Genomic DNA, 57671 nt, shown 5'->3' with positions numbered 1-57671 from the left:
GGCCTCGCGGGAGTCTTCCGGATACTGCGCTAGAACAGTCGCACGCGTGTCTGATTGGCTCATGGTTTCACTGTGGTTGTTATTATTTGGCGATTGGCAAACTCGCTGAGCATAGCCATACGCCCGACAAACGACCATCCCGAATTACACAATCATTTCAACCCGGTACGCCCGTTCCACAGGCCCGATCAACTGTTGGTCGGCATCAGACCGGCCATGTTCTGGCGCCAGCGGTACGCGGTATCACGATTGGCCAGCCAGTAGTACAGCGGTGTGGTGACGATCAGGCCGATTAACTGACTACCATCACCACTGCGCGAAGGCAGCAAAGCTTGAACCCGAGGTTTTGCACGAGGCTTTTTTGTAGGAGCGAGCCTGCTCGCGATGGCGGTGCATCAGTCAACGAAGATGTTGGATCTGATGGCCTTATCGCGAGCAGGCTCGCTCCTACAGGGGTTCTTTGGTGCCTGTATCAGCGCGCAGCCCAGGCATTGAAGCGCTGTTCAAGCTCCTCGCCATGGTCGACCCAGAACTCCGCGTCCACGGCTCGCGCGCCGGCCAGGTTGGCCTCGGCGGTCGGCAGTTGCTCCTGCACGTCCTTGGGCAGCAATGGCAGGGTCTGGCGATGCACGGGCCCGTAAGGGATGGTTTCTGAGAAGACTTTTTGCGTCTGCGGCTGGCTGGCGAACGCGATGAAGTTTTCTGCCAAAGCCTTGTTCGGCGTGCCTTTGACCACCGCCCAGTATTCCGGGTCGTACAGGCTCTGCGGCCAGACGATGCTCAGCTTCATGCCTTCCTTTTGCGCCGAGGCAATCCGGCCGTTGTAGGCGGCGCTCATCACCACGTCCCCGGCCACCAGCCATTGCGCCGGCTGGGCGCCCGCCTCCCACCACTGGATGTTCGGCTTGATCTGGTCGAGCTTGGCAAAGGCCCGCGTTACGCCTTGCGGGGTGTTCAAGACCTTGTACACGTCGTCCGCCTTGACGCCGTCGGCCAGCAAAGCGATTTCCAGGGTGTACTTGGCGCTCTTGCGCAGACCGCGCTTGCCCGGGAAGTCGGCGACATTCCAGAAGTCGGCCCAGGACTGCGGCGCCTTGGCCTGCTTGCTCTGGTCGTAGGCCATGACCATCGACCAGACGTAAGTGGCCACCCCGCACTCGGTCAGTGCACCCGGCACGAAGTTCGCCGAATCACCGAAGCGTCCCGCATCGAGCTTCTCGAACAGGCCCTCCTCGCAGCCGCGCAACAGCTCGGGGCTTTCGACTTCCACCACGTCCCAGCTGGTGTGGCCGGCGGAGACCATGGCCTTGATCTTCGACAGCTCGCCGTTGTACTCACCGGCGATGATGTTGCCCGCGCCGCTGGCGTTGAAGGGCTGGAAATAGGCCTTATCCTGGGCCTGTTTGGTAGCACCACCGAAGGAAATCACGGTGAGGTCCTGGGGGCCCGCCCACACACTGGCACTCAGCAACGCCAGGGCAAACGGAACACTGCAACGCAAGGATCTGGACATGGATCGCTTCCTCGGGGCTTGTCGGCCCGTTGTTGTTATGGGTGTTCGGATTCACTCAAGTAAGCCGCCAGGCGATCCATCAAGCGGTCACAGGCCGCCATCTGAACAACGCTGACAAATTCATCGGGCTTGTGCCCCTGGTCCATGCTGCCGGGACCGCAGACCACCGAAGGAATGCCGGCCTGATCGAACAGCCCGCCTTCGGTGCCAAAGGCCACGGTGCTGAACTCGTCGCTGCCGCACAGCCGGGCAATCAGCCGGGCCGCCGCACTGTCGGCGGGTGTCGCCAGGCCGGGATAGGCCGAGATTTTTTCAAAGCGGATACCGGTATCGGTGTCCACGGCCTGCATGGCCGGCAGCAACGCCTGCTCGGCGTAGTCCTGCAGCTCATCGACGACCGCTTGCGGGGCGAAGTCCGGCAAGGCGCGGATCTCGAAATCGAAACGGCAGTCCGCTGGAACGATGTTCAGCGCCGTACCGCCCTGGATCACTCCGACCTGCACGGTCGAGAACGCCGGATCGAAGCGTTTGTCGTGCAATGACGGCCGGGCCAGGGTGGCGCCGATGTCGCCCAGCCGACCGATCAGGCGCGCGGCCTGCTCGATGGCATTGACCCCATAAGGCGCGTAGGCCGAATGACAGGCGGCGCCGCGTACGTGGCAACGCATCGCCAGTTTGCCCTTGTGGCCGAGCACCGGCTTGAGTTCGGTCGGCTCGCCGATCAGACACAACGCCGGTGCCGGGATGCGTTGGGGCAGCACTTCCAGCAAGCCGCGCACGCCGAGGCAACCGACCTCTTCGTCATAGGAAAACGCCAAATGCACCGGGCGCTTCAAAGGGCTGGAGAGAAACATCGGCACCGCCGCCAGCACAGAAGCCAGATAGCCCTTCATGTCCGCGGTGCCGCGGCCGTAGAGCCTGCCGTTCGCCTCGCTCAGGCTGAACGGCTCGACCGTCCAGGCCTGGCCGTCCACCGGCACCACGTCGGTGTGCCCGGACAGCACAATGCCGCCGGCCACACGCGGGCCGACCGTGGCCAACAGATTGGCCTTGGTCCGCTCGGCGTTGTAGATCAGTTCGCAATCCACGCCCAGTTCGTGCAGGTAGTCCCGCACGAACTCGATCAGCTCCAGGTTCGAATCGCGGCTGACCGTGGCGAACCCGATCAATCGCGCGAGCATGGCGCGGCTGCGCAACTCACTCATCGCCGGGCACTCCATACGCGGGGGCCAGGGTCGGATTGAGGGCGCGGGTCAGGTAGTCCTGCAATTGCGGCTCGTAGGCCGTCCACAGTTTGCCCAACTCGCCAATCGGGTTTTCATCGGCCCAATCCACCCGCAGGTCGACCATCGGCCAGGTCAGGTCACCGACCACCGACAGCGCCGCCGAGTGCACCGCGCCGGCTTCGCCACCGGCATCCTGCCCGGCCTGCAAGGCGTTCATCAGCCGGGTGGCGAGGCAGCCTTCGCTGTTTTCGAACGCCGCGACCATCGCCTCGATCACCCCTCTGTTGGCCAGCAGGTTGCCGGCCGCCACGCATTGGTCACCGGCCAGGGCATTGTTGATGCCCAGGGTATGGTTGCCGCTGAACACCGCCGTGCGCCCCTGGGCATCCACCACCGCCACCTGCCGATACTGGCTGTAGCCGTTGCGGGTCAACGAGTGGTCCAGCGCCTGGGGCGGCGCCGAGCCGTTGGCCAGTTCATCGAGGATCTGCGGGCCGAGGGCCGGCAGCGTGATGTTCTGGCTCGACACCGCGCCGACACCAGCACGCAGCCACGGGCAGCGCGCGCCGACGGCAATGCTCGAAGAGCTGATGGCAATACCCAGCTGGCCGGTCTCGGCGCAGCGACCCACGATGGAAAAAGTCATGGCGAATTCCTTATTCAGGGATTACAGCGATCACATCGATTTCCATCAGCCACTGCGGCTGGCCGAGGGCGCTGACCACCAGGCCGGTGGAAATCGGGAACACGCCCTTGAGCCACTTGCCGACCTCCTGGTACACCGGCTCGCGATAGCGCGGGTCGGTCAGGTAGGTGGTGGTCTTGACGATATGGCTCAGGTCGCTGCCCGCCTCTTCCAGCAATTGCTTGACGTTGCGCATGGCCTGCTCGGCCTGGGCACGCGGATCGCCGAGGCCCACCAGTTGGCCGTTGAAATCGGTGCCGACCTGACCACGCACATACACGGTGTTGCCGGCGCGCACGGCCTGGCACAAATCGTTGTCCAGCGTCTGGTTCGGGTAGGTGTCTTTGGTGTTGAACATGCGGATGCGGGTATGAGTAGGCATTAACGAACTCCCATGAGGCTGGCTTTCTGAATAGGTGCACGGGCGGCTTCGGCTTGACGCTGGGTCGCATCCCGATAGTTGAGATAGGTGTGCTGTTTAACGATGTGATTGGCGATGTGCTTGGCGTCGTGCCAAACGCCCCAGATAAATGCGGAGCCGCGACGGGACTGCCACGGCAAACCGACGAAATACACCCCTGGCTCGGCCGACACGCCGCGCTGGTGCTGCGGTTTGCCGTTTTCCTTGAAGGCATCGACCTTCAGCCAGCTGTAATCGGTGGAGTAACCGGTGGCCCAGATGATCGTGGTGACGCCGGCCTCGAGCAGGTCCAGTTCCAGGATTGGATTTGTCACGCAGTCCGGGTCCGCCAGCATGGCCCGGGCTTCGGGTTCCAGCGGCAGGTCCAGGCCGTTGCGTTCGATGTAGGCGTCGGCCTTGTCGAGCAGCGCCAGGTAGTTTTCATCGCCACGTTTAATGTTGTCGGCGAGGTTGTCTTCAAAACTCACCACAGCGCCGTTGAACGCCTGGGTCAGGCCGACCAGCGTCATGCCCTGATGGGCCAGGCGGCGGAAGTCCACGGTGTGGCCGCCACGGGCGCCGCTCACGGCGATCGTCACGTGTTCCTTGCCCGGCTGCATGGCCTCGGCATCCCACTCGCCGAGCACCCCCAGCCACCAGCAGAAATCACGGTTGCGATAGGCACGGGGCGGACGATCGTGGGCGCCCACCGACAGGTAGACCTGTTTGCCGGAACGTTGCAGTTCATCGGCGATCTGCACGCCCGAGGAACCGGCGCCCACCACCAGCACCGCGCCTTCGGCCAGTTGCTGCGGGTTGTAGTATTGGGCGGAGTGAATCTGGGTGATGCCGGCGATTTCGGGAGCAATCGGCGGAATGGCCGGACGCTGGAACGGGCCGGTGGCGACCACCACATGCCGGGCCTCGATCACGCCGTCGGAGGTTTCAATGGTGAAACCGGGACGGTCGGCATTGCGTTCGACTTTCTTCACGTCCACGCCGGTGCGGATCGGCGCGTTGAACTTCTTGGCATAGGCTTCGAAGTACTCAGCCACCTGCTCTTTCCCGGCGAAGGCATCCGGGTCCAGACCGTCGAATTCCAGCCCCGGGAAACGATCGTGCCAGGCCGGACCGTTGGCTACCAGCGAATCCCAGCGACCGGTGCGCCAGGCTTCGGCGATACGATTGCGCTCCACAACGAGGTGAGGCACACCGAGCTTGCTCAGGTGTTCACTCATGGCCACGCCGGCCTGGCCGGCGCCAACAACAAGCGTATCAATTGCGGTTTTATCAACTGTCATGGCTGTGCACTTCTGAAAGGTGGTTTGATTCAGGTCGGTCATGGCTGCCGCCTCGATTCTGATCACTGTTGTTCTTCTGCTGCGGCTATCGGTGTCAGGGTGTTGGCCGCATTCTGTTCGGAGTCGGGAAATAGCGAAATTATGTTTTTTGTGGTCGCTGGCGAGGAAAAAGCGTCGAGCCGACCGGTTGGCTGTGCAAGGTTGCGGTCGACCCGATCCCGGCCTATGGTCCAAGCGATGCAATGACCGCGACCGGCGCGAAGACCCGGCGCGGATTGCTGTCCATCCAGTGCGGATTCACGCAAGGAGTGATGACATGCCCGACAATTCCCGTCCTGCCGTGCTCGAACTGATTGGCAATACCCCGCTGGTACGCGTCAGCCGATTCGATACCGGCCCGTGTACGCTGTTTCTCAAACTCGAATCACAGAACCCCGGCGGTTCGATCAAGGACCGCATCGGTCTGGCGATGATCGATACCGCCGAACGCGATGGTCGCCTCAGGCCCGGCGGCACCATCGTCGAAGCCACCGCCGGCAATACTGGCCTCGGCCTGGCCCTGGTCGGCCGCGCCAAGGGCTACCGCGTGGTGCTGGTGGTGCCGGACAAGATGTCCACCGAGAAGGTCTTGCACCTCAAGGCCATGGGCGCCGAGGTGCACATCACCCGCTCCGACGTCGGCAAGGGCCATCCCGAGTACTACCAGGACGTCGCCGCACGGCTGGCGGCGGAAATTCCCGATGCGTTCTTCGCCGACCAGTTCAACAACCCGGCCAACCCGCTGGCCCACGAATGCAGCACCGCGCCGGAGATCTGGGCGCAAACCCAGCATGATGTGGACGCCATTGTCGTCGGCGTCGGATCGGCCGGTACCCTCACCGGCCTGACCCGCTTCTTCAAACGCGTGCAGCCGGACCTGGAAATGGTCCTGGCCGACCCGGTGGGGTCGGTGATGGCTGAATACAGCCGCGGTGGCACCCTCCCCACCCCCGGTTCCTGGGCGGTGGAAGGCATCGGCGAAGACTTCATTCCGTCGATTGCCGACCTGTCCAGCGTGCGTCACGCCTATTCGATCAGCGACGAAGAAAGCTTTGATCACGCCCGCCAACTGCTGCGCGCCGAAGGCATACTCGGCGGCTCGTCCACCGGCACCTTGCTGGCAGCGGCGTTGCGTTACTGCCGCGAACAGACCCAGCCGAAGCGGGTGGTGAGCTTCGTCTGCGACACCGGTACGCGTTACCTGTCGAAGGTCTACAACGACCAGTGGATGAACGATCAGGGCCTGCTGCAACGCAAGCACTACGGCGACCTGCGCGACCTGATCGCGCGGCGTTTCGAGGATGGCCGGGTGATCAGCGTCGGCCCGGATGACACGCTACTGACGGCTTTTCAACGCATGCGCCTGGCGGATGTCTCGCAGCTACCGGTGCTGGTGAACGGTAAACAACTGGTCGGCGTGATCGACGAGTCCGACATCCTGCTGGGCGTACATGAAGACGTTGCGCACTTTCGCAAGGCCGTATCCAGCGCCATGACCGACAAACTGCAAACCCTGTCCCCCGGCGCCTCACTGGCGGATCTGGAAGCCGAACTGGGCCGTGGCCTGGTGGCGATCATTCAGGATGCCTCGGGCTTCCACGGCCTGATTACCCGAACCGACATGCTCAACCATTTGCGGAGATCCCTGCCATGAGTCAGCACGATGAAAACGCCCCGCCACGGGGTTTCGCCACCCGGGTGATCCATGCCGGGCAAACGCCGGACCCATCCACCGGGGCCTTGATGCCGCCGATCTACGCCAACTCCACCTACCTGCAGCAGAGCCCCGGGGTGCACAAAGGCCTGGACTACGGGCGTTCGCACAACCCGACGCGCTGGGCGCTGGAGCGTTGCGTGGCCGACCTCGAGGGCGGCACCCGAGGCTTTGCGTTCGCCTCGGGGCTGGCGACCATCTCCACGGTGCTCGAACTGCTCGACGCCGGCTCGCACATCGTCTCCGGCAACGACCTGTACGGCGGCACCTTCCGCCTGTTCGACAAGGTGCGCCAGCGCAGCGCCGGACACCGCTTCAGCTTCGTCGACCTGACCGACCTGGCGGCGTTCGAGGCCTCCCTGCAAGACGACACCCGCATGGTCATGGTCGAGACACCGAGCAATCCGCTGTTGCGCCTTACGGACCTCGCCGCCATCGCCCGCACCTGCCGCGCCCGCGGCATCATCTGCGTGGCCGACAACACCTTCGCCAGCCCGTGGATCCAGCGCCCGCTGGAACTGGGCTTCGACATCGTGCTGCACTCGACCACCAAGTACCTCAACGGTCACTCTGACGTGATCGGCGGCATCGCCGTGGTCGGGCAGAACGCCGAACTGGCCGAGCGCCTGGGTTTCTTGCAAAACGCCGTCGGCGCCATCGCCGGCCCGTTCGATGCCTTCCTCACCCTGCGCGGGGTGAAGACCCTGGCGCTGCGCATGGAGCGGCATTGCAGCAACGCGCTGGAGCTGGCGCAATGGCTGGAGCGCCAACCGCAAGTCTCACGGGTCTACTACCCCGGCCTGCCGTCGCACCCGCAACACGAACTGGCCCAACGGCAAATGCACGGTTTCGGCGGGATGATTTCCCTTGACCTCAACAGCGACCTGGCTGGCACCAAACGCTTCCTTGAGAGCGTGCAGATCTTCGCCCTGGCCGAAAGCCTGGGCGGCGTGGAAAGCCTGATCGAACACCCGGCGATCATGACCCACGCCACCATCCCGGCCGATACCCGCGCGCAACTGGGTATCGGCGATGGATTGGTGCGGTTGTCGGTGGGGGTTGAGGATGTGGAGGATTTGCGTGCGGATCTGGCGCAGGCGTTGGCAAGGATGTAAGTCACCGGAGTTGTGGGACACCGCAAAACCCGCTCCCACAGGTCTTTTTTTGGCCTTAAGTCTTGTTGCAAGGCTGGTCAAGCAAACAGGAGTCCCTATAATCGCGACGTTTTCGTCTACCCTCACGAAGCGTCGTGCAGCAATCAGCTTGTGCGGGGCGCATCGACATTTTTCCGCTATTGAACCGGAGAACTTCCATGCTCAAACGTACCCTGGCAATGGCCATTGGCCTGACCCTGTCCCTTTCCACCCTGCTGGCACAGGCCGCCGAGACCCTCAAGGTCAGCGCCATTCCCGATGAAGCCCCCACCGAATTGCTGCGCAAGTTCACGCCCCTGGGCGAGTATCTGGAGAAGCAACTGGGCATGAAGGTCGAGTTCGTACCGGTGTCCGACTACCCGGCGGTGGTCGAGGCCCTGGCCACAGACCGTATCGACATGGCCTGGCTGGGCGGCTTCACGTTCGTGCAGGCGCGACTGAAAACCGGCAATGCCATTCCATTGGTACAGCGTGAGCAGGATGCGCAGTTCACCAGCAAATTCATCACTGCCGACCCGGCCGTCAAGTCGCTGGCCGACCTCAAGGGCAAGTCCTTTGCCTTCGGTTCGGTGTCATCCACGTCCGGCAGCTTGATGCCGCGTTACTTCATGCTCAAGGACGGCATCAAGCCGGAAACCTATTTCAGCCGCGTCGGTTACTCCGGCGCCCACGACGCCACCGTCGCCTGGGTTCAGGCTGGCAAGGTCGATGCCGGCGTGCTGAATGCCAGTGTTTGGGAAAAACTGGTCAAGGCAGGCAAGGTCGACACCGACAAGGTCAAGGTCTTCGCCACCACGCCGGCCTACTTCGACTACAACTGGACCGTGCGCGGCACCCTCGACCCGGCCCTCGCCAACAAAATCAAGGCGGCCTTCCTCGCGCTCGACCCGGCCAACCCGGAGCAAAAAGCGATTCTGGACCTGCAAGCCGCCAGCCGCTTCATCGAGACCAAGCCTGAGAACTACAAGGGCATCGAGGAAGCCGCGCGCGCTGCCGACCTGCTGAAATGACCTTGCATCTGAACCGGGTCAGCCTCACCCACGGCAATGGCGTGCGTGCGCTGCATGAGGTCGACCTGCACATCGCTGCCGGTGAGCAGGTCGCAATCATCGGTCCGTCCGGTGCCGGCAAGTCGAGCCTGCTCAACGTGCTGGCCACCGCCCTGCGCCCGGACAACGGCGCAATCGAGGTGCTCGGCGAGCACGCCTGGCAGCTTGGCGCACATCGGCGTCAGCAGCTGCGGGCGCGCATCGGCCTAGTGCACCAGGCGCCACCCCTGCCACCGCGGCAGCGGGTGGTCACGGCGGTGCTGGCCGGAAAGCTGGGGCAATGGAGTTTTGCCAAAAGCCTGCTGAGCCTGCTGCATCCGTTGGATGTTCCGGGCGCGCGGGCGGCACTGGTCAAGCTGGACCTGGGTGACAAGCTGTTCGCCCAGTGCCAGCAATTGTCCGGCGGCCAACTGCAGCGCGTGGGCATTGCCCGGGTGCTGTACCAGGCGCCCGAAGTGCTGCTGGCCGATGAGCCGGTGTCGGCGATGGACCCCGTACTGGCCGGGCACACCCTGTCGATCCTCTGCCGCCACGCCCGGGAGCACAACGTGACGCTGGTCGCCAGCCTGCATGCGGTGGAACTGGCCCTGACACACTTTTCACGCATCATCGGATTGCGTGAAGGGCAGGTCCTGTTCGACCTTCCCGCCAGCGACATCGACCACGAATTGCTCGACAAGCTCTATGCCAACGAGCAACTGCTATCGCCGCCCGTTCCGGTGGCGCCCTTGAGCCTGCAGATTCCACGATGCTGACGCGCGATACACGAGACCCGGCCACCCTGCCTCGCCTGTTGCTCAGTCTGTTGGCGCTTGCCCTGCTGTGGCCCGGTATTCATTTCAGCGAATTGGACCTGGGTGTCCTGCTCAAGGCTGACAGCCAGAGTGAGATGGGCCGGTTTGTCTCAGCCTTCTGGCCACCGGCCCATGGCGAAGAGTTCCTTCAGCTGCTGTGGCAAGCCACGTTGCAGACACTGGCCATCGCCACCGCCGGCATGGCTTTGGCTTTGCTGTTGGCCGTGCCTGCCAGCTTGTTGGCCAGCCGGGCGCTGTCGTTGTCCGCAGCCTCTCGCAGTGGTCGTCCGAGCGCACTCGGGCGGCTGTTGCGCTGGCCGGTGCGCGGGCTGCTGATCTTCCTGCGCAGCGTGCCGGAAATCGTCTGGGCCTTGCTGTTCGTGCGCGCCGTCGGCCTTGGCCCGACAGCCGGGGTGCTGGCGATTGCCATCACCTACAGCGGCATGCTGGGCAAGGTCTACGCGGAAATCTTCGAGTCGGTCGACCAGCGTCCCGCCCACTCATTGCTGCAAGCCGGCAGCAGCCGGTTGGCGGCGTTCTGCTACGGCATCCTGCCCAATGTCGCGGCGGAGTTGCTGTCGTACACGGTGTACCGCTGGGAGTGCGCGATCCGCGCGTCGGTGGTGATGGGCTTCGTCGGTGCCGGCGGGCTGGGCCAGCAGATTGACTTGTCGTTGCGCATGTTCGCCGGTGGTGAAGTGGCGAGCATGCTGCTGACCTTTTTCGTCCTGGTGCTGTTCGCCGATCAGATCAGCCGCCTGCTGCGCTGGAGGTTCGCATGAATCGCCTGATCAACCTGCTGCTGATCCTGTGCATCGGTGCGGCGGTCGTCGCTTCGTTCCGCTATCTGGGCATCGATCTCGGCGAACTGACCGGCAGCGCTAACCTGAAGCAGATGGGCGCCTACGTGCTGCGTTTTCTCAACCCGGACCTGAGCGCCGGCCATCTGCAAGCCATCGGCCGTGGCGCCGTGGAAACCATGGCCATGTCGGCCCTCGGCACCCTGCTCGCGGCGGTGTTCGGGCTGGTGCTGGCACTGCCGGCGGCCGGGCGTTTCGGCTGGCCGTTGCAGAGTGCATCGCGTCTCGTGCTTAACGCCCTGCGCGCGATTCCCGAACTGGTGTGGGCCGCGCTGATGGTGCTGGCAGCCGGGCTCGGCCCCAACGCCGGGACCCTGGCACTGGCCATGCACACCACCGGGGTGCTGGGCCGATTGTTCGCCGAAGCACTGGAAAACACCCCGCCGCAACCGGCCGAAGCCATCCGCTTGCAGGGCGGCAACGTCGTCTGGGCCTTCTGCTACGGCACCCTGCCCAACCTGTTCCCACAACTGTTGGCGTACATCCTGTACCGCTGGGAAAACAACATCCGCATGGCCAGCGTGCTGGGATTTGTCGGAGCCGGCGGTTTGGGCCAGATGCTCTATGTCAGCCTCAGCCTGTTCCAGGAAGCCCAGGCCAGCACGGTTATCCTCGCCATGTTGCTGCTGGTGTTTGCCGTCGATGGCCTGAGCAGCTGGAGTCGCCAGCGTTGGGTCAAGGCGTGATGGGGAATTGCATAGACTTGCTCACCTGATTGCATTCGACCTGAGCAACCATTTGTATGGAGTTGACTACCGCGCTTTATGGCTATGACCGGCGGTAAACGAACCATAGCAGCCCTCCGTGAAGGGCAGAAACCGGCCAATAGCAGCCCTTGATGATTGGCTGCTATTGGCAAAAAGGCAGCACAAGCCGACACCGACCTACGGCGAGTGTCAGCAATGGGCCGCAAGATTTACTTCGTGACCACCAGCGCCGGTGGCTGCCAGCTGCCGTCGCCAGCGGGAAGAATCGAAGGCGGTGCGGTCTTCGGCCAGTAGAGGCGCATTACCAGAAAGACCGTGTCGTCAGGCGCGGGCAACCAGTTTGCCTCCTTAGCCTTGCCGGGGGAGTCTTTCTGGATGTACAGCGTCAGTGAACCATCCGTGTTTTTCTTCATCGCCGACAGCATCGGCGAATTGATCAGGTAACGGTTGAGCGGATTCTTGACCAGCAGCTGGCTCTTGCCGTCGTACATGGTCACCGACCAGAAGGCATTGACTGGCGGCAGTTTGCCGGCCGGGAAAGTCAGCGTGTACTTGCGCTTGCTGGTATCCAGCGTCTGGCCGGTGCCGTCGGTGCGCGTGTTGGGATACATCGCCTCGACGGCGTCGTTGCCGTAGAGGCCGCCTTTCGCGGCACCAGCACGCTTCAGCCAGTCGGCCTTGTAGAACGTTTGGTCGCCGAAGTACGCGCCTACGCTCCAGCCGTTGATTATCTTCGTCCCGCTCGCGAGGAACTTGTCGACCTTCTCGTCACCGGCCTTCATCCCGAGCAGGACCACGGCCTTGTGCTCGAGCGAGAGGTCCTTAAATTCGAATGTGCGACCGGGTCCCACCCCAATGCTCGCCAGCTTGGCCCGGATCTCCTGGTCGTCAGCCGATGGCGGCACATACTCCATCGCGGCCGACAGGTACTCGAAGAAGTTGGCCTTGATGCCTTCCGTCGTAGCCGGCACGAAATCAATCTTCGGCGCAGTGGGCGGCGCGGGTTGATGGAGGAAGGCGGACAGCGGCTGGACCTTGTAGCCCGCTTGCACCTTCTCGACATTCGGCATGTCCTTGGCATTGTAGAGCTGAGTCCGAATGGCGCTCACGGCGAAGGGAGTGGTCGAGGTGAAGACTTTTTTGATACCGGGAGGGGGCGCGCCTTTCCAATCGGGACCGACCACCATGTATTGGCCTGGCTCGCTGCCGGTGGCACGGCTGCCGATGTAACCGTAGTTGTAAGTGTTGCCGTCGATCATCTGCACCGAGTAGTAACGCCGCTTGTCCACTGCCGGCACCGAGATCACCATCGGCTCCGCGCGCAGGTCCAGCCAGACAAACGAGTACGGGGTGTCGCTGTTCGGAGTGATGATGGCCGTGTCTTGGTAGGTGAAGACGCGAGGCTCGTTCTTGATCTGGTTGAACGGCGCCTTGTATTGCGGGCCGCCCTTGTCCACAGCATATTCGTTCATCACGGCGTAGTTCATGACTAGCGGTAAGCCGTAAATAAAGCCTTCCTCGGCGATCGCCTTGGTCTGCTCGAGACTCGGCGCGGGTACGCCCTTGGTCGCATCCGTCTTGTCTGCCTGCGTGATCGGATCGTTCTTGCTCGCACACCCCGCAAAAAGCGTTGAACCCACTACGACGAGTGCCGCAGCCATTGTCCAGCCCCGGTTAGACTTCCTGTTCATTTCCACCTCGTTAGTTTTGAGCAAGCTGGCACCGTGAGCGTTCATGGCCACGGTGAAATAATTTGAATGCTTGAAACCCTCCCGACTTTTTTCAGTAGTGCCAGGTCATGTGGGCGATCAGGGCTTCAATCCAGGTGTTGTCGAACTCGCCTGATACACGATTGCCAGACAAGGTTTTTTGCTGATCGACTGGCGTGCCCCCACCCAGACCGCGACCCACTGAAATTCAGGTCTGTCTCTTTACTTAGCGACTGAGTAAATCCTGTGGCGAAGCGCCAACTCACACGCCCAGGGAGTGTAGATCACGATAAGCCAGCATCCCCTTGCGCAGCTAAGATCGTGCGCGTTATTTGTACGTCTTATCGCCACGATGAATACGAGATGCAGCTCAGATTCAGTTCCGTAACATTTACTCGCCGCCGTTAAGGACCATTTGGCTTCGAGAACAGCCAATCGTGATCAGCAGCCAAATGCGGACAGCCAGAGATTAACTCTTGAGGTCCGCCAAAGACCGCTATGGGTCGAAACTTGCCCATCAGACGGGTCGTGGACCTGCTCTCGACTTGGCAGGCAGGCGGTGAAGCGGCTGCGCAGGAGAGAGTCGCGTGTCGTAGGACATGGACATCTTAATGGCCATTAGTATCGGGTTGATCATTGCTCACTTCGCGCTGCACGAAGCTCGGAATGCAGTTGTTCAAAATTTTTCTTGGGAAAAGGGGACAGCACTATGACGGCATTCCAATGGCTGGTGAAGGATTCCCCAATTGAGTCGCCCTGGCTGCGCGGCACGAAGACTTTTGGGGTCAATAAGCCCGTCATGTTGATCGATCAGTTCGGCGGTAAACAACCGTACCTGATTAACCAACAGTACTGGGAAGAGGGCGAGTTGAGTTATCCAGCCTGCGCCAAGGCCGTGGTCGACTCCAATTTGTTGGACGGCATCGCAGCATTGATGTCCGGTGCGGAGATAGATGATGGCATGCGAGGCTTTATTGAGTTCGTCTCACGCGAAGGCTGGGATATCAACGCCGGCTTCTTTTTGACCGAGCAGTATGCAAAATCAACGCGCGCGAATTTCTTACTTCATGCCACACGGCGCTTACGGTTGCTTTATCGGTTCCTAGCCATGGACACCGGTTATTTTCTGGCGACGGGCAACGTCCGCCTGCTCCCGGCCGCCGTCGCGCACTATCTTGCGAAGGAAGGCGTAGATTCCCTTGATGAGATTGCCGAGCAGCACGTGCATTCATTTATCGCAAACCATACCCAGCGTGAGGCTCTGGAGACAGTTGAAGTCACCGAGATCGCATTGCTGAAGATGGTTCTGTTACGCGAATTTGAAATGCGAGGCGCGCCGGCTGCGGACCAGTACATTGCTTATCAGCGCTTCATCAGCGCTACGGTGAATGTTTCGCTTGCCCGGGAAAGCCAGTTGGCATTGCACTATTTCAGCGGACAAGCAGGCTCTCTGCTCGGAATCAAGGAGAACACCTCACGTAAAAAGGCGCTCAGAAACATTTCCGCTACAGCGTGGGACTTGCTGCTGCTGAGAACGCCGGAACTGCTATTGAAGCCGCCAGTGAGTGGCGGTCATGTCGAAATAGCCTTTGTGGCGACGCATGAACAGAAGCTGGCCGAGCTGGCACAACTCATGGCAATACATACATTGTTCCCTGGCACGACCCCCATCGTTCAATACGATATGACGAAGGTACCGGATGACATCATCGACACCATTCGCAATGAGTTTGATGGGCAGATGGTGAGCCCGATTTTACGGCAGGGGCCACCGAACATCCCGACGGGATTGCGTGATGCGCTAAGTCATTCCCTTATGCAGCGGTTGCCGCCTACGGGGGAAGTTTGAATAAGAAATTTGTTAGATGGCCATTTTGCAGCTAAAGAAAATGTCCACCCCCCATATCGTGCCGCGGATGTTGCAATGCCTTGCCGATGGTCAGTGTGCTCATGCTATTGATTGCTTCTGACTAACAGGGAACATTCATGAACGGCTGCCATCGGCCGAGGCTGTGTAAAAACGGTTTTGAGCGCGGCAGGTACTCAAAATCGGACTGGAAATCGCGTTTCTACGCGAAATCCACATCTGCTGACGTGCCGATAAATTTCAGATTTAACGTAGATGCGCGTACTTCAATTTTGGTGAAGCGTTTTTACACACTCTGGGCCAGAAGGAGACATTCGTTTGCGTCGGGATGCCCCCTATCCAGTCGTCAGGCATTAAGCACTGTTGAGATGGTCGCGTATGAACTCGATGAACCGCTGGGTCTTCGCAGGAAGCAGCCGTGTTTCGGTCAGTGCGTAGACCGAGTTGCGAGTGCGACTACGACGAGATGTGCCACATCCTCGAAGGCACCGTGCGCCTGACCGATGCGGACGGCGTGGCGAAGACCTTCGGGCCGGGGGATTCGTTCGTGGTGGCGGCGGGGTTCAAGGGAACCTGGGAAAACATCACGCCGGTGCGCAAGGTGTATTTCATTCCCGGATGAGTTCGGCCCGGGCGGATAACGATGACAACTTTGCCGTCGCCTACCTGGGCCTGTCCCGCCCCGGCTCCGGGTCCGTCACCCGCGGATCGGACTTGCGCCCGGCCCTGGCAAGCCGGGACGACGCGTCGTGCGAGCAATCAGGCCTGCGCCTCGCCTGGGAACGCCGGCAGCCCGTACGTCAACGCAAGTTCCAAGGCCGGTTACAAGGGGTATAACTATCAGAACAAAAGGCGGGTCACCCAGAATAGGCCCTCCAAAGGCAGCGCCCGGGCCAGGCGCCCCAGGCCTGATCGGCGCCTGCGGCGCGGAGCGATGTGATGAGTTCCAGAGCATGGCGATGGGCTCGCAAGAGCCTTCTTGGCTGCATCGAGCTGGCCTTGCTGGTCGCTCCACTGTGCGCCAGCGCCATGTTCAAGTGCCAAGCCAGGGACGGCGCCATCAGCTACACCAGCCAAGCCATCGCCAGCGCCCGCTGCACTCGCCTGAATGGCATGGCGGGCGCCGGTGTCGGCGCCAAGGCAATGGCCCTGCCACGAGTTGTGCGGGACGACGACTCAGGCGCGGTGCGGATTCGGGTGTACACCTTCATCCACAAGGGTATTCGTCAATTTGTGAGCCGGCGCCCCACCGGGATCTCCGCACGGGTCGATGTCCTTGAGCTCTATTACATCAAGGGCTGCTATCTGTGCATGGCGCCGAAGGATTTCAAGGTCGCCTCACTGCGCCTGGACACCCATTCCTATCGGCGGGAGATCGAAGCCGCTTCGGGTCATTATGGTGTCGACAGGGCGCTGGTCCGCGCAGTGATACATGCCGAATCGGCGTTTCGCCCCAATGCCATTTCCGAAGCCGGCGCCCAGGGGCTGATGCAGTTGATGCCCGCCACCGCCGAGCGCTTCGCCGTGGACGATCCGTTCGACGCACGACAGAACATTCGTGGCGGCGTGCGCTACCTGGCCTGGCTGCTCAAGCGCTTCAACGGCAACCAGGTGCTGGCGTTGGCAGGTTACAACGCCGGCGAAGCGTCTGTGGTCGAGTACAACGGGGTGCCTCCCTACGCCGAGACGCAATCCTACGTCACCCTCGTGCAGTCCTTGACCGAACGATATCGCAACCATCGCTAGTACCGTAGGGCGCATAACCCGGAATAGGTAATACGCCGGCCCCTCCACGGCGGATAACGCTGGCGCGTTATCCGCCCTACGAAAGCAATCAGGTTCCGCGCTCGATCAATACGCCGGGCGGGGAATGGCTCAACCGAGCGTCCACGCTCACCGGTAGCTATCGACCGATTCTGTTGAAAAAGTCGACCATGGTTTGCGCAGCAGAAAAGTATGCGTCCGAGATTGAAATCTTTACTTTCGGCAGAGGCTTCCGGACTCAGATTTCACGTAGCAGTGTGCAAAAAAGGCGTTATAACCAGTCAATGACCAGGCTGTTTGGGCGAACCGACTTTTTCAACAGAATCGGCCGTTTTCTGTCGGTCGAGATCGGCAGCTATGGGTTGATCAGGGCTGATCGCAATAAGGACTGTTTGGAGTGCTCTGTAGGTGTTGCGCCTGGCACAGAGCGACCAAGGCGGACGTTCACGGGGACAGCGCTCTGACCGCAGGCAACGGCCGTACTATAATTAATTTCTGTCAATGTTTGCGTGGCGAGCGCTCCAAAACGAACCAGGTATCCATAGCGTTCACCTGACAGGCAGAGGGCGGCGCAGCAAATGGGATGGACAGTACGTCTGATTACGCGAGAGAGGGTTCAGCCATGAAAATTCACTCCTTCCAGCATTACTCTCATGGTCTGGAAATGGCCGTTCACGATGCATGGATTACCGCCAAGGTGAAGTCGGCCCTGGCATTTTCCGATCCGACCCTTAGCCTGCATATCAATGTCAAAACCCATGCGGGCATAGTGGGGTTAAGCGGCCGCGTCAACACTCATAGACAGTGTGAACAGGCCATTGGTCTGGCCCGTTCGGTTCATGGTGTCGCCGAAGTCGATGCCAGCGACTTGCAGACCCATGTGTTCACGCCAGGGAGTTTTCCAGAAGCGCCCAACGCCGAAGAGAGCACTGAGCGCCGGCCACAATCGTCAACAAAGATGGACGACAAATGATAATGGCAACTTTGTAGGCGCCGCGCTCCCAGTCGGGAACCGAGGGCGGAGGGAAGCTGAATGCCTGTGTGCCCCAGAGTGAATCGCACATGGTTTCGTGGACATTTCCGACTGGCTGCTTATGGCCGATTACTGCCTGTCGTGACGGGCACGAATCGGCCCGAAGCGGCCGGTCGGATGATCGAGGCCAGCCCAAAAGCGGACGTCTTAATTAGCGATCAGGTTGGTATCTACAAATCGGTAGGTGAACTCCATTGGGTCGGCAGTCAATCCCTTCTGCTGCATGTGTTTGGAATAGGAATCCCACGCGGCGTTGATATGGCTGGGAAGCTCATCTGGAAGATCCATCTGCTCGGCGACTATTTCAAACCACGTTCCTTGGGTGGCATAGGTCTCGCGTAGTTTGGGCTCCAGTTGAGCCAAGGCGTTCAATTGCTCTGGCTCAATCCTGCCGATGGATTTTAAAACGTAGAAATCCAATAGCTTTAGAAATGGTTTGCCTTCGTAGCGACTCACAGACGAATGGGGCAGAATTATTTTCCGTACCCCAAACGACTGCTTCTGGCCGCTTTCTGCCTGTCGCGAAGGACTGAAAACGACCGATTCTGGTGAAAAAGTGGCTCCCCTGTCGCGCCTGCGGTATTGGCGATCGGGTGAATTTCGAGTTCCAGTCTGAGGGTGCAAAAGCCACGGTTGTGTCCATTGAAAAGGTGAAATAATCACGAGACGCTTATCCCCTTCCCACAAGATGTAGGTTGGAAGGGGGGGTAGCTATCGAGCGATCCCGTTTGCAGGCTGTTGATGGTTATGTTGCAACTGGCGATGTTGTCTTGCCGGGCGAGCCCCGCGATGAACCCCGTCAGTCCGCTGTGCGCACCGTCCGTCAGACCAGACCCTAGATGGGTGATTTGACGGCGCTCAATGTGATGTTGATGATTCGAATTCAGCGAAGTTTTCGGCAATAGCAGTAAACAAATTTCTGGAGGGTTCCGAACGGAGTGTGATGTTTTTCCTTTTCATGCCCGAGCAATTCGAAAGGTGCACCAAACTCAGAGTGCAATTCGTCCGCGCTATAACGCCTCACAGGTAAACCGCTGCATTGGGTAGGCCCATCTTCTGCAAACGTGGCAACAATTACGTATCCACCAGGCTTTACAGATGTTAGTACTTTTTCGATATACGCCTGTCGCTCATCTGCAGTTGTAAGAAAGTGGAACACGGCTCGGTCGTGCCAGACATCATAGGTCTGAGGCGCAAGCGATACCCGAGTGACATCCCCCTCAATCCAGATGACTTTTTCTGCCTTACTGCCCAAGCGGTGTTTTGCTGTGGCAAGCGCTGAAGCAGAGAGGTCAAGAACACTCAGCTGGGTAAACCCGTTCTCTATCAGGTCATCAACCAGTGTCGACGCCCCGCCGCCCACGTCAATGATCGATGCGGAAAACGAGACGGCCGTCTGTTGAATCAATCGCAACGAGCTGGTGGCGTGTTCCTGAAACCAGCTGACAGCTTGCGCAGGCTTACTCGAATATACCTGTTCCCAATGCGCTTTCGATTGCATACAAGTCGTCCTCATTGATGTTTTAGTAAATTGTAGGCCCATTCCATCACTCGGTAGTTTCGCCCACCACTTGGCCTTTAAAGCCCCAATTCCAAGGCCAGCAAGTCCGACATCGGCTGCGGGCGTCTAATCAATCTGGCTTGCCTTTGCTCGATCAATACTTCCGGTAACAGGGGGCGGCTGTTGTAATTGGATGACATAGAGGCGCCGTACGCTCCCGCATCGTGGATGATCAGCAAGTCGCCAACCAGCGCCTCGGGCAGCAAACGCGGCGTCACCCCTGCTTCATCCTGCGTAAAGATATCGCCAGATTCACACAGGGGGCCGCCCACCACGTAGTCGTGCTCAGGGCGATTGATGGGAGCCCCCTCGGCATCCAGCAAGGTCATGTGGTGATAGGCGCCATAAAGGGCCGGGCGCATCAGGTCATTGAAGCCTGCGTTCACCAGGATGAAGTTTCGGCTGCCGACTTTTTTGACCGCGCGGACTTCGGTCACCAGACAACCGGATTCGGCAACCAGAAACCGGCCGGGTTCGATTTCCATCCGTACCGGATGACCAAGAAACGCTTCGATGTCCTGTCGGGCCTGACGCCATGCGTTGGCATAACGCTGGATGTCTACCGGCTCCTCGCCTTCGCGGTAGGGCGTGGAAAGCCCCCCGCCAATAGAAAACGCTTCGATATCGTGGTCGAGCATTTTCACGGCCGAGACCATTGCACAGCCCACCTGCTCCAGATGCGCGTAATCCACGCCCGAGCCGATGTGCATGTGCAATCCCACCAGCTTCAGCCCGAACTGCCGAATGACGTCGAGCGCTTCGTGAACCTGCTCATGCCAGATGCCATGCTTGCTGTTTTCACCACCGGTATTGGTCTTGCGGCTGTGACCATGGCCGAACCCTGGGTTGATCCGTAACCAGACGCGATGACCCCTAGAGCGTTCACCCAGTTGGCGGAGCATGTCGATCGACCCGGTATTTACCTCGATATTCAACTCGACCACGCGGCGCAGAGTCGCATCGTCGAACAGATCACAGGTAAAGACGATGCCTGCTGGTGTGCCGGCCGGGCTGAAACCTGCCAATAGTGCCCGCTCGATTTCACCCAGCGAGACGGCATCGACCCGAACGCCTTGCTCTCGTATCAAGCGCAGGATGTGCAGGTTGGAACAGGCTTTTTGTGCGAATCGAACAGTCTCGAAGCACGCCAGTTGATCGACGCGCGCCTTGATGGTCTGTGCGTCATAACACCAGAACGGGGTGCCATGTTCTGTGGCAATAGCGGCTAACTGCTGGAAGTCGGGCTGGTTGGGCATAGAGATAGTCGATCTGATCTAGGGAGTGGAGACCATCATGCCGATTGCAGAGCATTCAATAAAATATCTTCTTTTTAGTTATCAATTCAGTTCTGATATGGCCTTCAAGCGATCAATGAAGGTTGGGTATGAACGTCTCGTTGCGGCATATCGAAGTTTTCCGAGCAATCATGCAAGCAGGCAGCGTCACGGGAGCGGCGCGCTTATTGTTGACCTCCCAACCGACGCTCAGCCGGGAACTGGCCCGGTTTGAAAGCCTTTCGGGTTTGCGCCTGTTTGATCGGGAGGGCGGTAGGTTGGTACCGACGGCTCAGGCAGTAATGCTGCTCGAAGAGGTCGAACGCTCCTATATCGGGTTGGAACGAATCAATAGCGTTGCGCAATCGATCCGTCGTTTCGAACATGGGCAACTCAGCATCACCTGCCTGCCGCTGTTTTCTCAGACGCTATTGCCCAACGTTTGCAAGCAGTTTCATCAGCAGCATTCGGGCATAGGCTTGAGTATCACCGCGCAGGAATCGCCCTTGCTCGAGGAGTCTCTCAGCGCACAGCGTCACGACCTCGGCTTGACCGAAAGTGAACATGTGCCAAGAGGCACCCGAGGGGAATTGCTCTTTTGTGCCGACATGGTCTGCATACTGCCAGAGGGGCATCCTTTGCTGTCCAGGTCGCTGCTGACAATGGAGGACTTTCGCGGTGTCAATTTCATCAACCTGTCGGGCCTGGACATTTATCGTCAAAAGCTCGATGAGCACTTTCGTCTCGCTGGTGTCGATCGGCACACCGTGATCGAAACCACCAATGCCGCGTCAGTCTGTGCCATGGTCAGGCAACAATTGGGCGTGGCGATCATCAACCCATTGAGCGCCGTGCAAGAGTCAGGCAGGGGATTGGCTATTCGGCCAATCAACGTGTCCATTCCCTACCGAGTCATGCTGATAAGGCCTAATTTTCGACCTTCCTCAGTTTTCGTTGACGCCTTTTGCAAGGCACTGAGAGTTGAGGCGTTGAGTCTTGCCAGTGCCCTGGACAAGAGAATGGCGGGGGCCAGTCAGGTCGATACTCAGTAGGTTTTCTACATCCAGGTTTTGAACATAAGGTAGCCGGCAACCACAATGCATACAGCAGAAAAGCCCAGCTGTATCGATTTGGCGGGAATCCTGAGGGAGAGGACTCTTCCCAGCAGCATCCCGCTGACACTCGCAGCGATAAAAACGCCGCCCGTGACCGTTATGTGGGCTCCTGCATGAATGGCGCCTGTCACCGCAACAGCCGAGATCAGGGCGATAGTCATAAGTGAGGTCGCGACGATACCATGCATGCGGATGTCTGAAAGCTGTTGAAACGCAGGCACGATCAAGAACCCGCCTCCCACACCCAGCATCCCGGTGAGCAGCCCTGAAAGTGAGCCGACTACGGCAAGGCTTGCTGAGCATTTCGGTGTCCAGCGCAGTCGGCCGGTCTGAGGGTTGATCATGCAATTCTTTTCTTGCCAGCACTGCTGATTGTCGGCGGCCTTAGCCGAGTTGCCGTTCGCCTGTCGAATCATGCGTATCGCCACAATGACCATGACCATGCTGAACAGGGACGTCAGTACGGTGTTGGGCAGCAGATGGGCAAAGTACACGCCAAAACGCGAGAACACCGCCCCCAATAATGCCATCAGCAGGGCAGCCCGATAACGTACCAGACCTTTCCTCAGACCATCCACAGCCCCTACAGCTGCCGCTGCGCTGACGGCAAACAGCGCAACGGGCGCAGACTCAGTCATTGACCATCCCAAGCCGATCACTAGCGCCGGTACGGCCAGAATTCCACCCCCCGCACCCGTCAGGCCGAGAATGATGCCTATAGCGATCCCGAATATTCCACTCAGCAGCATGCTGGCTCCTCATTCGACCTTGGAGAGTTTGGTCAACCACTCACGGCCTTTGAGCATGCCGTTCCAGTAGAACCAGGGCAGGAACCGGGCCTTGAGGAACCATGCACTTTTTCGGGCAACCGTAGCGTCCAGGGGAAATGTGGGCAGCAGTTTCCCGCCGTAGCCGAACTCTGCCAGCACGACTTTGCCTTTTTCGACGGTCAGCGGGCATGACCCATAGCCGTCGTAGCGCAGCGGCATGGGCTGGTTGCCGCGTGCTGCCATGAGGTTCTCGGCGACGACGACGATTTGCTTGCGTGCAGCGGCAGCGGTCTTGGCGTTACTGGTGGAGCACACATCACCGAGCGCAAATACGTCCGGATAACGGCTGTGTTGCAGCGTCCCCGGATCCACTTCACACCACCCGGCGGCGTCCGCCAAAAGGCTTGTGCGGATGAAATCGGGGGCGACCTGTGCGGGGACGACATGGAGCATGTCGAAGGTCTTGGCCTGGCGAATGACTGCGCCGTGTTCGTCCTTGCTTTCAAACCAGGCTGTCCGGCTGGGGCCGTCAACTTTGACCAGGTTCGAGCCGAATACCAGCTGTGCTTGATACTTCTCGATGTATTTCATCAGGGGAGGGACGAAGGCCGGTACGCCGAACAGCGCTGCGCCAGCGAGATTGAACTCGACCTGCATATTCTGCAGAACACCTGATTTTTGCCAATGATCGCAGGAAAGGTACAGGGCCTTTTGCGGAGCGCCGGCACATTTGATCGGCATGCCGGGTTGGGAGAAGAGGGCCTTGCCTTTGCGTAATCCCTGCACCAGTTGCCAGGTGTAAGCGCAAAGGTCATAGCGGTAGTTGGATGTCACCCCGTTCTTGCCCAGGGTTTGCTCCAGCCCTTCGATTTTCTCCCAGGCAAGCCTAAGCCCGGGACAGACGATAAGGTTTCGATAAGCGACGCTTTTGCCGTTACTCAGCTTTAGACGTTTTCCGTTCGGCAGGACTTCAACCACCGCAGCCTTGATCCAGGTGGCCCCGCGCGGGATGACGTGCGACATGGGCCTGACGGTCTTGCGAACGTCATAAGCCCCTCCACCGACCAGCGTCCAGGCCGGCTGATAATAGTGCTGATCATTGGGTTCGATGAGCGTGATCTGCAGATCGGGAGCACGCTTGAGCAGGCTTGCCACGACACCAATGCCTGCAGACCCGCCACCAATGACGACGACGTCGGCAGTGATATCGGGGCGTCCACGGGCATCTTCTGTCCCAGAGGCTGTTGCGTTTTGATTGAGCGTAGTCATCTGCATTCCATTTGATTGATTAAATGGGATATTTCAGTCGTTCTGCCTAAGTTCCGATATTCATTCAGAACATGTTGAGCGGTATCTTCAAATAGCTGATGCCATTGGCGCTGGCCGCAGGTGTCTCACCGGCTCGCATGTTGATCTGCACCGACGGCAGCAGCAGCCTGGGTTGGTTCAGGGTCTTGTCGCGCGCCGTGCGCAGAGCGACGAAATCAGCCTCGGCGATGCCCTTGCCGATATGGATGTTGTGCGCGCGCTCTTCGTCCACTGTGGTCTGGTGGCAGTAGGCGTCGCGGCCAGGCGCTTTGTAGTCGTGGCACATGAACAGTCGCGTGCTGCCCGGTAGCTGGAACAGACGGCCAATCGAGCGGTACAACTGGTGTACGTCGCCGCCAGGAAAATCGCAGCGGGCGGTGCCACAATCGGGCATGAACAACGTGTCACCGACGAAAGCGGCATCTTCGATCAGGTACGTCACGCAGGCCGGGGTATGGCCAGGCGTGTGCAGCACACTGACAGCCACGGCGCCGACATGGAACGTTTCGTTGTCGGCGAACAAACGGTCGAACTGGCTGCCGTCCGGGCTCCAGTCATCGTCGGCGTCGAACAGCGTGGCAAAGGCCTTCTGCACCTGAGGAATACGGTCGCCAATGCCGATCTGTCCACCCAGTTGACGCTTGAGGTAGCGGGCAGCCGAGAGGTGGTCGGCATGCACATGGGTTTCCAGAATCCACTCCAGTGTTAGCGCGTTGGCGCGCACATGCTCGATAAGGAGTTCGGCACTTGAATACGAGATACGCGCGGCGGCGGCATCGTAGTCGAGCACCGGATCGATGATCGCGCAGTGCCGGGTCACCGGGTCGATGACCAGGTAACTGTAGGTACAGCTCTCGGCGTCGAAGAATGTCTCAACATGAAATTGCATGGTCATTGCCTCCATTCTCAAGGGGGCGGTCATCGAGCCTGCCCCCTGTACTCCATTCAGCAGGCTTGCGGCATACCACTCTCGACCCAGGGCGAGCGGATATCGGACAGGAATCGCTGCGCGCGAGGGTGTTCAGGGCGCAGGAAGAAAGACTCGGGCGTCGCTCGTTCGAGCACCTTGCCTTGATCCATGAAGATCACTCGATCGGCCACTTCACGCGCGAAACCCATCTCATGGGTGACGCACACCATGGTCATGCCTTCCTTGGCCAGGCTTTTCATTGCTTGAAGCACTTCGCCGACCATCTCAGGGTCCAACGCGGAAGTGGGTTCATCGAACAGCATCACCGGCGGGTTCATTGCCAATGCCCTGGCGATGGCCACGCGCTGTTGCTGGCCACCCGATAACTCGGATGGGTAAGCGCATGCCTTGTGGGCCAGCCCTACGCGGTCCAGCAAGCTCATGGCCAGATCGTCCGCTTCCTTGGCACCCAGCTTGTGCAGGCGACGCGGAGCCAGCGTGCAGTTCTCGAGAACGGTGAGGTGGGGAAACAGATTGAACTGCTGGAACACGAAGCCAATACCGCTGCGCAAGGCGTTCACGCTGACGGAGCGATCATAGATATCCACGCCATCGATAAAGATATTCCCGCTCTGGATGGCTTCCAGCCGATTGAGCGTGCGAATCATCGTCGACTTGCCGGAGCCGGACGGACCGCAGACCACGACCACCTCACCCTTGGCGACGGTTTCGTTGATATCAGCCAGAGCATGGTAGTTGCCGTACCACTTGTTAACGTTTTTCAGTTTGATCATGGGATTAAACCTTTGCAGTTCGGACAGCGAGACGTCTTTCCAGCCAGAAGGCGAAGCGCGACAAGCTGAAACACATAACGAAGTAAGTGAGGCCAAGTACGGCATAGACCTGGACCGGCTTGGTGAGCAACTGAGCACTGATCTGGGAGGCGACGAACGACACTTCCGAGAGGCTGATGATGTAACCCAGCGAGGTCTCCTTGATGGTGGAGACAAACTGATTCACCAGCGAGGGCAGCATGTTGCGAAAGGCCTGGGGCATGATGACCAGGCGCATTGTCGCCAGGTACGAAAAGCCGAGTGAACGGGAGCTTTCCATTTGCCCTCGAGGCAATCCAAGAATGCCTGCGCGAATGATTTCTGCGAGGTATACCCCATCAAAAATCACCAAGGCAGCCAGCATGGTGCCAAATTGCTCGGTGCGTTGACCGGTCAGGGTTGGCAGAAGGAAATAGGCCCAGAAAATCACCATCAGCAAGGGTGTGCCACGCAGTATGTACACCACGCTTGTGACCGGCACACGCAACAGCCGGTACGGGCTGATGCGGCAGAGCGCGAGCAGTACCCCGACAGGAAAGGCCAGCACCAGGGCCAGCGCTGCCAGGATCAGCGTCATTGCCAAGCCGCCCAAGGGGCCGTTTGGGTACTGGCCAATCAGGTAGAAAAGCCCGTAGTTGTGGATGATATCGAGCATCGTCAGGCACTCCGGACGGGATAGCGTTGCTGGTACCAGCTGGACAGCAGTGTGATGATGATCGAGACGCCGACATAACCTACCGTGGTAACGGCGTACGATTCGAAACCCCTGAATGTGGAGCTTTCCACCTGCTGGGCCTGATACATCATTTCAGCGACGCCGATCACCATGGCGATGCTGGTGTTCTTCCACAGGTTAAGTGTCTGGCTAATCAGCGGCGGCACTGTTACCCGCAGTGACTGCGGGAGGATGACCAGGCGCATGGTGCCGAGGAAGCCAAAGCCCAGGGTCCGGCCAGCCTCCATTTGTTCCTTGGGAATGGAACGCAAGCCGCTGCGGATGTCCTCGGACATGTAGGCTGCGGTGTAGAGCACCAGAGCGATAACCGCACTGACCGCTTCGATATTGTGTTCGTAGATCCATGTCTTGATCGGGGTTGGCAGCAGCTCCGGTGCCCCGAAATACCAGAACAGCATGTGTGCCAGCAGCGGGACGTTGCGTATCGCTTCCACATAAGTGATCGCGATTGCCCGGAGTGCAGCGTAAGGGGCCATTCGCAATACAGCGATGACGATTGCCAGCGGTAGGGCAATGGCCAGCGAGATCAATGCGAGTTGGATGGACAGCAGGAAGCCATTGATGAGCCACTCGTGATACTGCCCGGATAGCACAACCGATAAATCAAACGTATTCATAACTAGGCCCGTGGCCCGACCCCAAGGTCGGGCCCTCAATGAAGTTAGTTGATTTGGTCGGTTTCGATCTTGAATGAGCGGCTGGCGAATTTCATGTTGGTCTCAGGGCCAAACCACTTGGTGAAGAGCATCTCAGCCTTGCCAGACGACTCCAGATCGCGCAGCGTCTTGTTCACCTGCTCCTGGAAGGCGGGTTCTTCTTTTCTCAGGCCCAGCGCAATGTGCTCGGTGGACAGGGGCGTTGGGAGAATCCGAAAATCTTTTGCCGCATCACCCAGCTTGGCGAAGTTGCCGGCCAATGAGGTCTCATCGTTGGCGTAACCCAGTCCTTTGCCCTGTTGCAAGGCGAGCAGGGCTTGAGGGTTGCTGTCGAACGATACGATCTGGGCGTCAGCGATCTTCGCGCGGATGCTCTGCTCCATGGTGGAGCCTTTGATCGTCAAGATTTTCTTGCCGTCCAGTTGGTCGAGTTGATTGACGCCACTGTCAGTCTTGACCATGACTTTCTGACCCGTGATGAAGGTCGAAAGGGAGAAGTTGATCAATGCTTCCCGTTCTTTGTTATGGGTCAGGGAGGCAGCCAGAAGATCGACACGGCCTTGTTGTAATTCAGGAATCCGTGCGGCGACGGTCAACTGCTTGAGTACCGGTTTGACCCCGATGGTCGCGGCAATGGCGTTGCACATGTCGACGTCGTAACCGACGATCGCGCGAGACGCTGGGTCCTTGATGTAGCTGAATGGCTCGTCGGTGCCGAGCACACCACAGACTAACTCACCCTTGGCCTTGATATCGCTGAGTTGATCAGCTGCAGCAGAGAAGCTGGTTGCCAGCGTCAGTGCCAGTACTGCGGTTTTCCAGTGTTTTTTGAGCATGCGGTTCGTTTGCATTTTATAGACCTTATTGTTTGATAAACGGAACGCCAGTTTTCATGAAACGTCAGTGCAGTGGACCTCGATAGCCTCTTGCGGGTGGAGTGGGAATTTCTGTTATTCGACGTTGGTCGTGGGTAGCCGCACAAAGCCCGCATTCAAATCGGCGATCAGATCGTCGACATGTTCCAGGCCGATGGAGAGTCGGATCAGGTTCTCGCTGATGCCCAGGCTGATTTTCTGTTCATGGCTCAACGAGTTGTGCGACATGCTGTAGGAGTGGTTGATCATGCTCTCCACCCCGCCCAGGGAATCGGCCAATACAAAGATCGACAGCTGTTCGATGAAGGGTGCTATGGCCTTGCGATTGGCCTTCAACTTCAACGAGACCACTGCGCCGCCAGAACGCATCTGGCGTTTGCACAGCTCGTGCTGCGGATGGCTTTCCAGTCCGGGGTAGTACACCGCCTCTACCTGCGGGTGCTGGTTGAGGTAGAGAGCGATCTGTAGCGCATTGCTGCACTGGCGCTCCATGCGCACGTCGAGGGTCTTGAGCCCACGCAGGGCGAGGTAGCAGTCGAACGGTCCCTGGACTGCTCCAATGGCCATGCTGATGCCGCGCAGGCGGGTGAACAGTTGCTCATTGGCTGCCACCACGACTCCACCGATCAGGTCGGAGTGCCCACCAATGTATTTACTCGCTGAGTGCATCACCAGGTCGACGCCGTGCTCGATCGGACGCTGGTTCCAGGGTGAGCAGAAGGTGTTGTCGACGCAAGTCAGGATGCCGTGGGCACGGGCAAACTCTGTCACGCACTGGATGTCCACCAGCCGCAGCAGAGGGTTGGTCGGTGTCTCGATCCAGATCAGCCGGGTGTTGTCGCGGCGACTGGCGGCCAGTGCCTCAAGGTCATTGAGGTCGACGTAAGTGGTGGTGAGCCCGGACGTCTTGCTGCGGTAGTCTTCCATCAGGCGGAAGGTGCCCCCGTAGACGCCCGCCATCACGATTACATGGGAGTCCTTGGGCAATAGCTCAAGCACGGTGGCGGTCGCAGCCAGACCCGAAGCGCAGGCCACGGCTCCAAAGCCATGCTCCAACTGCGCAATGCAGCTCTCATAGGCATGTCGGGTTGGGTTACCCACTCGTCCATAGGCGTAGTCTGGGTTGTCGTCAAGGCTGCGCTTGATGAACGAACTGGAGGTGACGATTGCCGGGAAGATGGTGTTGTCGGCATAGGTCGACTGTTCGCCAGCGTGGATCACTTGGGTCGAAAAGTTGCTCTTGTTCTGGCTCATAGTCAGTCGTGACTCACGTGTATTAAAGGTAGCAATCGAGTTGTTTCGCATAGGGTGTGATGTCGCCGATGTGGCGAGCGACCCAGTCGCGGTCGTAATAGGTGTCCAGATAGCGTTCACCGCTATCGCACATCAGGGTCACGATAGAACCCTGCAGACCTTGCTCCTGCATCCTCGATGCGACTTTCAGCGCGCCCCACATGTTGGTACCGGTGGACCCCCCTGGCTTCCTCCCGAGTATTTTCTCCAGCCAATAAAGGGTGGCGATGCTGGCCGCGTCGGGGATCTTGAGCATGTCGTCGATCACATCTGGCAGGAACGACGGCTCGACCTGGGGACGACCGATGCCTTCTATGCGACTGCCTTTGCTGCCGGAAAGACTTGAGTCGCCTGTTCGATAGCTGTCATAGAAAACCGAGTACTCGGGGTCCACCACGATCAGTTGAGTGTCATGACCCTTGTAGCGGATGTAGCGGCCGATGGTGGCGGTAGTGCCGCCAGTCCCTGCACTCATGACCACCGCGTGGGGAATGGGGTGCGCCTCGCCGGTCATTTGCTGGAAGATACTGTCGGCAATATTGTTGTTGCCACGCCAATCCGTTGCCCGCTCGGCATAGGTAAACTGATCCATGTAGTGCCCTTCGCTTTCGCGTGCCAGGCGCTGCGCCTGGGCATAGACCTCTGACGAATGATCAACGAAGTAACAGTGCCCGCCGAGCAGCTCGAGCTGCTCTATCTTTTTGCTCGCGGTGTTGCGCGGCATGACGGCGGTGAAGCGCAGGCCAAGCATTTTGGCGAAGTAGGCTTCGGACACAGCAGTGCTGCCCGAGGATGCCTCGACCACATGGGTACCCTCTCGGATCTTGCCACTGCAAATGGCATGTAGAAAAAGCGAGCGCGCCAGCCGATGTTTGAGACTGCCAGTTGGATGTGTGCTCTCGTCCTTGAGGTAAATGTCGATGCCCTTCAACCCTGGAATTTCCAGCTTGTGGATGTGGGTGTCGGCGGAGCGCAGCAGATCGCAGGAGATACGGCTGACTGCTGTACGGATCCAATCGTTCACAGAGTTTCCCTCGCCCCGACAGGCGTCAACGGCATAAGGACCATCGCCTGAGGCGTGGCGAGTGTGGCGATGATCTTCTTCATTTTTGAGTGGCTCCAAGCACGGTTTTTATGGTGTAAATCCTACTGCCACCCACTCGAAATTTAATTTCCATTTCTTCAGTTCTTAGGCTATTTTTTAGAAAAAATTTCTACGAACTCACAAATAAGAAGAAAAAATGGATAGCTTTGATCGCCACATCCTCTCCCTCCTGCAACGCGATGCCGACATGCCTATCAAAGATCTGGCTGAAGCCGTCAACCTTTCAACGACCCCCTGCTGGAAGCGGATCAAGAAACTCGAGAAAGAGGGCTATATCAGGGCCAAAGTAGCCCTGCTGGACCCAGTGCTACTGGGTCTTGGGTTATCGGTGCTGGTGCAGGTCAAGACGCAGCGTCATGACAAGGTCTGGCTGGATACATTCGCCAAGACCGTGTCGCAGTTCGAGGAAGTGATGGCGTTCTATCGGATGTCGGGAGACTGGGACTATATGTTGCGCGTTGTGGTCAGCGACATTGCAGCCTATGACACTTTCTACAAGAAGCTGATCACGAGCGTCGACGGACTTTCCAACATCACATCAAGCTTTGCCATGGAGCAGATCAAGTACACGACGGCGCTGCCTTTGCCTCGATAATCTGCTGTTTGTGGCAGGTGCATCTGCCACAAAGCAATCTCTGACAGGACAGCGGTGTACCTGTTACAAGCCCGCGTCCTGCCCACCCATTCTGCTGCTACCGCTCTGGGAGTGGGACGATTACCGAAAGCGATACACGTTCCGACAACTTTCTATTGTTGGACGTCCATCGCCCCGAGGAATTTTGAGTACCTTCAGAGCGCAATTCCATCCAAATACGCTTTCTCATTATCGGGTTTTAACGAAATCGACCGTTTTGGAGAATGATATTTCTCATTCCACGAAAAACCTGACAAAAATTGAAAAAATCATACTCCCCCTTCTGATTACACTCTTTCCATCACAAACAGGCTCAAAAACGATGCCTACGAGGGCGGTGCGTTTATGAGCGATGAGTCTTGATCGCAAACTCAGAAAGGTGCGGCTTATGTCTTATTCCAGCTATCACAAAAAAACTATCGGAAGCCATGCGTTGCACCCTGAGACATTGATGATGTCTTATGGTTACGACCCGTTCCTCTCGGAAGGCGCAGTCAAACCACCGGTTTTCCTGACCTCCACCTTTGCGTTTCGCACGGCTGAGGAAGGTGCAGAATTCTTCGATGTCGTGTCGGGTCGTAAACCGATTCCGCAGGACTCATCAGCTGGCCTGGTCTACAGCCGCTTCAATCATCCCAACCTAGAAATCGTCGAGGACCGCCTCGCGCTGCTGGATGGCTCAGAAGCCGCCGCAATTACATCCAGTGGAATGTCCGCCATCAGTGCTGTTTTGTTTGCGTTTCTGCGCCCAGGCGATCAACTGGTGCAATCGGCACCGCTGTACGGTGGTACTGAGACCCTGATTAGCAAAATTCTCTCGGATTGGGGCATCGGCTCGCATGGTTTTGACGACGGCCTGTCCATGCAATCCATTGCAGATGCACTCGAAACTGCTGCCTGCAAGGGGCGAGTTAGAATTTGCTATATCGAGACTCCGGCTAACCCGACCAATGCACTGATCGATCTGGAAGGGTTGCGCAAGGAAATAGACGCTTTCGAAACGCGCCATAGCTACCGGCCATTCATTGTCTGCGATAACACCCTGCTCGGGCCTATCTTCCAGAAGCCGGTGAAACACGGTGTTGACCTGTGCGTGTATTCGCTAACCAAGTATGTGGGTGGACACAGTGACCTTGTTGCCGGAGGCATCACGGGCACCAAAGAGCTGATCAACAAAATACGCAGCGTTCGCAGCTCGTTCGGCTCGCAACTCGATCCACATTCCTCATGGATGATCTCCCGCTCGATGGAAACGCTCGTCCTGCGCATGAAAGAGGCCGCAAGAACCGGCACTGTGATCGCTCGCTGGCTGGCCAGCAACCCCCACCAGAAAGTCGTCGTTCTGCATCCAGAGCTTATTGAGGATGGCAGCTATCAGGAGGTCTACCGCCGGCAATGCACGGGCCCTGGCTCAACCTTCTCGTTCGTACTGGACGGCGGTCGCGAACGGGCCTTCCGCTTTATCAACGCCCTGCATCTTTTCAAGTCGGCTGTCAGTCTCGGAGGCACTGAGTCCCTGGTTTGTCATCCAGCTTCGACCACACAATCGGGTGTGCCGCAGGCTCTGCGCAGTAAAGCAGGGGTGTCCGAGGGGTTGATCCGGATCTCGATTGGCCTCGAGCACGAGGAAGATCTGATCGCTGATCTGGATAATGCTCTGCGTCATTGCTGAGCACCTGAGGAAAACAATGAGAAGCTGAAAAAATAGGCTGACGGGGGACTGAGTCTGAACAGCAAATGGTAGATATCAATCCCCCGAAATACTGGGTTCGCTGGAGGTGTTTGATACGTCGACCTGTCCACCAGCACGAGACATTGTACTGCTGACTGTGGTCGGCTTGCTGGTGACAGTGGTCATACCTTCGGAATATGCCGCTGATCATCCTTGCCCAAGAGGCCTTGGCGGATGCAGCTCCGCCGCAAGCAATAGCTCCAGCTCCAGCTCCAGCTCCAGCTCCAGCTCCAGCTCCAGCTCCGCAGATTGCGCAAATCCAACCCGCTGTACAACCTGCAACTCAGCCAGTCCGAAAGTCGACTCAGCACTAAAAACAGATCAAATACCCGCTCCAACAGAACCTCAACTATCTACGCAGCTGTGCCGGACTACTTCCATAGTCCTTTCCTGCGAACCTGAATGTAGAACACTAGTCAATTCATACCCCCCCCCCGCAGCACGCTGCATTTCCAGCACGCTTTGTAACCATGATCGGCAGAGAACGGCCAAAAGCAGCAGTTCAAGACTCCTAAAAATCCAGAGGTCATTCAGCTTTGTGCTGAGCCACGTGAACGTTAAACCGCCCCAACAACGCTTACGGGTAGGCCGGGACTATCTTTGCCTGCTCGATCAGCCAATCGATGAGCAAAGCTATCTCAGGGATATCGCGACTCTCCTCGTTGCAGATGCAGAAATAGTCCATCCCCGTCGGCACCTTCAGTGCAAAGGGCTGCACCAGGCGGCCCTCATCCAAATCGCGCAATGAATTGATCTCGTCGCTGAGTGCAACACCATAGCCATCTCGCGCCGCCTGCAGGGCAATACCGAAGTCCTCCAGATGAACATCGGCATCACCTGGGTAAGGCAAGCGCGCCTCAAGTAGCCAGCGCCGCCATTGAGCGCCGTCATCCTCATGCAATAGGCGGTGGTGAACAAGGTCGGACGGCTGCTTGAGCGCACGCGGGCCGCGCAGCAATTGCGGGCAGCAGACGGGAAACATATGCAGGCTTTGCAGTGGTCGCCACCAGAAACCCTCCCACGTCGGAGCGTCGTAGAGCACGGCGATATCGGCCCTGCGCCAGTCCACCTCGCTGATGTCGTCGGCAGTAATGACGCGCAGGTGAATGTGCGGATGTTCTGCACGAAAGGCGAACAACTTCGGCATCAGCCAGGCCGCGCCAAAAATCGGTTCCGTGGAAATGGTCAGGACTTTCGTCGCCGGCTCCTGGAAGTACGCCTCGGAAATCTGTCGCACCCCTTCGGTGATCTCGCCGATGCCGCGAGCTACCGAACGTTGTAGCGCCAAGCCTCGTTCGGTCAGCACCAGGAAGCGGCCCTGCTTGTAGAAAAGATCGATGCCGAGTGAGCTCTGTAACGCTCTTATCTGCTGGCTGACAGCCCCGGCGGTGACATGCAGCTCAGCGGCGGCCGCACCGACATGGCCCAGCCTTGCAACACATTCAAATACGCGAAACGCATGGAGCGGAGGTAAGGGCATGCGGGTTTACCATTTAGTTTTTCTGCCTGTTTTTTTGACAATTTATATAGATTGATTGTGCCTTGAGCAACCGCAAAGATTCAGCGGAGGGAGGCCAAAGACAACAATTCAATAGGTGGCCCTACGAAGCACAGGCAACAACAGGTGTGGCAAGGAAGCGATGAGGGGTGGGCTCGGTGCACCTCTACCTGTTTCGCTCGTGTGCCTTGGTAAATGAGATATCTGGCTGGATAACCTGGGGGACTCGTTACATGGATCAAGAACAAGATATTCAGTTGGCAACAGAGCCGTTGATGGCAGATCAAGCCGCAATGGAGGGGCCTACGAACCCGGGAAGGCGCCGGTTCAATATGGGCGCGTTGGTGGCTATTACTGCAACTGCCATCGGTACATCAGGGCTTGGACGCTTGGCCCGAGCGGCGGAGCCCAACCCTGCCTCCGATGGCTATCGGGTGCCGGCAGAGTGGGAGCCACACCAGAGCGTGTTGATGGCGTATCCCTATGACAAGAGCTACAAGGACCAGCTGAAACCCATGCAGGATTCTGTCATCAACGTAGCGAATGCCATTGCGCAGTTCGAGCCGGTCTTGATGATGGCGATGACCGGCAATACCGAGGTTGTACGCAAGCGCTGCGGCCCTAACGTTACTGTCATCGAGTATCCATACAACGATTGCTGGACCCGTGATACCGCGCCAGTATTCGCGCTGAGCCCATCAGGGCAAGACATGCTGGGACGCGATTTTATTTTCAACGGCTGGGGCAACAGGTGGTCGGCCACCCTGGATGATCAATTGCCCGTCGGCGTGTGCGCCACCCTTAACGTGCCTAAATCAACAGTCAATATGGTCTTTGAAGGTGGCGCCGTGATTACCGATGGGCAGGGCACGCTCATTACCACCGAACAGTGCCTGCTCAATCCCAATCGGAATCCGAGCATGACGAAGGCACAGATCGAGACCGCGCTGCTCCGTGCCTACAACGCGACCAAGATGATCTGGCTGCCGTATGGGGTGTACGGCGACGACGGCGCTGCCGCTACCGATGGGCATGTCGACCTGGTTGCTGCCTACATCGAGCCAGCCCATCTGCTATTGAATTACCCGTCGGACCCAAACAACCCCAACGTGCCCAGGATGGCGGCAAACCTGACAGTGCTGCAACAAAGCACCGATGCAAGGGGCCGTCCCTTCAGGATTACCAAGATGCCCGTCCAGCCAACATTCAAGGTGTCAGGCCTGACGGTGGAGAACTTCAGCTACATCAACTTCTACAAATCCAACGTCGGCATCGTGGTTCCTACTTCAAGCACTCCTGCAGATGAGATTGCCTTGAATCTCTTCCGGGAGATTTTTCCGGGACGGCCAGTCGTGGGTGTCGATGGCACCATCCTTGCCAACAATGGCGGTGGTGTGCATTGCATCACCCAACACATTCCTAGTGTCGGTTAGCGCTGAAAAGAATTGCCGCCTATGAGACGCAAGCAATAGCCAGACTGCTTTCCCTCGCAGGGTTGGGCCAGTTCGGCTGATCCAGCCCTGCGCGGGGAATCACTGCCTAACTCCAAAAGATGACGTGCCCGCGTTTGTGCATGCCACTGCCTGGTGCATCCCGTCAGCGCCTGCACAAAGCGTAGGAGACATCGGCGTGAGACCCTATCGTTTAGTTTTTTTGCTTGAATTACTTGTAGTTTATATAGATTGATTGTGATTCAAGCAGCCGTAACAATTCATTTGGAGCTAGGCCAAAGACAATAATTCAAAAGGTGGTCCTATGAAGTACAAGCAGCAACAGCCGTGGCAAAAAATCGATATGGGAGTGGACTCGGTGTCCTGGCGCACCGCCCGCGTTGGAGTCGGCAGCCTGCGTGCCGTCCTGCTGAAAGCTCTGACGATGCTTGCTGGCCCGGCGCTGGCAGCCGAACGAGTGGGCACCATCTCCCAAAGCTGTGAGAAATGGATCAAGCATCAACTCCCCCGTTCGCTCCTCGCTACGATCTGCAGCCTCGGCCTGCTGACCGCTAACGCTCATGCGGAAGAGCGCACCCTGCGTGTCTACAACTGGTTCGACTACGTCGCCCCGCAGACCCTGGACAACTTCAAGAAGGAGAATGGCGCAAAGCTGGTCTACGACATCTTCGACAGCAACGAAACCCTGGAGGCCAAACTGCTCACCGGCCACTCCGGCTATGACGTGGTGGTGCCGTCCGATAGTTTCCTCGCCAAGCAGATTCAGGCCGACGCGTTCCAACCACTTGACCGCAGCAAGCTACCCAACTGGAAGCATCTGGACCCGCAATTGATGAAACTGATCGAGGCCAACGATCCGGGTAACCGCTTCGCCGTGCCTTATATGTACGGAACCGTGCTGATCGGTTTCAACCCGGCCAAGGTCAAGGCTGCGCTCGGCGAGAACGCGCCGGTGGACAGCTGGGATCTGATCTTCAAGGAAGAGAACATTGCCAAGCTCAAGCAGTGCGGCGTGGCCCTTCTCGATTCGCCGACGGATATGATCCCCATCGCCCTCCACTACCTGGGCCTGCCACCCAACAGCACTCAGGCCAAGGACTACGAGAAGGCCGAAGAACTGCTGAAAAAGATCCGCCCCAACGTCGCCTACTTCCACTCCTCAAAATACATGACCGATATCGCCAATGGTGACATCTGCGTGGCCGTGGGCTACTCCGGCAGTTTCTCCCAGGCGGCCAATCGCGCCAAGGAGGCCGGCAACGGCGTGGTGGTGGACATGCGCTTGCCCAAGGAAGGCGCACCGGTCTGGTTTGACGTGCTGGCCATCCCCAAGGATGCGAAGAACCCGGATGATGCCCATGCCTTTATCAACTACCTGCTACAGCCGCAGGTGATTGCCCCGATCAGCGACTTCGTCGGCTATCCCAACCCGAACAAGGACGCCACTGCCCTGGTCAGCCCGGAAATCCGCAACAACCCCAATCTCTACCCCGCCGCCGACATCCAGACTTCTCTATTCGCGCTGGTGCCACTGCCGTCCAGTGCAGAACGCGCTCGCACCCGTGCATGGACCAAGCTCAAGTCGGGAACCTGACAGTAAGTTGCGCTGCCCCAGTGAAGCCCCAACGGAACCAAGCGTATGGCCGATGCGGTTTCGCTGGCACGCGGCGCCAATCAAGTCACCTTGCAGACCCAGTAGCCAGTGGTAACAGCATGATTGAAGTAACCGAAGTTTCCATTGCCGAGCTACGCGCAGCCCTCGAAGCTGGCCGAACCACGGCAGTTGAGCTGGTCCAGGCCTATCTCTCACGGATCGATGCCTACGACGGCCCCAACACGCCCACCGCCCTCAACGCGGTGGTGGTGCGCAACCCGAATGCACTTAAAGAAGCGCAGGCCTCCGACGCCCGTCGTGCCCGTGGCGAGACCCTCGGCCCGCTCGATGGTATTCCCTATACAGCCAAGGACAGCTACCTGATCAAAGGCCTGACCGCGGCGTCCGGCAGCCCGGCCTTCAAGGACCTGGTTGCCTATCGCGATGCGTTCACCATCGAGCGCTTGCGTGGCGCCGGTGCGATCTGCCTGGGCAAGACCAATATGCCGCCCATGGCCAATGGCGGCATGCAGCGCGGCGTGTATGGCCGTGCCGAGAGCCCGTACAACGCGAACTACCTCACTGCACCCTTCGCCTCGGGTTCATCCAACGGCGCAGGCACGGCCACCGCCGCCAGTTTCGCCGCCTTCGGCCTGGCGGAAGAAACCTGGTCGAGCGGCCGCGGGCCGGCCTCAAACAATGGTCTGTGCGCCTATACACCGTCGCGCGGGGTGATTTCGGTGCGCGGCAACTGGCCACTGACGCCAACCATGGATGTGGTCGTGCCCTATGCCAGGACCATGGCCGACCTGCTCGAAGTGCTCGACGTGGTGGTGGCCGAAGACGCCGACAAACGTGGCGACCTGTGGCGCTTGCAGCCTTGGGTGCCGATCCCCGGCGTCACCTCGGTGCGTCCCGCCTCCTACCTGGAACTGGCTGCCAGGCCCGCCGCACTCGCCGGCAAGCGCTTGGGCGTACCGCGCATGTATATCAACGCCGACCCCGACGCAGGCACCAGCGAAGCGCCGGGTATCGGTTGGGCGACAGGCCAGCGGATCAACACCCGTCCCTCGGTGATCGCCCTCTGGGAAAACGCGCGAAAGACTCTGGAAGCGGCCGGTGCCGAAGTGGTCGAGACGGACTTCCCGCTGGTCTCCAATTGCGAGGGCGATCGACCTGGGGCGCCGACAGTGTTAACCCGCGGCCTGGTGTCCAAGGAATTCCTCCATCACGAACTGTGGGACCTGACCGCCTGGGCATTCGATGACTTCCTGCTGGCCAACGACGATCCCAAACTAAACCGTCTGGCTGACGTCGACGGCCCGCAGATTTTTCCGCACGACCCAGGCGCTCTGCCTGACCGCGAAGATGGCCCGGCCATTGGCATGGACGAATACGTGCGCATAGCGGAGCGTGGCATCACCCCGTGGGATCAGATCGCCACGCTGTCTGATGGCCTACGCGGGCTGGAGCAGACCCGGCGTATCGATCTTGAGGAGTGGATGGATCGGCTGGGGCTCGACGCGGTGATTTTCCCGGCGGTCGCCGACGTGGGCCCGGCGAATGCCGATGTCGATCCGCAATCGGCGGATATCGCCTGGAGCAACGGCGTCTGGGTCGCCAACGGCAACCTCGCCATCCGTCACCTCGGCGTGCCAACGGTCACCGTGCCGATGGGCGTGGTGCCGGACATCGGCATGCCCGTCGGCCTGACGTTTGCCGGTCGCGCCTACGACGACTCAGCGCTGCTGCGCCTAGCGTCGGCATTTGAGGCCACCGGATCGAAGCGCTTGATCCCGGTGCGAACCCCACCCTTGCCAGGCGGCTGAAAACCGCAATGGGTCTGGCGCGATAAAGCGCCAATCCTGCCCATTCACGGCAAGCCCGAGCAACAGAAACCAACCTTTGCCCCAGCGAGCACTGCGTGAGCGTGCACCTGTCTGGGTCAGCTTCAGTAACCCGCATTGAGAATCCCATGCTAAATGACAATTCAATAATCGATCAGGCGATGACACGTGACAGCCTGTATGGCACCGAGGGTGAACCGACCTACGGTGGTATCACCAGTTTTATGCGGCGTCGCTACACCCGCGATTTGCGTGGCGTGGATATCGCCATCAGCGGCATTCCGTTCGATACCGCGACCAGCAATCGACCGGGCAGCCGCTTCGGACCACGGGCCATCCGCGAGGCATCGGTACAGTCCGCCTGGGCGCGCCACTGGCCTTGGGAATTTGACCCGTTCGATCTGCTGGCTTGTGTCGATTATGGCGATTGCTATTTCGATTACGGCACCCCGGAGCAGACCCCAGCGGCGATCAGGGCCCATGCCGAGCGGATCCTGGCAGCGGGTACTGCGATGCTGACCCTGGGCGGCGATCACTTCATCAGCTATCCGCTGCTGCAAGCTCACGCGGCCAAGTATGGTCCGTTGTCGTTGATCCATTTCGATGCGCACCATGACCTGGAGTCCGACGGCGAGGACAAGCGTATCGACCACGGCTCGATGTTCTATCACGCCGTCCGCGAAGGGCTGGTTGATCCTGCACGGTCCATCCAGATTGGCCAGCGCACGACCAATGACGACGTCATGGGCTTTCAGGTGCTGAATGCCAGTGAAGTGCATGATCGCTCTACCAAGGAACTGGCGGAGATTATCCGGGCGCGCGTTGGCGACCATCCGGTCTATCTCACCTTCGATATCGACTGCCTCGACCCGGCATTTGCCCCAGGCACGGGGACGCCGGTCTGCGGTGGACTATCGAGCCATCAGGCCTTGGTGATTCTGCGAGGTCTGCGCGGTATCAACCTGATCGGCATGGACGTGGTGGAGGTAGCACCGCCCTATGACCACGCCGAGATTACTGCGCTTGCCGGGGCCGCGTTGGCGATGGAGATGATCTGCCTGTATGCCGCGCGGCATAAGCTGTAAACCAGTGGTCTGGACAGCTACAGACATTTTTCGACCAGTTGCTCTAATGACAGCAACTAGCCGGTTTCTGCCTGTCCCCACCGGCCGCTTTAGGGTCGGATAGCGACCACCAGCCATTGTGACTGATCCACCCTTGTCCTCCCCTCAACGTGGAGGACGAGCCATGAATACTATTGCTAGATACCGCTATCAGCCTTGGAACAAGGGAAAGCTTGTCGGGCAGAAAGCTCCGCTTCGAGTCAGAGATATCTGGGCTATCCGCGTAAGACTTCAGCTTGCTGAGAAGACGCGTGATTTGGCGCTTTTCAACTCGGCCATTGATAGCAAGCTGCGTGCCTGTGACTTAACCAAGTTGCGAGTTCGAGACATCGCCCATGGGGAGCATGTGTCGTCACGGGCCATCGTGATGCAGCAAAAAACTCATCACCCAGTGCAATTTGAAATCACTGAGCAAACTCGAACAGTTCTGGAGGCTTGGATGCACCAGGCGCGTCTCCGCAGCGAGAACTTCTTGTTCCCGAGCCGGTTGCACGCCTCGGACCATCTTTCCACCAGGCAATACGCTCGAATAGTCAAAGCGTGGGTGACAACCATTGGCCTTGATCCAACTATGTACGGAACCCACACGCTAAGGAGAACCAAGGCTTCGTTGATCTATCGTAGGACGAAGAACCTGAGAGCAGTTCAACTCCTGCTTGGTCATACGAAGCTTGAAAGCACTGTCAGATACCTGGGAATCGAGGTCGATGATGCCCTGGAAATGGCGGAACAAACGGAAGTCTGACTATCCATAGTGACGGTCGATGCTTGACCGTCGCTATCCGACCCATAGCTGCCGGTCGAGACAGGCAGTAACCGGCCCAGAAGGGTTCGCGGAGGCGTTTTTACACACTCTGGGCCAAAAGCAGCCGGTGGGCGGAGCGATAGCAAATGAGTAGTTATGTTTGATCTGTTATGTGCAACTAGGAATTGCAGTCCATGTCGTGTTGATAGCACTTCAAGATTTCCGCATCTGCCTCCGTTGTTGAGCGCACTTCTTGAAGCGTGAGGCACACTTTACATCTCAACCTGAGTACCGAGCTCGATCACCCGATTCAGCGGTAGATTGAAATACTTCAAGTTGCTGTTGGCGTTCCTTAGTAGGAAGGCGAACAGCCCCTCGCGCCAACGTGCCATGCCGATTCGCTTGGTCGGAATCACAGTCTCGCGGCTAAGGAAATAGGTAGTGCGCATCGGGCTGAAATCCAGCTCGCTCAGGGGACAAAGCTTGAGCGCGGCCGGCACATCCGGTTCCTCGATAAAACCGAAGTGCAGAGTCACCCGGAAGAAGCCCTCGCCGTACGCCTCCACCTCGAAACGTCGCTCCTCAGCCACCCGCGGGCTATCCTCCGCCACCACGGTGAGCAATACCACTTGCTCGTGCAATACCTGGTTGTGCAGCAGGTTGTGCAATAGTGCATGAGGAACAGCGTCTGCACGCGCGATAAGAAACACCGCAGTGCCTTGTACCCGATGTGGCGGCTGTACGCGGACGCTGTCGATAAACAGCGGCAGCGGCAAGGCACTCTCGTCCAGTCGCTCGACCATGATCTTGCGGCCACGCTTCCAGGTGGTCATCAGAATAAACAGGACGATACCCGCAATCACCGGAAAGGCACCTCCCTGCACAATCTTCGGCACATTGGCGGCGAAGTACAGGCTGTCCACCAGCAAGAAGCCAAGCAGTATCGGGATGGCCAACCAGCGCGGTGCCCTCCACAGCAGCATTGCCACTGCCGACGCCAATAGCGTGGTAATCAACATAGTTCCCGTCACCGCCACGCCGTAGGCGGCTGCCAGCGCGCTGGAGGATTCAAAACCGAGTACCAGAAGCACCACGCCGACCATCAGCGCCCAGTTCACCGTACCGATATAGATCTGTCCCTGCTCGTGGTGGGAAGTGTGCTGAATATACATGCGCGGTACATAGCCAAGCTGGATGGCCTGAAGAGTCAGGGAGAAGGCCCCGGAAATCACCGCCTGCGAGGCAATGATGGTCGCTAGAGTGGAGAGAGCGACCATCGGCAACAACGCCCAACTCGGCGCCAAAAGATAGAACGGGTTGCGCGCCGCCTCCGGATTTTCCAGAAGCAGCGCGCCTTGGCCAAAGTAATTCAGCACCAACCCCGGCAACACCAAGGCAAACCAGGCGCGGGCAATTGGCTTGCGGCCGAAGTGCCCCATGTCGGCATACAACGCCTCGGCGCCGGTCAGCGCCAGCACTACCGCGCCGAGGATAGACAATCCAATACCCGGATGGACGAAAAAGAAATGCACACTCCAATAGGGGTTGAGTGCCTGTAGCACTTCCGGGCGCTGCAGAATGCCAGAGACCCCTAGAATACCGAGCACCAGAAACCAGAGCACCATCACCGGGCCGAACAGGGTGCCGATTCGCGCCGTGCCATGCTTCTGGATCAAGAACAGTGCCACCAGGACGATCAAGGACAATGGCACTACCCAGTGCTCGATCCCGTCAAAAGCCAACTCCAGCCCCTCCACAGCGGAGAGCACCGAGATCGCCGGGGTGATCATGCTGTCACCATAAAACAGCGCCGCCCCGAACAAGCCGAGTAGCACCAGCGTCCTTCTCAAGCGTGGATAAGGCATGGCAGCACGTCGGGCCAGGGCGGTTAGCGCCATGATGCCGCCCTCTCCCTGGTTGTCGGCACGCAGGATAAACAGCACGTACTTGATCGACACCACCCAGATCAGCGACCAGAAGATCAGCGAGAGAACGCCCAATACACCATCCTGGTTGACCTGCACACCGTAGTGCCCGGCGAATACTTCTTTGAGGGTGTACAGCGGGCTGGTGCCGATGTCTCCATATACCACCCCCACAGCTGCTACTAGCAGGCCCGCCGCTGATGTTTTTGCCGGAGACTTTTCGGTTGCGTCGGAAGCTGATGGGCTCACTTATTGTTACTCGAAAGTTGAGGTATTGAAGAACCGTATGCTGCCTTCAGAGCTACGACAAGCAAAAAACTGACTGTTTTGTGCTTACGCGAACAGCCCTGAGGTATCCAGGGAATGCCGAGGATAAAACGATGGGGGCGAAGTGTTTCGGGGTATGTACGAGGTGTGCCAATTGCGGCCACCAGTATCGTTGCAGAGAACAATATCTGCCGTAAAAAAAACGTAAAAAATCAATCTCAGAGATACTTACTCACGAGGCGAGGAGCGGTGCTTAAGCATTTGTGAAGCCGGCACAAATGACGTCATAGCGCCATCATTTGCAGAGGCAGAATAGGCTACGATCAAGAGCAGTTCTCTCCTTCAGGATCATCGCCAGCATGGATACGCTCACTAAAGCAGAAATAGAAGCAGTCTTGGCTGCACGGCTTCCAAGCTACCAGGTTGAGTGCAGCCTTCATCCAGATGGCACTCTTTCGGCAGTTTTGAGCGGGCCTGATTCAAATCATTTCGCGATCACCGGCATAGTCAGATCGGATTACCGAGGAGCCGATTCAATTTCAAGACTGGCCCGGGAGATACTGGAAGAGATGGTCTTGTCCAAGCAAGCGTCCATTAAGCCTCCCGATCCTTTGGGTATGAGCTAAGCAGCATCGCTTCCTTCCCCGTCAGCACCAACGGCAGAACAGCTCAAACTGCTCCAAACTTATTTGCTATATGCCGTTATGGCGAGGAACGATGACAACACTCCGAGCGTTTTTTCGTGCTCGGCGCTTGACTTGAAGGAATGCCAGGAGAGCATTTCCGCGTTCGGGGCCAGCCAGAAGGAAATGCCGCTATGACCCCGATAACTTCAAAAAAGCGCAAAACTCTTCTTGGCCTGAATAAATCAATCTCAGTAATCAGCTCTTCGTTGAAGCCGATCGGCTCAGCGAAGCAGCCTATGTGCTCTTGAGTGAGCGACCTATTTCGGCTCAGACGCTTCGTGAGTTCTCGGAACTCAAAAAGCGTGCGGACAACAAGTACCTCGAAGCCCGCCAGGAATGGCTCAACACCAAAGACAAGATCACCGGCAACCCGAAATGACCTTAAAAGGCTGAAAACCAATCCCTTAGCAAGGCCGCACTGGCGGTCGACCACCGTGATCAGCGTCTGTTTCAGCAGTTGATTCCGGCCATCATGAATGTCTGCTCCTGGCCGATTTCTGCCTGTCAGGAATGGCTGCAACCGACCCGAAGCAATGGGATGGACTCCTCCTCACCTCGGCATCTTGAGTGCCAGCTTGGGCGATGCTACGCAACGGCACTGATTACCAAGCGGATCGGGCAGCGGCCTGACCCATTTATCCAAGGAGAAGCACCTCTACACCACGATTGCGAAGCAACCCGAACAATGGCAAACCGGTCGAACCGGCGTCGGAAAAACCCTCTAATGACCAGGTGCGTAAAGCACGTAGAAGCAATTGGGAGCCGACGCGCGAATAGCCCATCATGGCCCTGCATCGAATCGATGCTGAAATCAGAGGCCGAATATACGTGTGCAGTCGGCACGGGCGCCAAAGCGAAAGGGGCTTGCAACGAGGAGGAGTCCATATACAGTCATTCGTCGTCGACTGCTATCCCCAAGCTGACAATCGAAATCGAGGTCTCATAGGGTTATCGCCCGGACCAGCAGGGCCGAACTATGCGGGATACCAGCGGTCAGCCCGTGGCGCGCTCGCGTAGCCGTCCCCCCGCCCGGCAAGCGATTTTTTTCAAGACATAACGTCCAGCTTTTGGACATATTGATAATTTGACAGTAGCTCCATCAGTCCTCCCGCGGGGCACTATGCTCACCTCTGTATCGTCGGCGGGTTTGTGATGATTTCGGGACAGTTGCCTGTCAATGCCCAAGGGCAGGCGTTGGCAGACAAGAGTTTCGAGGAACAGACCCGCCAGGTCCTGGCCAATCTTGAGCATTGTCTGACTCGGGCGGGCGTGGGCAAAGACAGCCTGGTGCAAGTACGCGTCTATGTCACCGACATTGATCAATGGCCAGCTTTCAATCGTCTCTACGAGCAATGGTTAGGTGATCACCGGCCCGCCCGAGCCGTTGCAGGAGTGTCTCAATTGCATTTTGGCTCAGCCGTCGAGGTGGAAGCCATTGCACTTGCGGCGACTGCCTGAGCGTATTAATTGCGCACACTTCTGAAAATTTTCATATCAAAAGCGAGGACCCTATGACCACGACGCAACTGACGCTCCCTACCTATCAAGACGTCCTTGACGCCGCCGAACGTATCCAGGGCCACGCTCATCGCACCCCGGTGCTGACCTCACGTACGTTGAACGGACAACTGGGTGCCGAGGTGTTCTTCAAGTGCGAGAACTATCAGCGCATGGGCGCTTTCAAGTTCCGCGGTGCTTTTAATGCATTGGCCCGTTTCGACGAGCGCCAGCGTAAAGCCGGCGTGGTGGCGTTTTCTTCCGGCAATCACGCCCAGGGCATCGCCTTGTCTGCACGTATCCTGGGTATTCCCGCGACCATCGTGATGCCCCATGACGCTCCGGCCTCGAAAATGGCAGCGACACGCGAATACGGAGCCAGTGTGGTGCTCTATGATCGTTACAGCGAGGACCGCGAAGCCATTGGTCGAAAACTGGCTGAGGAGCATGGTTACACCTTGATTCCATCCTATGACCACCCGGATGTCATCGCTGGACAAGGGACGGCGACCATGGAGTTATTGCAAGAGACCGGCCCGCTGGACGCACTGTTCGTTTGCCTCGGTGGCGGCGGACTGTTGGCGGGCGGTGCCTTGGCAACCCGTGCACTGTCGCCTGACTGCAAACTTTACGGTGTAGAGCCGCAGGCGGGGAATGACGGTCAACAGTCGTTTCGCAGGGGAGAAATTGTACATATCGACACACCAGATACCTTGGCCGACGGCGCCCAGACCCAGCATCTGGGGCACTATACATTTCCAATCATTTGCCGCGACGTTGATGACATCCTGACTGTCACAGACGTACAGCTGGTCGAGGGTATGCGTTTTTTTGCCGAGCGCATGAAGATGGTCGTGGAGCCTACCGGATGCCTGGGGTTGGCCGCTGTACGTGAGATGGGCAAGGTGCTGGAGGGTAAACGCGTCGGTGTGATCGTGAGCGGAGGTAATATTGACTTAGATCGGTATGCCCGGTTGCTGGCGTAATTTTTAGCGCTGACGCTAGTCGATCTCTTCGGGGCGGACCCGAAGAGATCCTGTGCGATCTGTGGCTTCTTTTAGCGACCGCTGCAATCGATGCGCATAGGTTTGAGTGACCGCTTCTAGCCGTTCTCTGCCGGTCATGGTTACAAAGCCTGCTGGTTAAATCCGATGCAATCGGTGGTCAAGTGGAGTGCAATTTCGCGCTTGACGACCAAACCAGTACTTTCCACGCAAAAACCCTTCCTGCGCGTCAACGCAGGAAGGGTTTTTTGTTTGCGGCTGATCAGTCTTTAGCCTGGCTCAACTTGGTGAACAGCTCCGTCGGTACTTTCTTGCCGTTGGAAATGTACTGGTTGGTACGGAACTTGTACACCTCACCCTCGGACAGGAAACCATCACCGTTGGTGTCCATCGCCTTGAATTCCTCAGTGCCCTTGGGCGCCACGGCCAGCAGTTCCTTGAGCGACACACGGCCGTCATGATCGGCATCGGTGCGTGCGAAAGACGCATCGCCGCACTTGCCTTCACCGCATTTGCCCTCGGCCTGGGTCTTTTGCGCGCTGGCTTCGGCACCGCACTTGCCTTCGCCACACTTGCCTTCGCTGGTTTTCTCCGCGGAAGCCAGTTGATAGCCCTGCGGCAAGGCTTCGGCCGAAAACGCCGAGGACGCGAAGTTGATACCGCCGACCAGTGCAACAGCGATCAGGCCAATACGGGTTTTGTTCGACTGGATACGAGACATGTTGATACTCCGGATCATTTGCGTGGCTTGACCGTTATTGGTCGTGCCACAAGGGTTGATAAACCTTGTTGCGAGCTGCGTTGTGCATCTCGCTTTGGCAGGTCTATTTGGCCCCGGTGGTGTATCCGGGCTGTATCCGCAAAGCGCTGGTTTTGTATGGCTGTATGCGGATGCCGCGCCCTGATACAGAGCGATACACGAAAGCCGGTAGTCAGTTGCTCATGTCCGCAAGAGCGCCTGTTTAAAAAGGTTGTAGGGTATTTCCTGAAAGCCACAACACCTTGCGTCGTTGCCTACGGTTACGCCAGAATCCGCCGGCTTGTGCGCCTCGCCTCTGGTCTCTATCGTTTCCGCGCCACTGCCCATCAGTGGTCGGGTTTAGCAGCCCGGGGTTGTAAGCAAGGTGCACAAGCTCCTGTCAGTCAGGTATTCCCATGCCTGCATTTGATGGTGGCTGTGCGCAGGGCGCCTTCGGGCGCGCCGGCTTTGCTAGCTTCCCCGGTCTGCTAACCTGCGCACAGCTGCCTCCTTCTCGTTTAGCAGCAAGAGGGTTGGCACCCAATCAGAGAAGCAAGCATATGTTCAAAGTCACCCCCAATCCGCCGGACACCGATCCGACATCCCCGTATGAACCCGATTCAAACAAGCTCAACGAGGCCGCCGAACGCGCGCTCGCCTTCCACTTCCCATCTACCGCCGACATCAAAGCCACTCCACGTACACCCAGCACTTTGTTTACCGTCGACCCCGAGGTCGGTACCGAAACGCTGATGGTGTATCTGGTCGAGACGCTGGCCTCGGTCGATGTGATGGTGCACCAGTTGGTGGATCATCTGGACGGAGGGTCGCGCAATGCCCTGCTGGGGATTTCCAACAGTGTGATGTTGGCGGAGATCACGGCGAACCGGGTGCTGGACCAAATCGACCCGCCCGAATAATCACTGAATCTGTGGCTAACGCTGACCCTGTGGCCAGGACACTTGCCTGTGGCGAGGGGGCTTGTCGGAATGCCGCACCACCCCGTTCGGCGGCGAAGCCGTCGCAAAACATGCCTGCACGATTGGACTGAAGAAAAGCGGGGGCCGCTTCGCTGCCCAACGGGGGCAAGCCCCCTCGCCACAGGGTTTGTATATTTGTTCTGGTTTTGATGTTGGCTGGGCTATTGCTATCGCGAGCTGGCTCACTCCTACAAGGATTGGGCGCTCGGCCAATGGTCGCCCCGGTGCCGTCGTCCGCGAAACCTTCTTGCGCGTCCCGTCGAACGGGATCAGTCTCAGGAGCAGCATCGGCCTTCGCCCATGCGCTCCGGGTACGGGCGAAGGCATACCTCCCAGCGAGGAAATGAAGATGAAATCCGCTTTCGTCGTCCTGCTAATGACCCTCGCACTGTGCAACTCACCCCTCGTGAGCGCCGCTCCCGCCGCCGACGCCGTTGTGCCCTTCCACGTCGATATCCAGGATCAACAGCTCACTGACCTGCGTAACCGCATCGCGGCAACGCGCTGGCCAGACAAGGAGACGGTGGGCGATCGATCACAAGGTGCACAGCTGGCGAAACTGCAGGAGCTGGTTCGCTACTGGGGCACGAACTATGACTGGCACAAGGCCCAGGCGCAGCTCAATGCCTTGCCTCAGTACACGACCACCCTCGATGGGGTCGCTATCCATTTCATCTGGGTGCGCTCGCCGCAGCCGAATGCTTTACCGATGATCCTGACCCACGGTTGGCCAGGCTCGGTACTGGAGTTCATCAAGGTGGTCGGCCCGCTCACCGATCCGGCCGCTCACGGGGGCAATAGCGCGGATGCATTCGACGTGGTGATCCCGTCGATTCCTGGCTACGGCTTCTCCGGCAAACCGACTGAACCTGGATGGGACCCGGACCATGTGGCGCGGATCTGGGGGCAATTGATGCAGCGGCTGGGGTACTCCCGCTACGTCGCCCAGGGTGGCGACTGAGGCGGCCCCATCACGAGCGCCATGGCACGCCAGTCCGTGCCCGGGTTGCTGGGCATTCACCTCAACCTGCCGGCGACGGTCCCGCCGGAGGCGACCGCTGCTCTCGCTGCCGGTGGTCCCGCGCCTGCGGGGTTTTCCGAGCAGGAGCGCGCGACCTACGACGCGCTGGCCGCATCCATTAAACAGGGCAACCTGGCCTACAGCGCGATGATGGCAGCGCGGCCGCAAATGATCGGCTACGGCGTAACGGACTCCCCGGCATTCCTCGCGGCGTTCATGCTCGGTCACCCGGGATTTGCCAAGTGGACTTATGGCGCCGATCCACAGCAATCGCCAGGCAAGGATGAAGTGCTGGACGACATCACCTTGTACTGGTTGACCAACAGCGGCGCCTCGGCGAGTCGGCTGTATTGGGAAAACAAGGGTCGCAGCCCGCTTTTTTCTGCGGCACAAAAGACCGGTGACATCACACTGCCGGTAGCCGTCACGGTCTTCCCTGATGATGTCTATTTCCCGCCGGAGAGTTGGGCCCGACGCGCCTATCGCAACCTGACCTACTTCCATCAGGCGGCCAAGGGCGGCCATTTCGCGGCCTGGGAGCAGCCGGAGCTCTTTACCGAGGAACTGCGCACGGCGTTTCGGCCGCTGCGCTGAATCACAGGGCCGCTTTCTATCAATTGGGGTCCAGCAACCCGCCGCTCCAGTTGCGTGACACCCGGCTGCCGGTGAATTTCGCTACCCCCATGCCTTGGGGTATCAGGCGATCGCGATAGCGCGTCACCAGCCGCCCCGCTTGTTCGGCATGCAGCACCACTTCGGAAGACGGATCACCCGGCCGCCCGAGGATTCGTGCAAAGCGCTGGCCTTCCTCGACGAAATCCCCCAGCTCTTTTTCGAAGATCAGCACGCCGGGTTGCGGGGCGATGATGGTTTCCATGTGGCCCATTTCCACGGCTTCGACGGGCCAGTCAGCGGGCGCCACTGACTCATCGATGACGCCGCAACCGCACAGCCAGTTGTACAGCCCTTCGGCATCGGACTCGGCAAAGCGGTCGCCGACATCGCCCTGCCCGCGCAGCTCCAGGGTCGCAGCCATGCGCCCTGCAGTGACTCCGTCGCGTATCCACGGGGCAATGATGGTTTCCTCGAAAGAGCCATCGCCGCCGTCATCCCAGATGATCGCCACGTCCATCTTCATCGCCGCCGCCAGTTCGCGGCCACGGGGCCAGAAACTGCGGTGTACGTAGAGGTACGGCAAGGCCTCGTCATCGGTGTGCAGGTCGAGCATCACATCGGCCGGGGCGGCCAGTTGCACCAGTTTTTTTTGCCATTGCTGAACACAGGTCGAAGGTCGTTCCATGGCCGCCGACTGGTCGAACGAGCGATTGAAGTTATGCCCGGTAGCGTCGTGATAGCGGCCGAGAATCCGCCCCTGGCGAAACTGCCCGATGCCCAGTGGATTGGCCTGTGGCACCACGGTCAGGTTGCCCTTGAGCCGGCCTTGGGTTTCGACGATTTGCAGCCGTTGCATCAGCAGGTGCAGGACCAGCATCCCGGCGATTTCATCGGCATGTACGCCGGCTTGCAGGTGTACGTTTGGCCCGCTGCCGTCGCCGGCATAGCGCCAGGCACCGACCCGCACGGCATCGCCGTTGTTGTTGCGAACACTGAACGAAATATCCTGCGGCATTGGCTTTCCCTCCCGTCATGAGCGTTGAAAACGTTGTATCGCTGCTGCCGAGGCTGGTGATTGAACAGGCGTTCAACTAAGCTCGGCATCGTGGAACCTCACCCAAGGACAGCCTTGTGACAACCGATGCCCCGAAAAACCGCCGCGCCGAACCCGATGACCGTCGCGAAATGCTGGTGGCCGCCACCCTGCGCTGCCTGGGTCGCGACGGTCACGCCGGGATTTCCGTGCGACGCATCGCCACCGAAGCCGGAGTCTCCGTGGGGTTGCTCAACCATCACTTCGGCAGCATCGAGGCACTGATCGCCGACACCTACCAGCGGCTCGCCAGCGAACTGACCACCGCCCTGCTCCAGGAAATCGAGCAGGCCGAGACACCCGCGCAAAAGATCGATGCCTTCCTCGAAGGCTCGTTCTCGCCCAGGGTCATGGACCCGAAACTGCTCGGCGTGTGGGTGGTGTTCTGGAGCCTGATCCGTCACTCCGAACACGTCAGCCAGTCCCACGAAAAAAGCTACCGCGCCTACCTCGACCTGATCCGCCAGTTGCTCGACGGGCTGGCCGCCAGCGAAGGCTTCGTGATTCACGACACGCGCCTGGCCGCCATCGGCTTATCGGCGATGCTCGACGGTCTCTGGCTCGAGTGGTGCCTGAACCCCGAGACCTTCAGCGCCGCCAACGGACTCCACATCTGCCGCTGCTGGATAAAGGGGCTGCGTCACGGAGCATTCAGCACCGACGACGTCCTGTGACGGATGCCGGCCGAAGATCATCGCCAGGGTGCCGCTGACCGCGATCAGCCCGGCGCCGATCATCAGCGACATGTCCATCAGCGTGCCCCAGACCAGGCTCGACAAGGCAAACGCCCAGATCAGCCCGGTGTATTCGAACGGCGCGAGCAAGGTCGCGGTGGCGCGGCGGAAACTGGCGAACAACAGGAACTGGCCAATGCCGCCCACCAGGCCGGCGCCGAGCATGCCCAGCCAGGCGGGCGTCGGCGCTGGCGTGTAGGTCCACGGCAGGGCAACCGCCATGCAAACCACGAACACCACGTTGGTGATCAGCATCTGCTCCAGCACTGAGGTCTGGTCATCCACCTGGCGCAACTGGATGTAGGTGAACGCCCAGCACATCGCCGCCAGCAGGGTCAGGACGATCGGCAACGGATCGCTCATGTTGTCGGGGCGACAGGCGATGACCACCCCGACAAAACCGATGATCAGGCTGAACCACTGCCAGCCGCTGGCGCGCTCCTTGAGAATCACCGCCGCCAGCACCGTGACCATGATCGGCGCGGAAAAATACAGGGTGGTCATCTCGGCCAGGGTCAGGTCCCGGGCCGCCGTGTAGTACAGCACCCAGGCGACAATCGACAGCAAGCCGCGCACCACCAGCAGGCGCCGGCTCGGCGAGCGCCAGGCCCGCTGGATCAGGCGCAGGCGCCCCGCCAGCAGCACTGCCACGACCACCACGGCGGCGCGCCAGAACAGAATGGTGACCACCGAATAGTCGGCCACCAGCCACTTGATGACCGCATCCTGCAACGACAGGAATGCGTAACCCAACGTGCACAGGCCAATGCCCTGCAACGACCGGTCAACCCGTGGCGAACTCATCAGGCCGACCTGCGCACGGGCGTCCCGCGTCGCTCGGCAAAGGCAAACAGCGCTTCGATCAGGAAGGTCAGGCAGACATACACCCCGGCCACCAGCAACAAGGGTTCGTACACCTGCAGGGTCTGTGCGCGGACCACGTTGGCGGCGCCGAGCAGATCGATCACGGCGATGGTCGAGGCCAGCGCCGTGGACTTGAGCAGCATCACGGTTTCCCCGGCCAGGGTCGGCAGCAACAGGCGCATCGCCCGGGGCAAGCGTACCCGCAGCAAGGACTGGCGCGCGGTCATGCCGAAGGCCGAGGCCGCTTCCATTTCACCCTTGGGCACTGCCAGCAGGCCACCGCGAATCACTTCGCCGACATAAGCCCCCACCGACACCACCAGAGCAAACACGATGTACCAGTAACCGTCGCGCAAATATGGCCAGAGGAAACTGCCGCGAATCAGCGGGAACTGGGCAAACAGGCTGCCCAGGCCGTAGTAGAAAATGTAGATCTGGATCAGCAACGGCGTCCCGCGGGTGACGCTGGTGTAGAACAGGCTGACCTTGGCGATCACCTTGTTTTTCGAGATCCGCGCCAGCGCCACCAACACCGCCAGGACAAAACCGAACACACTTGCGATCAACAGGATTGCGAGGGTGGTTTGCAGCCCCCGGCCCAACAGTGCCGCGTATTCAACTATCCACGCTGGAATCATTTCATTCTCTCTGCCGGTTCAGTCAACAAGAGGCATCCAGCGACGAATGCGTCGCTCCAACCGTCCCGAAAGATAGTTCGACGCCAAGGTCACCGCGTAATACAACGCGGCAGCCGTGAGGTAGAACAACAGATAGTGGCGCGTCGACCCCGCGCCTTGCTTGGCGGTGTACAGCAGTTCATTGGTGCCGACCACGCTGATCAGCGCACTGTCCTTGATCAGGTTGATCCACAGGTTGGCCATCCCGGCCATGGCGTAAGGCGCCATGATCGGCAGCGTGACCCGGCGGAACAGGCCGAAACCGTTGAGGCCGAATGCCTTGCCCGCTTCGATCTGACCGAAGGGAATCGCCTGGATCGCCGCGCGAAAAATCTCCGAGGCGTAGGCGCCCTGTACCAGCCCCAGCACCACGATGGCCGCCAGCGGACCGCTGACATTGACCACGCCGTAGCCGAGCTGGGTCATCAGCGAGTTGAGGAGCATGGAGCCGACGTAGTACAGCAACAGAATCAGCAGCAATTCCGGAACCGCCCGGAACAACGTGGTGTAGCCGCGCATCAGCGCTGCAATCGGCTTCGGCGCGCCAAGCTTGAGGCACGCCACCACCAGCCCGATGGCCAGCCCGAGTACAAAGGCCCCGGCGGAAATCTGCAGGGTCATCCAGAGCCCCTTCAACAGCGCACTGCCCCATCCTTGTTCGGTGAAATTGATCAGATCGAACATTGCCGGCATATCACTCTCCAGTTGGCGCACATCAAGCACCAGCAGCAGTCCTGTAGGAGCGAGCTTGCTCGCGAAAAACGTTAACGATGACGCGGTCACTCAGAAGAACCGCGGCGCACTTGCGTCCATCGCGAGCAAGCTCGCTCCTACAGGTTTTGCATTTGCCCACAGGTATTGTGTTCAGGTCAGAACGCAGGCTTCACGCTGGTGCCGAAGTAGCTCTGGGACAGCTCGTCGTAGTCCTTGCTCGCCAACAATTCCTGGATGGCCTTGTCGAGTTTGGCCTTGAGTTCGGTGTCGTCCTTGCGCAGGCCGGCCCCCACGCCTTTGCCGAAGATCGGGTCATACGGCACGGTGCCGAGGTAGGCCAGGTCCTTGGCATCCGGGGTCTTGATGAACGCGGCCATGGCGGTGCCGTCGGCCATCATCAGGTCGATGCGCCCGGCAATCAGGTCGGCGTTGGCCGAGTCCTGGGTGTCGTAGTACCTAACGTCGGCGATTTTTTCGTAATAGGTCTTCAGGTAGCTGGCGCTCACGGTCGAGTTCTGCACGCCAATGATCTTGCCCTTGAGGTCATCCGGGTACTTCTTCACCGACGCCTCTTTCGGGCCGACGAGAGCGATCACCGAGTCGTAGTAGGCCTTGCTGAAGGCGATCTGTTTTTCCCGTTCTTCGGTCACCGACATCGAGGAAAATATCACGTCGATCTTCTTCGCCAACAGCGACGGAATGATGCCGTCCCACGCCACTTCCTTGATCTCGCAATCGGCTTTCATTTCGCTGCACAGTTTGTGGATCAGGTCGACTTCGAAGCCCTTCCACTCGCCATTGGCCTGTTTTTCGGTGTACGGCGGATAGGGTTCCGCTGCCACCGCGAACCTGATCGGCTGTGCTTGAGCTGCGCTCATGCCGGCCAGCATTACGCAGGCCGCACCGGTCAACCAGTTTGCAAAACGTCGATTTCCCATGTTGTTTTCCCGTCTTTTTATGATGAGTTAGCGAGTCTGATGAGCGTTGACGAATTGCCGGCAACGCTCGCTGCGTGGGTGTACGAACACTTCGTCCGGCGAACCGGTTTCCTCGATCAGCCCTTGATGCAAATAGGCGACTTTGGAAGAGACATCGCGTGCGAAAGCCATTTCATGAGTCACCAGGATCATGGTCCGGCCTTCTTCGGCGAGGGAGCGGATCACCCGCAGCACTTCCCCGACCAGTTCCGGGTCGAGTGCCGAGGTGGGTTCATCGAACAGCATGACCTTGGGCCGCATGGCCAGGGCCCGGGCGATGGCCACCCGCTGTTGCTGTCCCCCGGAGAGAAACGCCGGGTACTCGTTGCGCTTGGCCGCCAGCCCGACGCGTTCGAGCAGGGCTTCGGCCCGTTCAGTGGCCTCCGCACGGCTTTCACGCAGGACCTGGGTCGGCGCTTCGATGAGGTTTTCCAGCACCGTGCGATGGGGCCAGAGGTTGAAGTTCTGGAACACCATGCCCAGACTGGAACGGATGCGCACCAGCTGCTTGGCGTCCGACACCAGCGGTGCGCCGGGACGATTCTGGTTAAGGTGAATGCTTTCGCCATCGACCAGGATGCGTCCCTGGTCCGGCACTTCGAGCATGTTGATGCAGCGCAGCAAGGTACTTTTGCCCGAGCCGCTGGCACCGATCAGGGAGATCACGTCGCCCTCGCGGGCAGTCAGGGAAACGCCCTTGAGCACTTCGATATTGCCGAAGCGTTTGTGCAGGCCATCGACCTCGATCATGGTCTTGGCCGCGACCGGTTCGACGGTCGAGGTGCTGGTCACTGTGCCGATCACCGGCCGCGGCGCTTCACCATTGAGTACCTGGACAAAGCCGCGAATACGCTGGCAAGCCTGGGCCAGTCGCTCGTCACTCAGGGTGAACGACAGCCGTACAAACCCTTGGGCCGGCTCACCGAATGCCGCCGCATCCAGCACCGAAACACCGGCTTCGCGCAGCAGGCGCCAGGCAAATTCCAGCGAGGTCAGGCCGGTGCCGCGCACGTCCACCAGCACGAACATGCCGGCATCGGGGTTGAGCACGCTGATTCCCGGGCAATTCGCCAGGCCGGACACCACCAGGTCGCGGCGCCGACGATAGATCTCGCGCATGCCGTGGGTGACTTCGTCATGGGACTGCACGGCCTTGAGCGCCGCTTCCATGACAAACCCGGGCAAGCCGTACAGCATGCTCAGCACCAGGGTTTCGACATGGTTGACCAGCACTTCATTGGCCACGACCCAGCCGATGCGCCAACCGGTCATGGCATGGGATTTGGACAGGCTGCCGATCACCACGCAGCGCTCGGCCATGCCCGGCAACGCCGCCAGGCTTTGGTGTTCACGCTCGTAGGCGAGGCTCTCGTAGACCTCGTCCACCACCACCCACAGGTCATGGGCGATGGCGAGGTCGGCGATGGCTTGCAGCTCTTCGCGACCCAGCACCACACCGGTGGGGTTGTTCGGGTTGGAGAAGAAAATCGCCCGGGTGCGCGGGGTAATGGCCTTGGCCAACACGGCGGCATCGAGGCGGAAACCCGAGTCCGCCGCACAGGGCACCCGCACCAGTGTGGCGCCGGACGCCTTGAGCGTCGCTTCGTAGGTCACGTACATCGGATCGAAGGCAATCACTTCGTCACCGGCACCGAGCAGGCACATCGAGGTGGCGAACAAGGCGTTCTGCGCACCAGCCGTGAGAATGACGTTCGACGCCTGCAGTTCGCGGTCGATCAGTTGGCTGTAGCGGCCAGCAATGGCCTCGCGCAAAGCCTGGCGGCCGGCGATCTCGGTGTAGTGGGTATCCCCTTCACGCAAGGCGTGGATGGCGGCATCGGTGATGAAATCGGGGGTGGGGAAATCCGGGTCGCCGACGCTGAGGATGATCACGTCCTCGCCTTTGCGCTGTGCCGCGCTGGCCGCGTAGTGGATATCCCAGGCGGCAACGCCTTGGCCACTGATCCGTTCAACAAAGGGTGAAAACCGCATGCCAGTGCCTCGTTCGAATTGAAGAAACGCAAGCCCGCAACCAGCCGGGGGAAGGTGGCCCCCAACATAGTCCAGACTGAACACTCGTTCAATAGAAAACTCGCGAGGCTTCGCGTTCAGCGCAAACAGGTCGTTTTCACGACAGTCGCGCCGTTTTTCAGCACGGCGCGATCAAGCGACGTGAAACGATTTTGCTGACCGCTCCCAGCACCAGAGCCACGAGAATCAGCCCCGCAGCAACCGCAAACGTCAACCGCATCCCCTGCGCGATGGCCTCAGGTTGCGCCTGCAAAATATCGTCGCTGGCCGTGCCGAAGGCGAACACAGCGCCCATGACTGAGGCGCCCGTGATCAGCCCCAAGTTGCGAGACAGACCGAGCAAACCGGACATCACGCCACGTTGGTCCGGCGCAATATCCGCCATCACGGCGGTATTGTTCGCCGCCTGGAACAGCGCATAACCGGCCGTGAGGACCACCAGCGGCGCGAGGTAGCCGAGTACGCCGACGCTCATCGGCACGGCGGGAAGGATGCAAGCGCCGGTCAACATGGCAATCAGCCCGACCGTGCTCGAACGTTGTGCGCCCCATCGGTCGACCAGCCGCCCGGCGGGTACGCCGGCAAATGCCGCCACCAGCGGTCCGGCCGACATCACCAGCCCGACACTCACCGCGCTCAAACCCATCGCAGCCGACAGATAGAACGGCCCGACCACCAGGGTGGCCATGAGCACCGTGGTCACCAGGCTGCTCATGGCGAACCCTGCGCTGAGCAGCGGATTGCGCAACAACGCCAGTTTGACCAGCGGCGACGCGGCGGTTTGCTCGACGAACACGAACACCATCAAGCCGATTATCGCGACCAGCAGCAGCGCCGTATTGAGCGGGCCGAAGCTGCCGCGTCCAAGGGTCATTGCCAGTGCGTAAGCCAACAGGGTCAGGACCAATACCAGGGTGCCAAGCGCGTCGAAATCGGGTCGAGTGGACGCCTTCTCGTGGCGATCCTCCGGC

Annotated in this window: 53 protein-coding genes and 2 pseudogenes (2 of these 55 running past the window's edge); 25 read left to right on the top strand and 30 right to left on the bottom strand. The window is 59.2% G+C overall.

The features are described 5' to 3' along the window. The 7 genes from KGA85_RS30110 to KGA85_RS30080 form a co-directional block, all read right to left on the bottom strand. Window positions 1-63, bottom strand: the beginning of a protein-coding gene (locus tag KGA85_RS30110) for a GGDEF domain-containing protein (protein ID WP_223455668.1). It extends 1005 nt beyond the left edge of the window; 63 of the gene's 1068 nt are visible here — the first part of the coding sequence; it begins with the start codon at window positions 61-63; the stop codon falls past the left edge of the window. Between the two features lie 125 nt (window positions 64-188). Next, window positions 189-329: a hypothetical protein gene (locus tag KGA85_RS30105; protein WP_223543625.1), complete on the bottom strand. Its 141-nt coding sequence runs from the start codon at window positions 327-329 to the stop codon at window positions 189-191. 143 nt (window positions 330-472) lie between these two features. Then, window positions 473-1513: an ABC transporter substrate-binding protein gene (locus tag KGA85_RS30100; protein ID WP_223533141.1), complete on the bottom strand. Its 1041-nt coding sequence runs from the start codon at window positions 1511-1513 to the stop codon at window positions 473-475. A gap of 35 nt (window positions 1514-1548) precedes the next feature. Then, window positions 1549-2718: an acetylornithine deacetylase gene (gene argE, locus KGA85_RS30095; protein ID WP_223533144.1), complete on the bottom strand. Its 1170-nt coding sequence runs from the start codon at window positions 2716-2718 to the stop codon at window positions 1549-1551. Next, window positions 2711-3385, bottom strand: coding sequence for a DUF1028 domain-containing protein (locus KGA85_RS30090; RefSeq protein ID WP_223543613.1), 675 nt, complete (start codon window positions 3383-3385; stop codon window positions 2711-2713). The genes argE and KGA85_RS30090 overlap by 8 nt, the downstream gene beginning before the upstream one ends. Window positions 3386-3395: 10 nt before the next feature. Next, a complete protein-coding gene (locus KGA85_RS30085) occupies window positions 3396-3806 on the bottom strand; it encodes a RidA family protein (RefSeq protein WP_045185416.1) in 411 nt (136 codons plus the stop codon). Beyond that, window positions 3806-5167 carry a flavin-containing monooxygenase gene (locus KGA85_RS30080; RefSeq protein ID WP_223455664.1) on the bottom strand — a complete coding sequence of 454 codons (1362 nt, stop codon included), beginning with the start codon at window positions 5165-5167 and terminating at the stop codon, window positions 3806-3808. The genes KGA85_RS30085 and KGA85_RS30080 overlap by 1 nt, the downstream gene beginning before the upstream one ends. 274 nt (window positions 5168-5441) lie before the next feature. Between KGA85_RS30080 and KGA85_RS30075 the strand changes: the two genes are divergently transcribed. The 6 genes from KGA85_RS30075 to phnE all read left to right on the top strand — a co-directional run bounded on the left by KGA85_RS30075 (window position 5442) and on the right by phnE (window position 11421). Beyond that, on the top strand, window positions 5442-6818 hold the full coding sequence (locus tag KGA85_RS30075; RefSeq protein WP_046042477.1) for a pyridoxal-phosphate dependent enzyme: 1377 nt from the start codon (window positions 5442-5444) through the stop codon (window positions 6816-6818). After that, window positions 6815-7993, top strand: coding sequence for a trans-sulfuration enzyme family protein (locus tag KGA85_RS30070; protein WP_223455663.1), 1179 nt, complete (start codon window positions 6815-6817; stop codon window positions 7991-7993). Before KGA85_RS30075 ends, KGA85_RS30070 begins: the two co-directional genes overlap by 4 nt. Before the next feature lie 197 nt (window positions 7994-8190). Beyond that, entirely contained in the window at window positions 8191-9042 is an 852-nt protein-coding gene (locus tag KGA85_RS30065; protein ID WP_223455662.1) for a putative selenate ABC transporter substrate-binding protein, read from the top strand. Further along, entirely contained in the window at window positions 9039-9836 is a 798-nt protein-coding gene (locus tag KGA85_RS30060; RefSeq protein WP_223455661.1) for a phosphonate ABC transporter ATP-binding protein, read from the top strand. The genes KGA85_RS30065 and KGA85_RS30060 overlap by 4 nt, the downstream gene beginning before the upstream one ends. Next, complete coding sequence (locus KGA85_RS30055; RefSeq protein ID WP_223455660.1) at window positions 9830-10657, top strand: PhnE/PtxC family ABC transporter permease; 828 nt, start codon at window positions 9830-9832, stop codon at window positions 10655-10657. The genes KGA85_RS30060 and KGA85_RS30055 overlap by 7 nt, the downstream gene beginning before the upstream one ends. Beyond that, window positions 10654-11421 carry a phosphonate ABC transporter, permease protein PhnE gene (gene phnE / locus KGA85_RS30050; RefSeq protein ID WP_223455659.1) on the top strand — a complete coding sequence of 256 codons (768 nt, stop codon included), beginning with the start codon at window positions 10654-10656 and terminating at the stop codon, window positions 11419-11421. Before KGA85_RS30055 ends, phnE begins: the two co-directional genes overlap by 4 nt. Window positions 11422-11651: 230 nt before the next feature. Here the strand turns inward: phnE and KGA85_RS30045 are convergent, their stop codons facing one another. Next, complete coding sequence (locus KGA85_RS30045; protein ID WP_223455689.1) at window positions 11652-13103, bottom strand: DUF1254 domain-containing protein; 1452 nt, start codon at window positions 13101-13103, stop codon at window positions 11652-11654. A gap of 757 nt (window positions 13104-13860) precedes the next feature. On the opposite strand from KGA85_RS30045, the gene KGA85_RS30040 reads away from it, so the two are divergent. The 4 genes from KGA85_RS30040 (at window position 13861) to KGA85_RS30025 (ending at window position 17755) form a co-directional block, all read left to right on the top strand. After that, window positions 13861-15000 (top strand): hypothetical protein, encoded by a 1140-nt coding sequence (locus KGA85_RS30040; protein WP_223455658.1) that lies wholly within the window; start codon window positions 13861-13863, stop codon window positions 14998-15000. A 436-nt stretch (window positions 15001-15436) separates the two neighbouring features. Beyond that, on the top strand, window positions 15437-15640 hold the full coding sequence (locus tag KGA85_RS30035; RefSeq protein ID WP_223455657.1) for a cupin domain-containing protein: 204 nt from the start codon (window positions 15437-15439) through the stop codon (window positions 15638-15640). 317 nt (window positions 15641-15957) lie between these two features. Beyond that, on the top strand, window positions 15958-16764 hold the full coding sequence (locus KGA85_RS30030) for a lytic transglycosylase domain-containing protein (RefSeq protein ID WP_223455656.1): 807 nt from the start codon (window positions 15958-15960) through the stop codon (window positions 16762-16764). A gap of 640 nt (window positions 16765-17404) precedes the next feature. Then, window positions 17405-17755, top strand: coding sequence for a BON domain-containing protein (locus tag KGA85_RS30025; protein WP_150812540.1), 351 nt, complete (start codon window positions 17405-17407; stop codon window positions 17753-17755). Between the two features lie 207 nt (window positions 17756-17962). On the opposite strand, the gene KGA85_RS30020 is transcribed toward KGA85_RS30025, so the two are convergent. The 3 genes from KGA85_RS30020 to lysA form a co-directional block, all read right to left on the bottom strand. Next, window positions 17963-18478, bottom strand: coding sequence for a hypothetical protein (locus KGA85_RS30020; RefSeq protein ID WP_223455655.1), 516 nt, complete (start codon window positions 18476-18478; stop codon window positions 17963-17965). A 220-nt stretch (window positions 18479-18698) separates the two neighbouring features. Further along, the gene (locus tag KGA85_RS30015) at window positions 18699-19316 is read right to left on the bottom strand and encodes a class I SAM-dependent methyltransferase (protein WP_223455654.1); all 618 of its coding nucleotides are present in this window, start codon (window positions 19314-19316) and stop codon (window positions 18699-18701) included. A gap of 77 nt (window positions 19317-19393) precedes the next feature. Next, a complete protein-coding gene (gene lysA, locus KGA85_RS30010; protein ID WP_263287299.1) occupies window positions 19394-20632 on the bottom strand; it encodes a diaminopimelate decarboxylase in 1239 nt (412 codons plus the stop codon). A gap of 128 nt (window positions 20633-20760) precedes the next feature. Here lysA and KGA85_RS30005 point away from each other — a divergent pair, with 128 nt between their 5' ends. After that, complete coding sequence (locus tag KGA85_RS30005) at window positions 20761-21702, top strand: LysR family transcriptional regulator (RefSeq protein WP_223455653.1); 942 nt, start codon at window positions 20761-20763, stop codon at window positions 21700-21702. 5 nt (window positions 21703-21707) lie between these two features. On the opposite strand, the gene KGA85_RS30000 is transcribed toward KGA85_RS30005, so the two are convergent. From KGA85_RS30000 to KGA85_RS29960, 9 genes are all read right to left on the bottom strand, one after another. Continuing rightward, window positions 21708-22514, bottom strand: a complete 807-nt coding sequence (locus KGA85_RS30000; protein WP_223455652.1) for a sulfite exporter TauE/SafE family protein — start codon at window positions 22512-22514, stop codon at window positions 21708-21710. A gap of 9 nt (window positions 22515-22523) precedes the next feature. Further along, a complete protein-coding gene (locus KGA85_RS29995) occupies window positions 22524-23804 on the bottom strand; it encodes an FAD/NAD(P)-binding oxidoreductase (RefSeq protein ID WP_223455651.1) in 1281 nt (426 codons plus the stop codon). A gap of 64 nt (window positions 23805-23868) precedes the next feature. Next, window positions 23869-24732 (bottom strand): MBL fold metallo-hydrolase, encoded by an 864-nt coding sequence (locus KGA85_RS29990; protein WP_223455650.1) that lies wholly within the window; start codon window positions 24730-24732, stop codon window positions 23869-23871. A 56-nt stretch (window positions 24733-24788) separates the two neighbouring features. Next, on the bottom strand, window positions 24789-25547 hold the full coding sequence (locus tag KGA85_RS29985) for an amino acid ABC transporter ATP-binding protein (RefSeq protein WP_223455649.1): 759 nt from the start codon (window positions 25545-25547) through the stop codon (window positions 24789-24791). A 4-nt stretch (window positions 25548-25551) separates the two neighbouring features. Beyond that, window positions 25552-26241 carry an amino acid ABC transporter permease gene (locus KGA85_RS29980; RefSeq protein WP_411741638.1) on the bottom strand — a complete coding sequence of 230 codons (690 nt, stop codon included), beginning with the start codon at window positions 26239-26241 and terminating at the stop codon, window positions 25552-25554. Between the two features lie 2 nt (window positions 26242-26243). Next, window positions 26244-26939 carry an amino acid ABC transporter permease gene (locus KGA85_RS29975; RefSeq protein WP_046043099.1) on the bottom strand — a complete coding sequence of 232 codons (696 nt, stop codon included), beginning with the start codon at window positions 26937-26939 and terminating at the stop codon, window positions 26244-26246. A 44-nt stretch (window positions 26940-26983) separates the two neighbouring features. Then, window positions 26984-27829, bottom strand: coding sequence for an ABC transporter substrate-binding protein (locus tag KGA85_RS29970; protein ID WP_046043098.1), 846 nt, complete (start codon window positions 27827-27829; stop codon window positions 26984-26986). A 99-nt stretch (window positions 27830-27928) separates the two neighbouring features. Continuing rightward, entirely contained in the window at window positions 27929-29107 is a 1179-nt protein-coding gene (locus KGA85_RS29965; RefSeq protein WP_223455648.1) for a trans-sulfuration enzyme family protein, read from the bottom strand. Between the two features lie 22 nt (window positions 29108-29129). Continuing rightward, entirely contained in the window at window positions 29130-30170 is a 1041-nt protein-coding gene (locus tag KGA85_RS29960; RefSeq protein WP_223543612.1) for a PLP-dependent cysteine synthase family protein, read from the bottom strand. Window positions 30171-30387: 217 nt separating this feature from the next. On the opposite strand from KGA85_RS29960, the gene KGA85_RS29955 reads away from it, so the two are divergent. Both KGA85_RS29955 and KGA85_RS29950 read left to right on the top strand, forming a co-directional pair. After that, window positions 30388-30846, top strand: a complete 459-nt coding sequence (locus tag KGA85_RS29955) for an Lrp/AsnC family transcriptional regulator (RefSeq protein ID WP_046043095.1) — start codon at window positions 30388-30390, stop codon at window positions 30844-30846. Window positions 30847-31273: 427 nt separating this feature from the next. Next, window positions 31274-32557: a cystathionine gamma-synthase family protein gene (locus tag KGA85_RS29950; protein WP_223455647.1), complete on the top strand. Its 1284-nt coding sequence runs from the start codon at window positions 31274-31276 to the stop codon at window positions 32555-32557. Window positions 32558-33194: 637 nt separating this feature from the next. Here KGA85_RS29950 and KGA85_RS29945 read toward each other — a convergent pair. After that, complete coding sequence (locus tag KGA85_RS29945; RefSeq protein WP_223455646.1) at window positions 33195-34097, bottom strand: LysR substrate-binding domain-containing protein; 903 nt, start codon at window positions 34095-34097, stop codon at window positions 33195-33197. A 251-nt stretch (window positions 34098-34348) separates the two neighbouring features. Here KGA85_RS29945 and KGA85_RS29940 point away from each other — a divergent pair, with 251 nt between their 5' ends. The 5 genes from KGA85_RS29940 (at window position 34349) to KGA85_RS29920 (ending at window position 40876) form a co-directional block, all read left to right on the top strand. Continuing rightward, window positions 34349-35548: an agmatine deiminase family protein gene (locus tag KGA85_RS29940; protein ID WP_223455645.1), complete on the top strand. Its 1200-nt coding sequence runs from the start codon at window positions 34349-34351 to the stop codon at window positions 35546-35548. Between the two features lie 322 nt (window positions 35549-35870). After that, window positions 35871-37160, top strand: coding sequence for a polyamine ABC transporter substrate-binding protein (locus tag KGA85_RS29935; protein WP_223543611.1), 1290 nt, complete (start codon window positions 35871-35873; stop codon window positions 37158-37160). 119 nt (window positions 37161-37279) lie between these two features. Then, window positions 37280-38989: an amidase gene (locus KGA85_RS29930; RefSeq protein WP_223455643.1), complete on the top strand. Its 1710-nt coding sequence runs from the start codon at window positions 37280-37282 to the stop codon at window positions 38987-38989. Between the two features lie 146 nt (window positions 38990-39135). Next, window positions 39136-40092 carry an agmatinase gene (speB, locus tag KGA85_RS29925; protein WP_223455642.1) on the top strand — a complete coding sequence of 319 codons (957 nt, stop codon included), beginning with the start codon at window positions 39136-39138 and terminating at the stop codon, window positions 40090-40092. 163 nt (window positions 40093-40255) lie between these two features. Next, window positions 40256-40876, top strand: coding sequence for a tyrosine-type recombinase/integrase (locus tag KGA85_RS29920; protein WP_223455641.1), 621 nt, complete (start codon window positions 40256-40258; stop codon window positions 40874-40876). Between the two features lie 272 nt (window positions 40877-41148). Here the strand turns inward: KGA85_RS29920 and KGA85_RS29915 are convergent, their stop codons facing one another. After that, on the bottom strand, window positions 41149-43050 hold the full coding sequence (locus KGA85_RS29915) for a potassium transporter Kup (RefSeq protein ID WP_223455640.1): 1902 nt from the start codon (window positions 43048-43050) through the stop codon (window positions 41149-41151). Window positions 43051-43427: 377 nt separating this feature from the next. Here KGA85_RS29915 and KGA85_RS29910 point away from each other — a divergent pair, with 377 nt between their 5' ends. The 4 genes from KGA85_RS29910 (at window position 43428) to KGA85_RS29900 (ending at window position 46237) form a co-directional block, all read left to right on the top strand. Further along, window positions 43428-43694, top strand: a complete 267-nt coding sequence (locus KGA85_RS29910) for a hypothetical protein (RefSeq protein ID WP_223455639.1) — start codon at window positions 43428-43430, stop codon at window positions 43692-43694. A gap of 304 nt (window positions 43695-43998) precedes the next feature. Then, a complete protein-coding gene (locus KGA85_RS31225) occupies window positions 43999-44133 on the top strand; it encodes a hypothetical protein (protein WP_263287298.1) in 135 nt (44 codons plus the stop codon). 719 nt (window positions 44134-44852) lie between these two features. Further along, entirely contained in the window at window positions 44853-45212 is a 360-nt protein-coding gene (locus KGA85_RS29905; protein ID WP_223455686.1) for a RidA family protein, read from the top strand. Window positions 45213-45265: 53 nt separating this feature from the next. After that, window positions 45266-46237 (top strand): threo-3-hydroxy-L-aspartate ammonia-lyase, encoded by a 972-nt coding sequence (locus KGA85_RS29900; protein ID WP_046038582.1) that lies wholly within the window; start codon window positions 45266-45268, stop codon window positions 46235-46237. A gap of 280 nt (window positions 46238-46517) precedes the next feature. On the opposite strand, the gene KGA85_RS29895 is transcribed toward KGA85_RS29900, so the two are convergent. Next, a complete protein-coding gene (locus KGA85_RS29895) occupies window positions 46518-46976 on the bottom strand; it encodes a hypothetical protein (RefSeq protein WP_223533158.1) in 459 nt (152 codons plus the stop codon). A 578-nt stretch (window positions 46977-47554) separates the two neighbouring features. On the opposite strand from KGA85_RS29895, the gene KGA85_RS29890 reads away from it, so the two are divergent. Beyond that, on the top strand, window positions 47555-47914 hold the full coding sequence (locus KGA85_RS29890; RefSeq protein WP_223455637.1) for a DUF6124 family protein: 360 nt from the start codon (window positions 47555-47557) through the stop codon (window positions 47912-47914). Window positions 47915-48323: 409 nt separating this feature from the next. Next, window positions 48324-49589 (top strand): annotated as a pseudogene (locus KGA85_RS29885) (epoxide hydrolase family protein). A gap of 19 nt (window positions 49590-49608) precedes the next feature. Here the strand turns inward: KGA85_RS29885 and KGA85_RS29880 are convergent. After that, entirely contained in the window at window positions 49609-50625 is a 1017-nt protein-coding gene (locus KGA85_RS29880; protein ID WP_223533160.1) for a succinylglutamate desuccinylase/aspartoacylase family protein, read from the bottom strand. A 170-nt stretch (window positions 50626-50795) separates the two neighbouring features. On the opposite strand from KGA85_RS29880, the pseudogene KGA85_RS29875 reads away from it, so the two are divergent. Continuing rightward, window positions 50796-51281 (top strand): annotated as a pseudogene (locus tag KGA85_RS29875) (TetR family transcriptional regulator C-terminal domain-containing protein); the annotation flags it as partial. On the opposite strand, the gene KGA85_RS29870 reads toward KGA85_RS29875, so the two are convergent. The 6 genes from KGA85_RS29870 to KGA85_RS29840 form a co-directional block, all read right to left on the bottom strand. Next, a complete protein-coding gene (locus KGA85_RS29870; protein ID WP_223455634.1) occupies window positions 51237-52241 on the bottom strand; it encodes a DMT family transporter in 1005 nt (334 codons plus the stop codon). The pseudogene KGA85_RS29875 and the gene KGA85_RS29870 sit on opposite strands and share 45 nt — an antisense overlap. Continuing rightward, window positions 52241-52939 carry an ABC transporter permease gene (locus KGA85_RS29865; protein ID WP_223533165.1) on the bottom strand — a complete coding sequence of 233 codons (699 nt, stop codon included), beginning with the start codon at window positions 52937-52939 and terminating at the stop codon, window positions 52241-52243. The genes KGA85_RS29870 and KGA85_RS29865 overlap by 1 nt, the downstream gene beginning before the upstream one ends. An 18-nt stretch (window positions 52940-52957) precedes the next feature. Further along, on the bottom strand, window positions 52958-53671 hold the full coding sequence (locus KGA85_RS29860) for an ABC transporter permease (protein WP_223533167.1): 714 nt from the start codon (window positions 53669-53671) through the stop codon (window positions 52958-52960). A 176-nt stretch (window positions 53672-53847) separates the two neighbouring features. After that, on the bottom strand, window positions 53848-54630 hold the full coding sequence (locus KGA85_RS29855) for a transporter substrate-binding domain-containing protein (RefSeq protein WP_223543610.1): 783 nt from the start codon (window positions 54628-54630) through the stop codon (window positions 53848-53850). A gap of 27 nt (window positions 54631-54657) precedes the next feature. Then, the gene (locus tag KGA85_RS31325) at window positions 54658-56661 is read right to left on the bottom strand and encodes an aminotransferase class I/II-fold pyridoxal phosphate-dependent enzyme (RefSeq protein ID WP_317850339.1); all 2004 of its coding nucleotides are present in this window, start codon (window positions 56659-56661) and stop codon (window positions 54658-54660) included. Window positions 56662-56818: 157 nt separating this feature from the next. Continuing rightward, window positions 56819-57671 carry the 3' portion of an MFS transporter gene (locus tag KGA85_RS29840; protein WP_411741750.1) on the bottom strand. The gene runs 566 nt beyond the window's last position, so 853 of the gene's 1419 nt are visible here — the last part of the coding sequence; its start codon lies beyond the right edge, outside the window — the gene reads right to left on this strand; its stop codon occupies window positions 56819-56821.

The organism is Pseudomonas sp. GL-B-12 (assembly GCF_019955895.1).
Taxonomy (GTDB): Bacteria; Pseudomonadota; Gammaproteobacteria; order Pseudomonadales; family Pseudomonadaceae; genus Aquipseudomonas.
This window is presented reverse-complemented; position numbering and strand designations above follow the sequence as displayed.

Excerpts from the sequence above, each read along its gene's own strand:
- KGA85_RS30100 (WP_223533141.1), bottom strand. The coding sequence starts at position 1,513 with ATGTCCAGATCCTTGCGTTGCAGTGTTCCGTTTGCCCTGGCGTTGCTG.
- argE (WP_223533144.1), bottom strand. The coding sequence starts at position 2,718 with ATGAGTGAGTTGCGCAGCCGCGCCATGCTCGCGCGATTGATCGGGTTC.
- KGA85_RS30090 (WP_223543613.1), bottom strand. The coding sequence starts at position 3,385 with ATGACTTTTTCCATCGTGGGTCGCTGCGCCGAGACCGGCCAGCTGGGT.
- KGA85_RS30085 (WP_045185416.1), bottom strand. The coding sequence starts at position 3,806 with ATGCCTACTCATACCCGCATCCGCATGTTCAACACCAAAGACACCTAC.
- KGA85_RS30080 (WP_223455664.1), bottom strand. The coding sequence starts at position 5,167 with ATGACCGACCTGAATCAAACCACCTTTCAGAAGTGCACAGCCATGACA.
- KGA85_RS30075 (WP_046042477.1), top strand. The coding sequence starts at position 5,442 with ATGCCCGACAATTCCCGTCCTGCCGTGCTCGAACTGATTGGCAATACC.
- KGA85_RS30070 (WP_223455663.1), top strand. The coding sequence starts at position 6,815 with ATGAGTCAGCACGATGAAAACGCCCCGCCACGGGGTTTCGCCACCCGG.
- KGA85_RS30065 (WP_223455662.1), top strand. The coding sequence starts at position 8,191 with ATGCTCAAACGTACCCTGGCAATGGCCATTGGCCTGACCCTGTCCCTT.
- KGA85_RS30060 (WP_223455661.1), top strand. The coding sequence starts at position 9,039 with ATGACCTTGCATCTGAACCGGGTCAGCCTCACCCACGGCAATGGCGTG.
- KGA85_RS30055 (WP_223455660.1), top strand. The coding sequence starts at position 9,830 with ATGCTGACGCGCGATACACGAGACCCGGCCACCCTGCCTCGCCTGTTG.
- phnE (WP_223455659.1), top strand. The coding sequence starts at position 10,654 with ATGAATCGCCTGATCAACCTGCTGCTGATCCTGTGCATCGGTGCGGCG.
- KGA85_RS30045 (WP_223455689.1), bottom strand. The coding sequence starts at position 13,103 with ATGGCTGCGGCACTCGTCGTAGTGGGTTCAACGCTTTTTGCGGGGTGT.
- KGA85_RS30040 (WP_223455658.1), top strand. The coding sequence starts at position 13,861 with ATGACGGCATTCCAATGGCTGGTGAAGGATTCCCCAATTGAGTCGCCC.
- KGA85_RS30030 (WP_223455656.1), top strand. The coding sequence starts at position 15,958 with ATGAGTTCCAGAGCATGGCGATGGGCTCGCAAGAGCCTTCTTGGCTGC.
- KGA85_RS30025 (WP_150812540.1), top strand. The coding sequence starts at position 17,405 with ATGAAAATTCACTCCTTCCAGCATTACTCTCATGGTCTGGAAATGGCC.
- KGA85_RS30015 (WP_223455654.1), bottom strand. The coding sequence starts at position 19,316 with ATGCAATCGAAAGCGCATTGGGAACAGGTATATTCGAGTAAGCCTGCG.
- lysA (WP_263287299.1), bottom strand. The coding sequence starts at position 20,632 with ATGCCCAACCAGCCCGACTTCCAGCAGTTAGCCGCTATTGCCACAGAA.
- KGA85_RS30005 (WP_223455653.1), top strand. The coding sequence starts at position 20,761 with ATGAACGTCTCGTTGCGGCATATCGAAGTTTTCCGAGCAATCATGCAA.
- KGA85_RS30000 (WP_223455652.1), bottom strand. The coding sequence starts at position 22,514 with ATGCTGCTGAGTGGAATATTCGGGATCGCTATAGGCATCATTCTCGGC.
- KGA85_RS29995 (WP_223455651.1), bottom strand. The coding sequence starts at position 23,804 with ATGACTACGCTCAATCAAAACGCAACAGCCTCTGGGACAGAAGATGCC.
- KGA85_RS29990 (WP_223455650.1), bottom strand. The coding sequence starts at position 24,732 with ATGCAATTTCATGTTGAGACATTCTTCGACGCCGAGAGCTGTACCTAC.
- KGA85_RS29985 (WP_223455649.1), bottom strand. The coding sequence starts at position 25,547 with ATGATCAAACTGAAAAACGTTAACAAGTGGTACGGCAACTACCATGCT.
- KGA85_RS29980 (WP_411741638.1), bottom strand. The coding sequence starts at position 26,241 with ATGCTCGATATCATCCACAACTACGGGCTTTTCTACCTGATTGGCCAG.
- KGA85_RS29975 (WP_046043099.1), bottom strand. The coding sequence starts at position 26,939 with ATGAATACGTTTGATTTATCGGTTGTGCTATCCGGGCAGTATCACGAG.
- KGA85_RS29970 (WP_046043098.1), bottom strand. The coding sequence starts at position 27,829 with ATGCAAACGAACCGCATGCTCAAAAAACACTGGAAAACCGCAGTACTG.
- KGA85_RS29965 (WP_223455648.1), bottom strand. The coding sequence starts at position 29,107 with ATGAGCCAGAACAAGAGCAACTTTTCGACCCAAGTGATCCACGCTGGC.
- KGA85_RS29955 (WP_046043095.1), top strand. The coding sequence starts at position 30,388 with ATGGATAGCTTTGATCGCCACATCCTCTCCCTCCTGCAACGCGATGCC.
- KGA85_RS29950 (WP_223455647.1), top strand. The coding sequence starts at position 31,274 with ATGTCTTATTCCAGCTATCACAAAAAAACTATCGGAAGCCATGCGTTG.
- KGA85_RS29945 (WP_223455646.1), bottom strand. The coding sequence starts at position 34,097 with ATGCCCTTACCTCCGCTCCATGCGTTTCGCGTATTTGAATGTGTTGCA.
- KGA85_RS29940 (WP_223455645.1), top strand. The coding sequence starts at position 34,349 with ATGGATCAAGAACAAGATATTCAGTTGGCAACAGAGCCGTTGATGGCA.
- KGA85_RS29935 (WP_223543611.1), top strand. The coding sequence starts at position 35,871 with ATGAAGTACAAGCAGCAACAGCCGTGGCAAAAAATCGATATGGGAGTG.
- KGA85_RS29930 (WP_223455643.1), top strand. The coding sequence starts at position 37,280 with ATGATTGAAGTAACCGAAGTTTCCATTGCCGAGCTACGCGCAGCCCTC.
- speB (WP_223455642.1), top strand. The coding sequence starts at position 39,136 with ATGCTAAATGACAATTCAATAATCGATCAGGCGATGACACGTGACAGC.
- KGA85_RS29920 (WP_223455641.1), top strand. The coding sequence starts at position 40,256 with ATGAATACTATTGCTAGATACCGCTATCAGCCTTGGAACAAGGGAAAG.
- KGA85_RS29910 (WP_223455639.1), top strand. The coding sequence starts at position 43,428 with ATGGATACGCTCACTAAAGCAGAAATAGAAGCAGTCTTGGCTGCACGG.
- KGA85_RS29900 (WP_046038582.1), top strand. The coding sequence starts at position 45,266 with ATGACCACGACGCAACTGACGCTCCCTACCTATCAAGACGTCCTTGAC.
- KGA85_RS29895 (WP_223533158.1), bottom strand. The coding sequence starts at position 46,976 with ATGTCTCGTATCCAGTCGAACAAAACCCGTATTGGCCTGATCGCTGTT.
- KGA85_RS29890 (WP_223455637.1), top strand. The coding sequence starts at position 47,555 with ATGTTCAAAGTCACCCCCAATCCGCCGGACACCGATCCGACATCCCCG.
- KGA85_RS29880 (WP_223533160.1), bottom strand. The coding sequence starts at position 50,625 with ATGCCGCAGGATATTTCGTTCAGTGTTCGCAACAACAACGGCGATGCC.
- KGA85_RS29870 (WP_223455634.1), bottom strand. The coding sequence starts at position 52,241 with ATGAGTTCGCCACGGGTTGACCGGTCGTTGCAGGGCATTGGCCTGTGC.
- KGA85_RS29865 (WP_223533165.1), bottom strand. The coding sequence starts at position 52,939 with ATGATTCCAGCGTGGATAGTTGAATACGCGGCACTGTTGGGCCGGGGG.
- KGA85_RS29860 (WP_223533167.1), bottom strand. The coding sequence starts at position 53,671 with ATGCCGGCAATGTTCGATCTGATCAATTTCACCGAACAAGGATGGGGC.
- KGA85_RS29855 (WP_223543610.1), bottom strand. The coding sequence starts at position 54,630 with ATGGGAAATCGACGTTTTGCAAACTGGTTGACCGGTGCGGCCTGCGTA.
- KGA85_RS31325 (WP_317850339.1), bottom strand. The coding sequence starts at position 56,661 with ATGCGGTTTTCACCCTTTGTTGAACGGATCAGTGGCCAAGGCGTTGCC.